General features: G+C 70.0%; 47 protein-coding genes and 1 riboswitch. Of the genes, 25 read left to right on the forward strand and 22 right to left on the reverse strand.

Translation table 11 applies throughout. The annotated features are described in order from the left end of the window. Window positions 1-172: 172 nt before the first annotated feature. The 10 genes from ACWDZ4_RS30525 (at window position 173) to ACWDZ4_RS30570 (ending at window position 10,168) form a co-directional block, all read left to right on the forward strand. Window positions 173-781, forward strand: a complete 609-nt coding sequence (locus ACWDZ4_RS30525) for a CDP-alcohol phosphatidyltransferase family protein (protein ID WP_344500765.1) — start codon at window positions 173-175, stop codon at window positions 779-781. A 118-nt stretch (window positions 782-899) separates the two neighbouring features. Then, a complete protein-coding gene (locus ACWDZ4_RS30530; protein ID WP_451511627.1) occupies window positions 900-3,395 on the forward strand; it encodes a sugar phosphate nucleotidyltransferase in 2,496 nt (831 codons plus the stop codon). A 97-nt stretch (window positions 3,396-3,492) separates the two neighbouring features. Further along, window positions 3,493-4,416: a DUF881 domain-containing protein gene (locus ACWDZ4_RS30535; protein ID WP_451511628.1), complete on the forward strand. Its 924-nt coding sequence runs from the start codon at window positions 3,493-3,495 to the stop codon at window positions 4,414-4,416. Next, window positions 4,413-4,745: a small basic family protein gene (locus ACWDZ4_RS30540; RefSeq protein WP_023543062.1), complete on the forward strand. Its 333-nt coding sequence runs from the start codon at window positions 4,413-4,415 to the stop codon at window positions 4,743-4,745. Before ACWDZ4_RS30535 ends, ACWDZ4_RS30540 begins: the two co-directional genes overlap by 4 nt. Before the next feature lie 5 nt (window positions 4,746-4,750). Then, window positions 4,751-5,542 (forward strand): DUF881 domain-containing protein, encoded by a 792-nt coding sequence (locus ACWDZ4_RS30545; protein ID WP_451511629.1) that lies wholly within the window; start codon window positions 4,751-4,753, stop codon window positions 5,540-5,542. 82 nt (window positions 5,543-5,624) lie between these two features. After that, window positions 5,625-6,581 carry an FHA domain-containing protein gene (locus tag ACWDZ4_RS30550; RefSeq protein ID WP_451511668.1) on the forward strand — a complete coding sequence of 319 codons (957 nt, stop codon included), beginning with the start codon at window positions 5,625-5,627 and terminating at the stop codon, window positions 6,579-6,581. A 17-nt stretch (window positions 6,582-6,598) separates the two neighbouring features. Beyond that, window positions 6,599-7,342, forward strand: coding sequence for a transcriptional regulator FtsR (gene ftsR, locus ACWDZ4_RS30555; protein WP_451511630.1), 744 nt, complete (start codon window positions 6,599-6,601; stop codon window positions 7,340-7,342). Window positions 7,343-7,395: 53 nt separating this feature from the next. Then, window positions 7,396-7,869 carry a bifunctional nuclease family protein gene (locus ACWDZ4_RS30560; protein ID WP_006123076.1) on the forward strand — a complete coding sequence of 158 codons (474 nt, stop codon included), beginning with the start codon at window positions 7,396-7,398 and terminating at the stop codon, window positions 7,867-7,869. A 167-nt stretch (window positions 7,870-8,036) separates the two neighbouring features. Then, the gene (locus ACWDZ4_RS30565; RefSeq protein ID WP_451511631.1) at window positions 8,037-8,657 is read left to right on the forward strand and encodes a MerR family transcriptional regulator; all 621 of its coding nucleotides are present in this window, start codon (window positions 8,037-8,039) and stop codon (window positions 8,655-8,657) included. Between the two features lie 68 nt (window positions 8,658-8,725). Then, window positions 8,726-10,168 (forward strand): DNA polymerase IV, encoded by a 1,443-nt coding sequence (locus tag ACWDZ4_RS30570; protein ID WP_451511632.1) that lies wholly within the window; start codon window positions 8,726-8,728, stop codon window positions 10,166-10,168. Here the strand turns inward: ACWDZ4_RS30570 and ACWDZ4_RS30575 are convergent. After that, window positions 10,096-10,461: a PRC-barrel domain-containing protein gene (locus ACWDZ4_RS30575; protein ID WP_451511633.1), complete on the reverse strand. Its 366-nt coding sequence runs from the start codon at window positions 10,459-10,461 to the stop codon at window positions 10,096-10,098. The genes ACWDZ4_RS30570 and ACWDZ4_RS30575 overlap by 73 nt on opposite strands. A 114-nt stretch (window positions 10,462-10,575) precedes the next feature. Beyond that, window positions 10,576-10,672, forward strand: a riboswitch (glycine riboswitch). A 235-nt stretch (window positions 10,673-10,907) separates the two neighbouring features. Here ACWDZ4_RS30575 and gcvP point away from each other — a divergent pair. After that, entirely contained in the window at window positions 10,908-13,793 is a 2,886-nt protein-coding gene (gene gcvP, locus ACWDZ4_RS30580; protein ID WP_451511634.1) for an aminomethyl-transferring glycine dehydrogenase, read from the forward strand. Window positions 13,794-13,908: 115 nt separating this feature from the next. Here gcvP and ACWDZ4_RS30585 read toward each other — a convergent pair whose 3' ends face one another. Both ACWDZ4_RS30585 and ACWDZ4_RS30590 read right to left on the reverse strand, forming a co-directional pair. After that, complete coding sequence (locus tag ACWDZ4_RS30585; protein ID WP_344500781.1) at window positions 13,909-14,106, reverse strand: DUF5999 family protein; 198 nt, start codon at window positions 14,104-14,106, stop codon at window positions 13,909-13,911. Window positions 14,107-14,450: 344 nt separating this feature from the next. Further along, on the reverse strand, window positions 14,451-15,053 hold the full coding sequence (locus ACWDZ4_RS30590) for a hypothetical protein (RefSeq protein ID WP_451511635.1): 603 nt from the start codon (window positions 15,051-15,053) through the stop codon (window positions 14,451-14,453). A 495-nt stretch (window positions 15,054-15,548) separates the two neighbouring features. Here ACWDZ4_RS30590 and ACWDZ4_RS30595 point away from each other — a divergent pair, with 495 nt between their 5' ends. Both ACWDZ4_RS30595 and ACWDZ4_RS30600 read left to right on the forward strand, forming a co-directional pair. After that, window positions 15,549-17,057, forward strand: a complete 1,509-nt coding sequence (locus ACWDZ4_RS30595) for a glutamate-cysteine ligase family protein (RefSeq protein WP_451511636.1) — start codon at window positions 15,549-15,551, stop codon at window positions 17,055-17,057. Between the two features lie 197 nt (window positions 17,058-17,254). Next, the gene (locus ACWDZ4_RS30600) at window positions 17,255-18,076 is read left to right on the forward strand and encodes a CPBP family intramembrane glutamic endopeptidase (protein ID WP_451511637.1); all 822 of its coding nucleotides are present in this window, start codon (window positions 17,255-17,257) and stop codon (window positions 18,074-18,076) included. Window positions 18,077-18,172: 96 nt separating this feature from the next. On the opposite strand, the gene ACWDZ4_RS30605 is transcribed toward ACWDZ4_RS30600, so the two are convergent. Next, complete coding sequence (locus tag ACWDZ4_RS30605; protein WP_451511638.1) at window positions 18,173-18,988, reverse strand: PhzF family phenazine biosynthesis protein; 816 nt, start codon at window positions 18,986-18,988, stop codon at window positions 18,173-18,175. A 138-nt stretch (window positions 18,989-19,126) separates the two neighbouring features. On the opposite strand from ACWDZ4_RS30605, the gene ACWDZ4_RS30610 reads away from it, so the two are divergent. From ACWDZ4_RS30610 to ACWDZ4_RS30625, 4 genes are all read left to right on the forward strand, one after another. Next, on the forward strand, window positions 19,127-19,717 hold the full coding sequence (locus tag ACWDZ4_RS30610) for a PadR family transcriptional regulator (RefSeq protein ID WP_451511639.1): 591 nt from the start codon (window positions 19,127-19,129) through the stop codon (window positions 19,715-19,717). Window positions 19,718-19,897: 180 nt separating this feature from the next. Then, entirely contained in the window at window positions 19,898-20,440 is a 543-nt protein-coding gene (locus tag ACWDZ4_RS30615) for a Clp protease N-terminal domain-containing protein (protein WP_451511640.1), read from the forward strand. Between the two features lie 40 nt (window positions 20,441-20,480). Beyond that, window positions 20,481-21,482, forward strand: coding sequence for an EamA family transporter (locus tag ACWDZ4_RS30620; protein ID WP_451511641.1), 1,002 nt, complete (start codon window positions 20,481-20,483; stop codon window positions 21,480-21,482). A 161-nt stretch (window positions 21,483-21,643) separates the two neighbouring features. Continuing rightward, the gene (locus ACWDZ4_RS30625) at window positions 21,644-22,615 is read left to right on the forward strand and encodes a DMT family transporter (protein ID WP_451511642.1); all 972 of its coding nucleotides are present in this window, start codon (window positions 21,644-21,646) and stop codon (window positions 22,613-22,615) included. A 115-nt stretch (window positions 22,616-22,730) separates the two neighbouring features. Here the strand turns inward: ACWDZ4_RS30625 and ACWDZ4_RS30630 are convergent, their stop codons facing one another. Further along, window positions 22,731-23,393 carry a pyridoxamine 5'-phosphate oxidase family protein gene (locus ACWDZ4_RS30630; protein WP_451511643.1) on the reverse strand — a complete coding sequence of 221 codons (663 nt, stop codon included), beginning with the start codon at window positions 23,391-23,393 and terminating at the stop codon, window positions 22,731-22,733. A gap of 35 nt (window positions 23,394-23,428) precedes the next feature. On the opposite strand from ACWDZ4_RS30630, the gene ACWDZ4_RS30635 reads away from it, so the two are divergent. Further along, window positions 23,429-24,763: an aminotransferase class I/II-fold pyridoxal phosphate-dependent enzyme gene (locus ACWDZ4_RS30635; protein ID WP_451511644.1), complete on the forward strand. Its 1,335-nt coding sequence runs from the start codon at window positions 23,429-23,431 to the stop codon at window positions 24,761-24,763. Here the strand turns inward: ACWDZ4_RS30635 and ACWDZ4_RS30640 are convergent. After that, window positions 24,754-25,767: a DMT family transporter gene (locus ACWDZ4_RS30640; RefSeq protein WP_451511645.1), complete on the reverse strand. Its 1,014-nt coding sequence runs from the start codon at window positions 25,765-25,767 to the stop codon at window positions 24,754-24,756. The two genes, ACWDZ4_RS30635 and ACWDZ4_RS30640, sit on opposite strands and share 10 nt — an antisense overlap. A gap of 74 nt (window positions 25,768-25,841) precedes the next feature. On the opposite strand from ACWDZ4_RS30640, the gene ACWDZ4_RS30645 reads away from it, so the two are divergent. Then, window positions 25,842-26,750, forward strand: coding sequence for a LysR substrate-binding domain-containing protein (locus tag ACWDZ4_RS30645; RefSeq protein ID WP_451511646.1), 909 nt, complete (start codon window positions 25,842-25,844; stop codon window positions 26,748-26,750). Window positions 26,751-26,885: 135 nt separating this feature from the next. On the opposite strand, the gene ACWDZ4_RS30650 is transcribed toward ACWDZ4_RS30645, so the two are convergent. From ACWDZ4_RS30650 to ACWDZ4_RS30660, 3 genes are all read right to left on the reverse strand, one after another. Further along, on the reverse strand, window positions 26,886-27,359 hold the full coding sequence (locus ACWDZ4_RS30650; protein WP_451511647.1) for a Rieske (2Fe-2S) protein: 474 nt from the start codon (window positions 27,357-27,359) through the stop codon (window positions 26,886-26,888). 81 nt (window positions 27,360-27,440) lie between these two features. Beyond that, window positions 27,441-29,555 (reverse strand): prolyl oligopeptidase family serine peptidase, encoded by a 2,115-nt coding sequence (locus ACWDZ4_RS30655; RefSeq protein WP_451511648.1) that lies wholly within the window; start codon window positions 29,553-29,555, stop codon window positions 27,441-27,443. Between the two features lie 164 nt (window positions 29,556-29,719). After that, the gene (locus ACWDZ4_RS30660) at window positions 29,720-30,049 is read right to left on the reverse strand and encodes a helix-turn-helix domain-containing protein (protein ID WP_451511649.1); all 330 of its coding nucleotides are present in this window, start codon (window positions 30,047-30,049) and stop codon (window positions 29,720-29,722) included. 222 nt (window positions 30,050-30,271) lie between these two features. On the opposite strand from ACWDZ4_RS30660, the gene ACWDZ4_RS30665 reads away from it, so the two are divergent. After that, window positions 30,272-31,123, forward strand: coding sequence for an alpha/beta fold hydrolase (locus tag ACWDZ4_RS30665; RefSeq protein WP_451511650.1), 852 nt, complete (start codon window positions 30,272-30,274; stop codon window positions 31,121-31,123). 162 nt (window positions 31,124-31,285) lie between these two features. Here the strand turns inward: ACWDZ4_RS30665 and ACWDZ4_RS30670 are convergent, their stop codons facing one another. Beyond that, entirely contained in the window at window positions 31,286-31,657 is a 372-nt protein-coding gene (locus ACWDZ4_RS30670) for a hypothetical protein (protein WP_451511651.1), read from the reverse strand. Window positions 31,658-32,292: 635 nt separating this feature from the next. Beyond that, complete coding sequence (locus ACWDZ4_RS30675) at window positions 32,293-32,418, reverse strand: hypothetical protein (RefSeq protein ID WP_451511652.1); 126 nt, start codon at window positions 32,416-32,418, stop codon at window positions 32,293-32,295. A 102-nt stretch (window positions 32,419-32,520) separates the two neighbouring features. Between ACWDZ4_RS30675 and ACWDZ4_RS30680 the strand changes: the two genes are divergently transcribed. Then, window positions 32,521-32,766 (forward strand): hypothetical protein, encoded by a 246-nt coding sequence (locus ACWDZ4_RS30680; RefSeq protein ID WP_451511653.1) that lies wholly within the window; start codon window positions 32,521-32,523, stop codon window positions 32,764-32,766. A gap of 94 nt (window positions 32,767-32,860) precedes the next feature. Next, window positions 32,861-33,136: a hypothetical protein gene (locus ACWDZ4_RS30685; RefSeq protein ID WP_451511654.1), complete on the forward strand. Its 276-nt coding sequence runs from the start codon at window positions 32,861-32,863 to the stop codon at window positions 33,134-33,136. 247 nt (window positions 33,137-33,383) lie between these two features. Here the strand turns inward: ACWDZ4_RS30685 and ACWDZ4_RS30690 are convergent, their stop codons facing one another. From ACWDZ4_RS30690 to ACWDZ4_RS30740, 11 genes are all read right to left on the reverse strand, one after another. Beyond that, complete coding sequence (locus ACWDZ4_RS30690; RefSeq protein WP_451511655.1) at window positions 33,384-34,787, reverse strand: FAD/NAD(P)-binding protein; 1,404 nt, start codon at window positions 34,785-34,787, stop codon at window positions 33,384-33,386. Window positions 34,788-34,790: 3 nt separating this feature from the next. Beyond that, complete coding sequence (locus ACWDZ4_RS30695; protein WP_451511656.1) at window positions 34,791-36,047, reverse strand: sulfate adenylyltransferase subunit 1; 1,257 nt, start codon at window positions 36,045-36,047, stop codon at window positions 34,791-34,793. A 2-nt stretch (window positions 36,048-36,049) separates the two neighbouring features. Further along, window positions 36,050-36,988 (reverse strand): sulfate adenylyltransferase subunit CysD, encoded by a 939-nt coding sequence (cysD, locus tag ACWDZ4_RS30700; protein WP_451511657.1) that lies wholly within the window; start codon window positions 36,986-36,988, stop codon window positions 36,050-36,052. Then, the gene (gene cysC, locus ACWDZ4_RS30705) at window positions 36,985-37,545 is read right to left on the reverse strand and encodes an adenylyl-sulfate kinase (RefSeq protein ID WP_451511658.1); all 561 of its coding nucleotides are present in this window, start codon (window positions 37,543-37,545) and stop codon (window positions 36,985-36,987) included. The genes cysD and cysC overlap by 4 nt, the downstream gene beginning before the upstream one ends. Window positions 37,546-37,597: 52 nt before the next feature. Beyond that, window positions 37,598-38,974 (reverse strand): MFS transporter, encoded by a 1,377-nt coding sequence (locus tag ACWDZ4_RS30710; protein WP_451511659.1) that lies wholly within the window; start codon window positions 38,972-38,974, stop codon window positions 37,598-37,600. A gap of 60 nt (window positions 38,975-39,034) precedes the next feature. Then, window positions 39,035-39,892, reverse strand: a complete 858-nt coding sequence (locus ACWDZ4_RS30715) for a class I SAM-dependent methyltransferase (protein ID WP_451511660.1) — start codon at window positions 39,890-39,892, stop codon at window positions 39,035-39,037. 131 nt (window positions 39,893-40,023) lie between these two features. Beyond that, on the reverse strand, window positions 40,024-41,172 hold the full coding sequence (locus tag ACWDZ4_RS30720; protein ID WP_451511661.1) for a hypothetical protein: 1,149 nt from the start codon (window positions 41,170-41,172) through the stop codon (window positions 40,024-40,026). 102 nt (window positions 41,173-41,274) lie between these two features. Further along, window positions 41,275-42,006 carry an SDR family NAD(P)-dependent oxidoreductase gene (locus ACWDZ4_RS30725; protein ID WP_451511662.1) on the reverse strand — a complete coding sequence of 244 codons (732 nt, stop codon included), beginning with the start codon at window positions 42,004-42,006 and terminating at the stop codon, window positions 41,275-41,277. Further along, on the reverse strand, window positions 42,003-42,755 hold the full coding sequence (locus ACWDZ4_RS30730) for a sulfotransferase-like domain-containing protein (protein WP_451511663.1): 753 nt from the start codon (window positions 42,753-42,755) through the stop codon (window positions 42,003-42,005). Before ACWDZ4_RS30730 ends, ACWDZ4_RS30725 begins: the two co-directional genes overlap by 4 nt. A gap of 61 nt (window positions 42,756-42,816) precedes the next feature. Further along, a complete protein-coding gene (locus tag ACWDZ4_RS30735) occupies window positions 42,817-44,043 on the reverse strand; it encodes a transaldolase family protein (RefSeq protein ID WP_451511664.1) in 1,227 nt (408 codons plus the stop codon). A 47-nt stretch (window positions 44,044-44,090) separates the two neighbouring features. Further along, complete coding sequence (locus ACWDZ4_RS30740; protein WP_451511665.1) at window positions 44,091-44,771, reverse strand: HAD family hydrolase; 681 nt, start codon at window positions 44,769-44,771, stop codon at window positions 44,091-44,093. 345 nt (window positions 44,772-45,116) lie between these two features. Here ACWDZ4_RS30740 and ACWDZ4_RS30745 point away from each other — a divergent pair, with 345 nt between their 5' ends. The 3 genes from ACWDZ4_RS30745 to ACWDZ4_RS30755 form a co-directional block, all read left to right on the forward strand. Next, complete coding sequence (locus tag ACWDZ4_RS30745; protein WP_451511666.1) at window positions 45,117-45,941, forward strand: AfsR/SARP family transcriptional regulator; 825 nt, start codon at window positions 45,117-45,119, stop codon at window positions 45,939-45,941. 74 nt (window positions 45,942-46,015) lie between these two features. Further along, a complete protein-coding gene (locus ACWDZ4_RS30750) occupies window positions 46,016-47,371 on the forward strand; it encodes an MFS transporter (RefSeq protein WP_451511667.1) in 1,356 nt (451 codons plus the stop codon). A gap of 137 nt (window positions 47,372-47,508) precedes the next feature. Further along, on the forward strand, window positions 47,509-47,604 hold a 96-nt coding region (locus tag ACWDZ4_RS30755; RefSeq protein ID WP_352332740.1), incomplete at its 3' end, for an S-adenosylmethionine synthetase N-terminal domain-containing protein.

Consider the following 47,604-nt stretch of genomic DNA (forward strand, 5'->3'; position numbering starts at 1 on the left):
CCCTGTGGGAGAGTAGGACACCGCCGAACAATCATTGTGGGAAAGCCCCGCACCATTCATGGTGCGGGGCTTTCCTGCATTCCGGGCCCTGCCGCACCCCTCGGCATCTGCCGACTGTGGGTACGGGTAAGGTCAGGGGCATCATTGGCACGTTTCCACAGGAGGCCCCCGGGTGGAGGTCCAGGAGACCCGCGTTCAGACGGACCGGGTGCTCACCATCCCGAACATCCTCAGCATGGCTCGTCTCGTTGGCGTGCCGTTGTTTCTGTGGCTGATCCTCCTGCCCGTGTTCGGTGGGCCCAAGAGTGACGGCTGGGCCTTGCTGGTGTTGATGCTCAGCGGCATCAGCGACTATCTCGACGGAAAGCTCGCCCGCCGCTGGAACCAGATCAGCAGTCTCGGGCGACTGCTCGACCCGGCGGCTGACAGGCTGTACATCCTTTCCACCCTGCTCGGTCTCACATGGCGAGAGATCCTGCCGCTGTGGCTCACCGCTGCCCTATTGGCCCGTGAGCTGATGCTCCTGGTGATGGTGGGTATCCTTCGCAAGCACGGCTATCCGCCGCCGCAGGTCAACTTCCTGGGGAAGGCCGCCACCTTCAACCTCATGTACGCGTTCCCGTTGCTGCTTCTCAGTGACGGAAACGGGTGGCTACCGTCACTGGCTGCTATTTTCGGATGGGCGTTCGCCGGATGGGGTACAACTCTGTATTGGTGGGCAGGAATCCTCTACGTGGTTCAGGTCCGCCGGCTGGTGAAGGCGGAGACCGCGGCCGATTGAAGCCTGCCCATTACGGTGCAACCCAAGTGCCTGATTGTCTGTGCATGATGCCTCTCGGGCAGCCCTGGCTGGGTGAAGTCGGCTAGACCGTTGTCTGTTCGAGGAGGAATTTTCCGACATGAAGGCCGTCGTGATGGCTGGTGGCGAGGGCACTCGCCTTCGCCCCATGACCTCGAGCATGCCCAAGCCGCTCCTGCCGGTCGCCAATCGGCCGATCATGGAGCATGTGCTGCGGCTGCTCAAGCGGCATGGGCTCAATGAGACCGTCGTGACCGTGCAGTTCCTGGCTTCGCTCGTCAAGAACTACTTCGGTGACGGCGAAGAGCTTGGGATGGAGCTCACCTATGCCAATGAGGAGAAGCCACTCGGCACTGCCGGCAGTGTGAAGAATGCCGAGGAAGCATTGAAGGACGATGCGTTCCTTGTCATTTCGGGTGATGCCCTCACCGACTTCGATCTCACCGACCTGATCAGGTTCCACAAGGAGAAGGGCGCACTGGTCACGGTGTGTCTGACCCGGGTACCGAATCCGCTGGAGTTCGGCATCACGATCGTGGACGAGGAGGGGAAGGTCGAACGGTTCCTGGAGAAGCCCACGTGGGGGCAGGTCTTCTCGGACACCGTGAATACGGGCATTTATGTCATGGAGCCCGAAGTGTTCGACTATGTCGAGGCGGACGTCTCTGTCGACTGGTCGGGCGATGTCTTCCCTCAGCTGATGAAGGAAGGCAAGCCGATCTACGGCTACATCGCCGAGGGCTACTGGGAAGACGTGGGCACGCACGAGAGTTACGTCAAGGCCCAGGCCGATGTCCTGGAGGGCAAGGTCGATGTGGATCTCGACGGTTTCGAGATCTCGCCCGGAGTCTGGGTGGCCGAAGGTGCCGAAGTGCACCCGGACGCTGTGCTGCGGGGGCCGCTCTACATCGGTGACTACGCCAAGGTCGAGGCCGGCGTGGAGCTCCGGGAGCACACGGTCGTGGGCTCCAATGTCGTCGTCAAGAGCGGGGCGTTCCTCCATCGGGCCGTCGTGCACGACAACGTCTACATCGGCCAGCACAGCAACCTGCGCGGCTGTGTGATCGGCAAGAACACCGACATCATGCGGGCCGCGCGGATCGAGGACGGCGCCGTCATCGGGGACGAGTGCCTCGTCGGTGAGGAATCGATTGTTCAGGGCAATGTGCGGGTCTACCCGTTCAAGACCATCGAGGCCGGCGCTTTCGTCAATACCTCGGTGATCTGGGAATCGAGGGGGCAGGCACATCTCTTCGGAGCGCGCGGTGTCTCCGGCATCCTGAACGTGGAGATCACCCCCGAGCTGGCGGTGCGCCTCGCGGGTGCCTACGCCACCACGCTCAAGAAGGGGGCTACGGTCACCACCGCGCGTGATCACTCGCGTGGTGCGCGTGCGCTGAAGCGGGCGGTGATCTCGGCACTTCAGGCGAGCGCCATCGACGTACGCGATCTGGAGAACGTGCCGTTGCCGGTGGCGCGTCAGCAGACGGCGCGTGGCAGCGCCGGCGGAATCATGATCCGTACGACTCCGGGTGTGCCGGACTCCGTCGACATCATGTTCTTCGACGAGCGTGGCGCGGACCTGTCGCAGGCCGGACAGCGCAAGCTCGACCGGGTGTTTGCCCGGCAGGAGTACCGGCGGGCCTTTCCCGGCGAGATCGGCGATCTGCACTTCCCGGCCAGTGTCTTCGACTCCTATACCGGGTCGCTGTTGCGGAACCTGGACGTCACGGGTATCGCCGAATCGGGGCTCAAGGTCGTCGTCGACGCTTCCAACGGAAGTGCCGGTCTTGTGCTGCCGAGCCTGCTGGGACGGCTCGGGGTCGACGCGCTGACCATCAATCCTGGGCTCGACGAGTCGAGGCCGACAGAGACGGCAGACTCTCGCCGTTCCGGTCTTGTGCGGTTGGGTGAGATGGTCGCTTCGGCACGGGCCGCCTTCGGAGTGCGGTTCGACCCGGTGGGTGAGCGCTTGTCGCTCGTCGACGAGCGCGGACGGATCATCGAGGACGACCGGGCGCTTCTGGTGATGCTTGATCTGGTCGCAGCTGAACGGCGCAGCGGGCGGGTCGCGCTGCCGGTGACCACCACGAGGATCGCTGAACAGGTCGCGGCCTACCACGGAACACAGGTGGACTGGACGACCACGTCGCCGGACGACCTGACACGAGTGGGCCGTGAAGAGTCCACCATCTTCGGTGGCGACGGGCGTGGTGGCTTCATCATTCCCGAGTTCAGCAGCGTCTTCGACGGCTCCGCCGCCTTCGTGCGGCTGATCGGTCTGGTGGCCAGAACCCAGCTCACGCTGAGCCAGATCGACGCGCGGATACCGCGAGCCCATGTGCTGCGACGGGACCTGGCCACGCCGTGGGCGGTGAAGGGTCTCGTCATGCGCCGCGTGGTCGAGGCCGCCGGAGATCGGTTCGTGGATACGACCGACGGCGTGCGTGTGGTCGAGGCGGACGGGCGATGGGTGATGGTGCTGCCGGATCCGGCGGAGGCTGTCACTCATTTGTGGGCCGAGGGGCCCGATGACGATTCGGCCCAGGCGTTGCTCGACGAGTGGTCCGCGATCGTGGACAGCGCAGGTCACTGAGGTGTGACCGGTGTGCCGGACGGGGCGTGACCGCCCCGTCCGGCACACCGGTGGGGTCATTCGGCGGTAACAGCTCCGGCGTGCGACGATGTGCGGCATGTCGCAGCAGTCCCCTGATCGGAGCACCTCTCCTCCACCTCGGCGCCCCGACGCGTCCATGTCGCTGCTGACGAATGTGATGGACCACAGCCTCGACGCCGGGTACGCGGAGGCGGCGGCCCGCAGGGAGGCCGACGGCAGTGCGGGCATGCCACGCACGCTGCGCGCGAAGCTCGGGCTGGCCGCGGGCCTTGTGCTGGCCGCCCTGGTCGTCACCGTTGGCGCCGCACAGGCGCGGATTGCGGCACCGGTTGTCGCGAAGGAACGTGAAGAGCTCATCGACCGTGTCGAGGCGGAGACCTCCGCGGCCGACAAGCTGGAGCAGAATGTCGACAAGCTCCGGGCCGATGTGGGAGAGCGGCAGCGAAAGGCGCTTCAGGAACACGGCGGTGACCAGGGTGGCCTGGTGGCTCTGCTGTCGGGAGCGACGGCTGTGCAGGGCCCGGGTGTGAAGCTTGTCGTGGACGATGCCAAGGACACGGCCCAGGGCGGCGGCGGCCCCCGGGAGAGCACGAGCTTCTCCGACACGGGCCGGCTGCGGGACCGGGACATGCAGAGGATCGTCAATGGTCTGTGGTCGTCGGGCGCCGAGGCGGTGGCCATCAACGGGCAGCGGCTGACCTCCCTGTCGGCGATCCGCGCCGCCGGCGAGGCCATACTGGTCGACAACAGACCGCTGGTGCCCCCGTACACGGTGCTGGCGGTGGGGGACGGGCAGCGGTTGAGTACCGATTTCCAGGACAGTGCCGACGGTCAGTACCTGCATGTGCTGCAGGAGAACTACGGCATCAGGACAAGCATTTCCGCTCAGGACGAGGTCCGGCTTCCTGCCGCGCCGAGCCTGATCGTACGTACAGCAGAGCCGCTGGCCGGGGGCGCCGGGAAGAAAGGCGCGGCCAACACAGGGAAGGGCACATCGTGATCGCCGTACTGGGCCTCGTCGTGGGAGTCGTGGTCGGACTGTTGGTCCGGCCCGAGGTGCCGGCGGTAGTCGAGCCGTATCTGCCGATCGCCGTCGTCGCGGCCCTCGACGCGGTCTTCGGTGGTCTGCGGGCCATGCTTGACGGAATTTTTGTCGACAAGGTCTTCGTCGTGTCCTTCCTGTCGAACGTCGTGGTGGCGGCGCTGATCGTGTTCTTGGGTGACAAGTTGGGCGTCGGCGCGCAGCTGTCCACGGGTGTGGTCGTGGTGTTCGGCATCCGGATCTTCTCCAACGCGGCGGCGATTCGCCGTCACGTGTTCCGGGCGTGAGGCAGATGAGTACAGAAGACACACCCCAGCACGGCGAAGAAGAAGCGCGGGCTCAGGAGCCGGTGGCGCAGCGGCCCTCGACAGGGCGCCAGCGGCTGATCGCGGGTCTGTGGCCACCGCGCGTCACGCGGGCGCAACTCGTGGTCGCGCTGCTGCTGTTCGTGCTCGGGCTCGGACTCGCGATCCAGGTCAGGTCGAACAGCGACGACAGCGCGCTGCGGGGAGCGCGTCAGGAGGACCTGGTGCGCATCCTGGACGAACTGGACGATCGTACGCAGCGGCTCGAGGACGAGAAGCAGAAGCTCGACGCCCAGAGGACCGAGCTGGAAAACAGCTCGGACCAGGCGGAAGAGGCCCGTAGGCAAACGCTGGAGAAGGAACGTCAGCTCGGCGTGCTGGCCGGTACGGTGGCGGCGCAGGGGCCCGGGATCACGCTGACGATCACGGACCCGCACTCCACGGTCGAGGCCGACATGCTGCTGGACGCGATCCAGGAGCTACGGGCGGCGGGCGCGGAAGCGATCCAGGTCAATGACGTCAGGGTGGTCGCGGACACGTACTTCTCCGACAGCGACGGCGGCATCCAGGTGGACGGGCGGAAGATCGGCGCCCCGTACCGCTTCGAGGTGATCGGCAAGCCGCAGGACCTGGAGCCCGCGCTCAATATCCCCGGCGGTGTCGTGCAGACGCTGGAGAAGGAGCAGGCCGTCGCTACTGTCGCCCGCTCCGAGAAGATCGTCGTGGATGCCTTGCGACCGGTGAAGCGGCCTGACTACGCTCGGTCGTCACCGCGGTGAGGCAGGGGCGCATGGGGGCACCGGGACAAGGGCATCAGGTTGCGGGGGGTCGGCGCACCGAAGGCATGGCGCGTGGTGGAAACTGTTTGGTGGATACGGACGTTGTGAAGATGTCCGGTTCGGCAGGTGTGTTCATTCAGGGTTCGTCCTGCCCCACGGGCGGGTCTGTTTCAGTCAAGGGGAATCGCCCGTGAAGTTGTTTGCGAAGTTGTTCGGCAAGAGTGCACGCGAGGACAGTGCGAATAGCACCGCCCGCCACCGTGCTCCGCGTGGTGGAGAAGTTGACGAGCAGGGCGGTGAGCGCCCGCTCTTCCGGGACGAGGTCACTGGTCCAGATGGTGACATTTCGGGCGGCCGGGGCGCGTCGGCCGTTGACCCCACCGGTCCTGGCCGCATAGGTTTCGGGGAATCACCAGCCTCAAGTACGGGTGGAGAGTTTGCCTCCGATCCGTACGCATCCCATGCCCGTGAGGGGCAGCCGCGGCAGGAGGATCCGTCCATGTCGGCCTTGCCGGTTTGTACGAGGTGCGGGCATCGCAATGCCGAGGCCAGCCGTTTCTGTTCCAACTGCGGGGCACCGCTGCGGGCCGGAGTCGCCGCCGAGCGTCCCTCGGAGACGACGTCGACGATCTCCATCTCCGGGCTCGAGGCGTACGAGGCGGAAGTGACGGGGCAGACCGCTCTTCCCTCGCTCTCGCCCGAGGCCCAGGCGGCCGTCGACGCCCTTCCGCTCGGTGCGGCGCTGCTGGTGGTGCGACGCGGTCCGAATTCGGGCAGCCGTTTCCTCCTGGACGGTGAGCTGACCACGGCCGGCAGGCACCCGCAGAGCGACATCTTCCTCGACGACGTGACTGTCTCGCGGCGCCACGTGGAGTTCCGTCGGGGTGCTGACGGCGGGTTCACCGTCTCGGATGTCGGCAGTCTCAACGGCACCTACGTCAATCGCGAGCGGATCGACTCGGTTCCGCTGTCGAACGGCGACGAGGTGCAGATCGGTAAGTACCGACTGGTCTTCTACGCGAGCCAGCGGGCCATCTGACCCGTACGGGAAGGTCCATGCTGCGAACACTGACGGGCGGTGCCGGAGACGGCACCGCCACCGCAGGCGATCGGCTGGTGAGCATCGGCACCGTGCTGAACCTGTTGCGCGACGAGTTTCCCGAGGTCACCATCTCCAAGATTCGTTTCCTGGAGACCGAGGGGCTTGTCGAACCGCAGCGGACGCCCTCCGGCTACCGCAAATTCAGCCAGAACGACATCGAGCGGCTGGCCCAGGTGCTGCGTATGCAGCGCGATTACTATCTTCCGCTCAAGGTCATTCGCGAGCATCTCGAAGCGCTGGAGCGCGGTGAGCAGGTGCAGCTCCCGCCTGCCGGCGGGCCGCGTGACGTGCGCGAGGGCTCGCCGGAGGGCGAGGCCGAGCGCCCGGCCACAGTGCGGATCGGCCGCGCGGAGTTCCTGGCCGCAGCCGAGGTCGGCGAGGAGGAGCTCGAGGAGTGGGAGTCGTATGGTCTGATCTCGTCCCTGCCGGGCGGTGGGTACGACGCCGACGCCGTCACGGTGGCCAAGCTCGTCGCCGACCTGGGACGGTTCGGTCTGGAGCCGCGGCATTTGCGATCGGTGAAAGCGGCGGCAGAACGGGAGGCCGGCCTGGTGGAGCAGGTCGTCGCGCCCCTGCGTCGGCACCGGAATCCGCAGACCAGAGCGCATGCGGAGGCCACGACCAAGGAGCTCGCGGAGTTGTCCGTCAGGCTCCATTCGGCCCTCATCCAGGCGGCTCTCGGCGTACGGCTGCACTGAGCATGGGGGAGCCCGACTACCCAAACCTGCCAGGCACGTCCTAGGGTTGCTGTGTGAACGAGCTCGACGTCGTAGGTGTCCGGGTGGAAATGCCCTCGAACCAACCGATCGTGCTCCTGCGTGAAGTGGGAGGCGATCGGTACCTCCCCATCTGGATCGGGCCGGGGGAGGCGACCGCGATCGCCTTTGCCCAGCAGGGGATGGCCCCTGCCAGGCCGCTGACCCATGATCTCTTCAAGGATGTACTCGAAGCGGTCGGCCAGGAGCTCACCGAAGTCCGCATCACCGACCTGCGGGAAGGGGTCTTCTACGCTGAACTGGTCTTTGCCAGTGGAGTCGAGGTCAGTGCGAGGCCTTCGGACGCCATAGCGCTGGCGCTGCGCACCGGAACGCCGATCTACGGCAGTGACGGTGTGCTGGACGACGCGGGCATCGCGATCCCCGACGAGCAGGAGGACGAGGTGGAGAAGTTCCGTGAGTTCCTCGACCAGATCTCTCCCGAGGACTTCGGGACCAACAGCCAGTGAGCCGTGCACCAGGGGCTGTCCGCGCATTCGAGTAGCCTTTCCCTGGAGTGGGGCACGGGAAACCACTCTCAGGGTGATTATCACTCGGCGTGCCGAGTGTGGCGATCGTTGACGCACCCCGGGTGACTGCCTACCGTCGACAGGGCAGGTCAAGGACGGAGGTCGGCGTGAGAAGCAGCGGCGACGGTACGGTGGCGGGCGGGCCGTATCCGCTTCACGGCAGTGCGGTCGGCCCTCTGGCGGGGCGGCAGAGCGTGACGTCGGCCATGGGCGGGACAGCGGCGGCCGACAGCACGGACAGCGTCGGATACCGGGGGCCGACCGCCTGTGCGGCGGCTGGGATCACGTACCGGCAGCTTGACTACTGGGCGCGCACGGGGCTGGTCGAGCCGAGCGTGCGGCCCGCTTACGGGTCGGGTACACAGCGTCTCTACAGCTTCCGCGACGTCGTCGTCCTCAAGATCGTCAAGCGGTTCCTGGACACCGGTGTCGCACTGCAGAACATCCGGGCCGCCGTCCAGCACCTGCGGGCCCGCGGGTTTCAGGATCTCGAGCGGATGACGCTCATGAGCGACGGCGCGACGGTGTACGAGTGCTCGTCGCCCGACGAGGTCGTCGAACTCCTCCAGGGCGGGCAGGGCGTGTTCGGGATCGCCGTGGGCGTGGTCTGGCGGGACGTGGAGAGTGCGCTGTCCCAGTTGCACGGCGAGCGCGTCGACACGGGCGAGACGCTGGTGGGCCACAACCCCACCGACGAACTCGCCCGGCGCCGCAACAAGGCGGTCTGACGGGCGGTCCGGCCCCCTGCCGTGCTGCCGGCCGCCGATTGTCAGTGCCGTACGGCAGCATCGGTGGTGTGAGAGCCGCGCCCACCATCCTGCATCTCGACATGGATGCCTTCTACGCCGCCGCAGAGCAGGCGGCGAAGCCGAGTCTGCGCGGAAAGCCGGTGGTGGTCGGCGGCATCGGGACCCGCGGGGTCGTCGCCACCGCCTCGTACGAGGCCAGGCGCTTCGGGGTGCATTCCGCGATGCCGGTGGCCCAGGCCCGTCGGCTGTGCCCGAACGCCGCCTATCTGATGCCGCGCTTCTCCCTCTACCGTTCCGTGAGCGAACAGGTCATGGAGCTCCTCGGCCGGCTCTCCCCGCTGGTGGAGCCGCTGAGTCTCGACGAGGCCTTCGTCGATCTGGAGGCGGGCGGGGTGGCCGACGATTCGGCTTCCGCCCGCAGGGCCGGAGAGCGGCTGCGGGCGGACATCCGGGCGGTCACGGGGCTCACGGGGTCCGTGGGGCTCGCGGGCTCCAAGATGCTCGCGAAGATCGCGTCGGAGCAGGCCAAGCCGGACGGGCTGACGCTGATAGAGCCGGGCACCGAGCGCGAGCTGCTGGGGCCGATGCCCGTACGGACACTGCCGGGGGTCGGGCCCGCCACCGGGGAGCACCTTCGGCGGGCGGGGATGACGGCCGTCGTCGACCTGGTGGAAGCGGGCGAGGACGAGCTCGTACGGCTGCTGGGGAAGGCGCACGGGGTCTCGCTGTACCGGATGGCCGTCGGGCACGACGACCGGCCCGTGGTGGCCGAGCGGGACGCGAAATCGGTGTCGGTCGAGGACACCTTCGAGGTGGACCTGCACGACCGGGTCAGGATCAGGACTGAAGTGGTCCGGCTGTCCGACCGGTGTGTGCAGCGGTTGCGGGCGGCCGGGCGCTCGGGCAGGACGGTGGTCCTCAAGGTGCGGAGGTACGACTTCTCGACGCTGACGCGTTCCGAGACGCTGCGGGGGCCGACGGACGACCCCGCAGTGGTGCGCGAGGCCGCAGGACGGCTGCTGGAGTCGGTGGACACCACGGGCGGGGTGCGGCTGCTCGGGGTGGGGGTCACCGGGCTCGCCGACTTCACGCAGGAAGACCTTTTCGCCCAGGCGGCCGGTGAGCGGGCGCAGGCGGAGTCGCAGTCGGCGGAAGAAGCCGTGCAGACGGACCCGGGCGGCGGCGGGGTGCTGGCGGCGCCGGTGCCCGAGCCGCCGCCGGAGCGCCGGTGGCTGGCCGGGCAGGACGTGCGGCACGTCGCGTACGGAGCGGGATGGGTGCAGGGCAGCGGGGTCGGACGGGTCACCGTGCGGTTCGAGGAGCCGACGTCGGCGCCCGGGCGGGTGCGGACCTTCAAGGTGGACGATCCGGATCTGGTGCCGTCGGATCCGCTCCCGCTGGTGAGGGCGGCCGGGGATCAGGCGGGGTCGTCACCGGCCAGCCGGCCGAAGTCCCGGCCGGGGGCGGGGGAGGAGATGTCGAGCCCGTAGTGGTGGTAGAGCTGGAGTTCCTGCTCGGGGGAGAGGTGGCGGCCGACGCCGAAGTCCGGGGCGTCCTTGATCAGCGAGCGGTCGTAGGGGACGCGGAGGGAGTCGTTCACGACCGTGCTGGGCTCCAGGGGGACGAAGGCGTCGCGGCCGAAGAGGCCGGTGCGTACGGCTGCCCATTCGGGTTCCCCCGTGGCGTCGTCGAGGTACACCTCGTCCACCGTTCCGATCTTGGTGCCATTGCGGTCGAACGCCTTCCGGCCGATCAGACTGCGCGGATCGATGTCGGTCTGCACGGTCCCTCCAACTGATCGCAGCTGCTCCGTAGACCCTACGAAAGGCCACAACTGTGGACTCGGCCACTCGAGGGATCTGTGACGAGGCCCGCTGGTAGGCTGGCAAATGGCTGCTGACCCCGTGCGGGAGAGTCGCCGGTGAACATGCCGGGGACGCCGAAGGAGCAAATCCTCCCCGGAATCTCTCAGGCCCCCGTACCGCACGGACGAGGTCACTCTGGAAAGCAGGGCGGGCGTCGGGCGGGCATGTGCTGGAGAGCAGCACAGCACCTGTCGCGGCTCCCTTCCTCACCGACGGTGAAAGCCGGAACGACCTTCGACGTCAGCGATGTCCGTACGGTCTTCCGGTGAAGCTCTCAGGTTGAGATGACAGAGGGGGAGGCCGTCCGGGCACCCGTGCCGTGGTGCCCCTCGCAGGTCGCGTCAGACCAGGAGGCCTTCCGCAGATGACCGCACACCGCATTCCGCTCTCGCAGCTCGAGCGTGGCATCCCCTTCGAGCAGCGCCACATCGGGCCCGATGCCGGAGCTCAGGCCAAGATGCTCGCCCAGGTCGGGTACGGCTCGCTCGACGAGCTGACCGCGGCCGCGGTGCCGGACGCCATCAAGAGCGCCGAGGCGCTCGGGCTGCCCGACGCCCGCACCGAGGCCGAGGTCCTGGCCGAGCTGCGTACGCTCGCGGACCGCAACCAGGTGCTCGCCCCGATGATCGGGCTCGGCTACTACGGCACCTTCACGCCGCCGGTGATCCTGCGCAACGTCATGGAGAACCCGGCCTGGTACACGGCGTACACGCCCTACCAGCCGGAGATCTCGCAGGGCCGGCTGGAGGCGCTGCTCAACTTCCAGACGATGGTCGCCGATCTGACCGGTCTGCCGACCTCGGGCGCCTCCCTGCTCGACGAGGGCACCGCGGCCGCCGAGGCCGTGGCGCTCTCGCGCCGCGTCGGCAAGGTCAAGAACGGCGTCTTCCTGATCGACTCCGACACGCTGCCGCAGACCGTGGCCGTCATCCGGACGCGTGCGGAGCCGACCGGTGTCGACGTCGTCGTCGCCGATCTGTCCGGAGGCATTCCGGCCGAGGTCGCCGGGCGCGGTGTCTTCGGCGTGCTGCTTCAGTACCCGGGCGCCTCGGGCGCCGTACGGGACATCCAGCCCGTCATCGAGCAGGCGCACGAGCTCGGTGCGATCGTCACCGTCGCCGCCGACCTGCTGGCGCTGACGCTGCTGACCTCGCCCGGCGAGCTCGGCGCGGACATCGCGGTGGGCACCACCCAGCGCTTCGGTGTGCCGATGGGCTTCGGCGGCCCGCACGCCGGGTTCATGGCCGTACGTGAGAAGTTCGCGCGCAGCCTGCCGGGGCGGCTCGTCGGTGTCTCCGTCGACGCCGACGGCAACAAGGCGTACCGGCTGGCGCTCCAGACGCGGGAACAGCACATCCGCCGGGAGAAGGCCACCAGCAACATCTGCACGGCGCAGGTGCTGCTCGCCGTCATGGCCGGCATGTACGCCGTCTACCACGGGCCCGACGGGCTGCGCGGCATCGCGCGCCGCACGCACCGGTACGCGACGCTGCTCGCCGAGGGTCTGCGGGCCGGCGGGGTCGAGGTCGTGCACGGCTCGTACTTCGACACGCTGACCGCGCGGGTCCCGGGCAGGGCGGCCGAGGTCGTCGCCGCGGCCCGTGAGGGCGGGGTCAACCTGTACCTGGTCGATGCCGACCACGTCTCCTTCGCCTGCGACGAGACGACGGCCCGCGCGCAGGTCGCCGCGGTCTGGTCGGCCTTCGGGGTCGACGCCGACATCGAGGCGCTCGACGCGAAGACGGCCGACGCGCTGCCCGAGGGGCTGCTGCGGAGCGACGAGGTCCTCACGCACCCCGTCTTCCACCAGCACCGTTCCGAGACCGCGATGCTGCGCTACCTGCGCAGGCTCGCCGACCGCGACTACGCGCTCGACCGCGGCATGATCCCGCTCGGCTCCTGCACGATGAAGCTGAACGCGACCACCGAGATGGAGCCGGTCACCTGGCCGGAGTTCGGGGCGGTCCACCCCTTCGCGCCGGTCGAGCAGGCGCAGGGGTACCTGACGCTCATCCGGGAGCTGGAGGAGCGGCTGGCCGAGGTCACCGGGTACGACGCGGTGTCGATCCAGCCGAACGCCGGTTCACAGGGCGAGCTGGCAGGGCTGCTGGCGGTACGGGCGTACCACCGGGCCAATGGCGACGAGCAGCGCACGGTGTGCCTGATCCCGTCGTCCGCGCACGGGACCAACGCGGCGAGCGCGGTCATGGCCGGCATGAAGGTCGTCGTGGTCAAGACCCGCGAGGACGGTGAGGTCGACGTCGAGGACCTGCACGCCAAGATCGAGCAGTACCGCGACGAGCTGTCGGTGCTGATGATCACCTACCCGTCCACGCACGGGGTGTTCGAGGAACACGTCGCCGACATCTGCGCGACGGTGCACGAGGCCGGCGGTCAGGTCTATGTCGACGGCGCCAACCTCAACGCGCTGGTCGGACTCGCCAAGCCGGGCAAGTTCGGTGGGGACGTGTCCCACCTGAACCTGCACAAGACCTTCTGCATCCCGCACGGCGGCGGCGGCCCCGGCGTCGGTCCGGTCGGCGTACGGGCCCACCTGGCGCCGTACCTGCCGAACCACCCGCTCCAGCCGACGGCCGGTCCGGAGACGGGCGTGGGGCCCATCTCGGCCGCTCCGTGGGGCTCGGCGGGCATTCTGCCGATCTCGTGGGCGTACGTCCGCCTGATGGGCGGCGAGGGGCTCAAGCGCGCCACGCAGGTCGCCGTGCTCGCGGCGAACTACATCGCCAAGCGGCTGGAGCCGCACTACCCCGTGCTCTACACCGGCCCCAACGGGCTGGTGGCGCACGAGGCCATCGTCGACCTGCGGCCGCTGTCGAAGGCGACGGGCGTCAGCGTGGACGACATCGCCAAGCGCCTCATCGACTACGGCTTCCATGCGCCGACCATGTCGTTCCCGGTGGCGGGGACGCTGATGATCGAGCCGACCGAGAGCGAGGACCTGGCGGAGATCGACCGGTTCTGCGACACGATGATCGCCATTCGCGGCGAGATCGAGAAGGTCGCGTCGGGCGAGTGGCCCGCGGACGACAACCCGCTGCGCAACGCGCCGCACACGGCGGCCGCGCTGGGCGGCGAGTGGGAGCACGCGTACAGCCGTGAGGTGGCGGTCTTCCCGGCCGGGGTCTCGGCCTCGGACAAGTACTGGCCGCCGGTGCGCCGGATCGACGGCGCGTTCGGTGACCGCAACCTCGTCTGCTCGTGCCCGCCGCTGGACGCGTACGACAACTGACGGACGCGGGGACGGCGCAGAGGCGCCGATGTGCGTCGGGGCCGGTCCGGAGGATTTCTCCGGACCGGCCCCTCCGTCGTACCGCGCTACGGCCGTACTCGGCGTACGGGCCGGGCTACGCGGCCTTGACGACGTCCAGCGGGCGGTGCGGGGCGATGATCTGGCCGTCCGGCAGCAGTTCGCCGGTGTCCTCGAAGACGAGAACTCCGTTGCACAGCAGGCTCCAGCCCTGCTCCGGATGGTGTGCCACGAGACGGGCGGCTTCCCGATCGGCGGATTCGGCGGTCGGGCAGGCTGGTTGGTGCTGGCACATGGAAGGGTTCTTTCGCTGCGTTGTGGTGAGTGTCCTGCGGCTCGATGCGGTGCTCATGGCCGCCCCCCGTATCAATCGGTCCGGTCCCAGTGTTGCCCTACGGACGTCGATCCGCAGGGATTTCACGACAGCTCTCCTCACTGATTGATGACGCGTCACCCGTGCGGGCGGTTCAGCTCAACCGGGGCGTATTTTCGGGTGGTTCGGGGTGGCCGGTACGGGCTAGTCCGGACGGGTCGGCATGGGTCAGTACTGTGCCCCGTGCCGGAGCGGGCACGGGGCACAGGGGACGTGAAGGGCGTCGCGAGGAGCTTGTGAGGGCTGGTCGCGCTGTCGCGCTGTCGTCAGGCGGACTGGCTGAGGAGCGGGGTGGCCGCCGGTGGTGCGAGCCGGTGGGTCAGCAGCGGCAGCAGGTCGGCGACCCGGTGCGGGCGGTGCGAGGCGATGCCGGGCGGCGCGGGCGCCAGGGGCACGAGCAGGTCCGTCGGCAGCGGCATCGTGTCGGAGGCGTCGGTGTGGGTTTCGGGGCCGTCGTGCAGCCACAGGGTGAGCATGTAGAGCTCCGGCACGGACAGCAGGCGGGGCTGGTAGCGCGTCGTCATCGCCTCGGCCTGACGCAGCGCGCGCTCGCTGGAGGTGATGTACGGGCCCTCACAGAAATGGGAGAAGGCCCACCCGTCGGGGGTGAGCATGCTGTCGGCGGCGGCCACCGTGCGGTCGCCGCTGCGGATCAGGAACCGCCAGCCGGTCAGCCGGGCGCGCGGTGGCCTGCCGGAGGGGATGATCCCGTCCAGGACGTGGACGGGAAGAGGGAACTCGGGGCTGAGGGGTCCCTGGGCCGCACGGAGGGCCGCGGGACGGGCCTCCCGGACGGCGGTGGGGGAACCGAGTGCCGCGAGGACGCTGCGCAGGGCGGGCGCGGGAGCCGAGGGGACAAGCAGCGGCATGGTGGGTCGCCTCTCACTTGGGAGACACGGTGATACGTGGGCGGTGCGGACGGCGCTGTCTGCGTGTGATGCAGGTGCGGGGTCAGAGGGGGGCCGTGGGACGATGGCCGGGCGCCAACTCTCTGCCTCGTCTGCGGAGTTTATACGACATGTGTTCACATGATGTTTCGACTAGCGGTCGCCGGCATTGCGGGCAAGGCGGTATCCGGACCTTTTCCTGCGGAGAATCTACCCATTCACTGGGAGCTCAGGCCCGTGGCCTGGAAAGTTCCGGCGAAAGCGGTAGGCCGGAAATCATCGGCTTTTCTCACCGACGGCAGGGCGCTGGTATCTGCTTTCTGTCGCATGCCGAGTGAATGTGCCGCTGGGCTTCCCGGCCGAGGGTACTCGGTCCTCGGCGGCCGTGGGGCGTTACGGATCGGCATGTCTGGGCATCATCGATCGTGACGTCCATGCCCGATGCTGTGAGCCGCCCACTCGAGGAGGGGTACTTCGATGGGGGAGAAGGTCGTAGCAGGCGGGTTCGATCTGTCGGACCGGCAGCGGTACCGGAGGAAACTCCAGCAGTGCCTGGAGGGGCTGGAGCGGCTGCTGGCGGAGAAGCGCTTCGACCGTCCCAGGAATCTCATGGGACTGGAGATCGAGCTCAATCTCGCCGGGGCCGACGGGATGCCGGCGATGATGAACGCTGAGGTCCTCGACCGGATCGCCAGCAGTGATTTCCAGACCGAACTCGGAATGTTCAATCTGGAAGTGAATATTGTTCCGCACCGGCTGGGAGGCCGGGTCTTCGATCAGCTGGCGGAGGAGCTGCGCACCAGCCTGGGGTATGCCAACAGAAAGGCGGAGGAGGTCGCCGCCGGCATTGTGATGATCGGAATTCTGCCGACACTCGGGCGCCATGATCTGGTTTCGGCAAATCTCTCCGACATCGACCGCTACCAGTTGCTCAATGATCAGATCGTCGCCGCGCGGGGTGAGGACTTCACCCTCGACATCGCCGGTGTCGAGCGCTTGACCTGCACCTTCGCCTCCATTACGCCCGAAGCGGCCTGCACCTCGGTGCAGTTGCACCTCCAGGTCACGCCGAACCGGTTCGCGGATGTGTGGAACGCGGCCCAGGCGATCGCGGCGGTGCAGGTAGCCGTGGGTGCCAACTCGCCGTTCCTCTTCGGGCACGAGCTGTGGCGCGAGTCGCGGCCGCCTCTCTTCCAGCAGGCCACCGACACCCGCCCGCCGGAGCTGAAGGCCCAGGGCGTACGTCCCAGGACGTGGTTCGGTGAGCGGTGGGTGGAGTCGGCGTACGAGCTCTTCGAGGAGAACGTGCGCTACTTCCCGGCTCTCCTGCCGATATGCGACGACGAGGACCCGCTCCTGGTGCTCGACGACGGCGGGGTGCCGCGGCTCCAGGAGATGGTGCTGCACAACGGGACGGTCTACCGCTGGAACCGGCCCGTGTACGGGCTGGTCGACGGCGTACCGCACCTGCGGGTCGAGAACAGGGTGCTGCCCGCGGGACCGACGGTGACCGATGTGATCGCCAACGCGGCCTTCTACTACGGGCTGGTCCGGGCGCTCGCCGAGGACGCGCGGCCGGTGTGGAAGCGGCTTCCCTTCGAGGCCGCGGAGGAGAACTTCGACGCGGCCTGCCGCCACGGCATCGACGCGGAGATCGTCTGGCCGAAGCCGGGGCGTGCGAACGGGACCGCGCGGGTGCCGGCCGTCAGGCTGGTACGGGAGGAGCTGCTGCCGCTGGCCGCGGCCGGGCTCGACGCATGGGGCATCGAGCCCGCGGACCGCGACTACTACCTCGGCGTCATCGAGCAGCGGTGCAGGCGGCGCGTGAACGGTGCTTCCTGGCAGGTGGACACGTACCACCGTGCCCTGGAGGCCGGTCTGGAACGCGAAGCCGCACTGGCCGCCACCACCCGCCGCTACAGCGAGCTGATGCACCAGGGCGATCCGGTGCACACCTGGCCGGCGGGATTCCCGGGACGGGCCTGAGGGGGCAGCCGGCCGGGTGACGGGTGGGCCGTCGCCGGAGCCCGGGGTGTGCCGTGGATGTGAGCCGGAGCCGGTTTCTTGACCTGGTGCCGTCCGTCGCCGCGTCGTCGGGCAAGCTGTGACGTCCCGGGGCCTGTCACGCGCGATCTCCGTGCCCGTGTTCGAGACCCTGGCGGCGGAGCCGGTGACGAGGCGGGATGGCCGAACTGGAGGCTGGTGTGCAGGCAGAGGCGGGGCGGGTGGCCGGTTCTCATCCTGGGCGGGGGGTGACGCCACGGACCCTCCGTACCGAGGTTCTGATCGTTCTCGCGCTCTCGCTGGGCGCGAGCGCGGTGTCGTCCCTGATCAGTTTTGTCGGAGCGCTCACGAAACCGGGCGGGCTCAAGGACCAGGCGGCGAAGCTCAACGGGTCGTACACACCGGGGCGGCCGTGGCTGGATCTCGCCTGGCAGCTGTTCGGCATCACGTCGGCGCTGGTGCCTGTGGTGCTGGTCGCGTACCTGCTGACGCGGGAGGGCGCCGGGCTGCGCGCGATCGGGTTCGACCGTACGCGGCCGTGGCCGGACCTGGGACGGGGGGTGCTGGTCGCGGCGGGCATCGGCAGCGCGGGCCTCGCCTTCTACCTGGTCGCCATCGAGTCGGGGTTCAACCTCACGGTGGTGCCGGAATCGCTGCCCTCGGTGTGGTGGAAGTTTCCCGTGCTGATCCTGTCCGCGATGCAGAACTCCGTGCTGGAGGAAGTCATCGTCGTCGGGTACCTGCTGCGCAGGCTCGATCGGCTGGGGTGGTCGCCGATGGCCGCTCTGGCGGCGAGTTCGGTGCTGCGCGGCTCGTACCACCTGTACCAGGGGATCGGCGGTTTCATCGGCAACCTGGTGATGGGCGCGGTCTTCGTGCTGCTGTACCGGCGCTGGGGGCGGGTCGGGCCGCTGGTCGTGGCCCACGCGCTGCTCGACGTCGGGGCCTTCGTCGGATACGCGCTGCTGGCGGGCAGGGTGGGATGGCTGCCGACGGCCTGAGGGCGTGAGGAGGGGGCGTACCGGAGTTCCGTCCCGCACGGGAAGTCCGGGTTCCGTACGGGACGTTCGGTACGCCCCTTCGCGCCGCCGGAGCTGTCAGGCGAACAGCTCGCCGTCGATGACGGTGACGGCCCCGCCGGTCAGCAGGGTGCGGTCGCCGCGCAGTGACACGGCGACGAGGCCGGAGCGGGCGGAAGCCTGGAGGCCGGTCAGCTCGTCGCGGCCGAGGCGGGCCGACCAGAACGGGGCGAGGGCCGTGTGCGCGCTGCCGGTCACCGGATCCTCGTCGATGCCGGCCCGGGGGAAGAAGCAGCGCGAGACGAAGTCGTAGCCGCGGGAGGGGTCTTCGGCGGCGGCCGTGGCGACGATGCCGCGCCTGGAGTGGGCCACGAGGGCGGCGAAGTCGGGCGTGAGCGCCCGTACGGCCGACTCGTCGGCCAGCTCGACCAGCAGGTCGCCGATGTGCGGCCCGGTGTCGTGGGCCGAGAGGACCTCGGCGCCCAGCGCCCTGCTCACGCCGTCGGGGACGGGCGCCCCGGTGAGCGGCGCGGTCGGGAAGTCGAGGGTGTAGGCGCCGCTCTCCCGCACGGTGGTGGTCAGGATGCCGCAGCGCGCCGAGAAGCGGACGGTGCCGGTCGCGGCGCCCGTGGTGTGCAGGACGTGGGCGGTGGCCAGGGTGGCGTGGCCGCACATGTCCACCTCGGTGGTGGGGGTGAACCAGCGCAGCGCCCAGTCGGCGTCGCCGCCGGCGGGGAGCGGGTGGGCGAAGGCGGTCTCGGGGTGGTTCACCTCGGCCGCCACCCGCTGGAGCCAGGCGTCGTCGGGGAAGCCGCCGGAGTCCAGCAACAGGACTCCGGCCGGATTTCCGGCGAAGGGGCGGTCGGTGAAGGCGTCGACGATTCGAATCCGCATGGCCATGAACGTAGCGGCGGGGTGAAGCCGCAGGCCAAGGCCAATTTCGTACGACTGGCTCTTCGACGCTTGGCGGAAGAGTCCTTCCGATATATCGTTGAAGCATCGCGACAGGTCACCGATGGAAGGAGCGCGGCGATGCGTTCACATGGACACGGACATGGAGACTGCGGGCCCGGTCATCGCGGCCGGGGTGAATTCGAGGGGCGGCGCGCCGCGTTCGGTCCCTTCGGGCCGCCGTTCGGCGGGCCGTGGGGCGGCGGACGCGGCCGGGGCGGACCTCGCGGGCGGGCGCGGCGCGGCGACGTACGCGCGTCGATCCTGGCGCTGCTGGCGGACCGGCCCATGCACGGCTACGAGATGATCCAGGAGATCGGCGAGCGCAGCGGCGGGGCCTGGCGGCCGAGTCCCGGCTCGGTCTACCCGACGCTCCAGCTGCTCGAGGACGAAGGGCTGATCGTCAGCGAGAGCGAGGGCGGCAAGAAGCTGTTCACCCTCACCGACGCGGGGCGTACCGAGGCGGAGGCCGGGCCGCGGGCTCCCTGGGAGGAAGCGGGGCGCGGCATCGACTGGGAGAACGTGAACGAGATCCGGCAGGCCGGGTTCGGGTTGATGGAGGCGTTCGGCCAGGTCTGGAAGACCGGATCGGCCGAGCAGCGGCAGAAGGCTCTCGCCGTCATCAACGAGTCCCGCAAGAAGCTCTATCTGATCCTCGCCGACGAGGACTGAGGACCGAGGACTGAGGGCTGAGAGGGCGGGGAATCCCGGCGTCTCGCATCGGGGTGTCCGGGTTTCCCTGCTCTCATCCGTAAGGAGGAGGGCTCGCACGGGGTGCCCACCTTCTGTCGGATGCGCACATGCTTCCCGCCGGGGATGCCGTCGGCGGCGGCGGCGGATGAGGTGGGAGGTGTGCAAAGCCGTACCCCACGGGTTCCTCAGCAGCCTGCTCCTCGGCCCCCTCCTTCCTGCGCAGACATCGAAGCCGAGCTCACCGCGGAGCTCGCCTCGGTGGTCGCGGGTGCGCGCAGGCGGGCGCTGCGGGACGGTGACCGGCAGATCGACACCGCGCATCTGCTGCACTCGGTGATCGAGACCGACCCCGATGTCAGGGCGGCGTTCGACGGCGGCCCGCAGGTCGCCAGGGTGCTCGGTTACCTGGTGCAGCGCAGCATCGGTTACGGGCTGCGCTGGCAGGGGACGGTGGAGGACTCCGGCGCGGTGCCCAGGGCGGGGGACACCGGCGTGGCGGGCTGGTCGCCCGCCGCTGTCGCGGCCATGGCGGGTGCGCTGGGGCGCGCCGCGGCGCGTGACGACCGGCGGGCCCGCGGCCTCGACCTGCTCGCCGTGCTCGCCGCGGAGCCCTGCTGCCGCGCGGCGGAGGTGCTCCGGCGGGCCGGTGTCGACACGCAGCTGCTGGCGGGGCGCCTGCACGGAGAATCCCGTCAGGTGTGACGGAGATGAAGCTCCTGACCTCACCTGGCATGATGTGCCGATGCAAGCGTCTCAGGGGAGGAGCGCCGGCCTGGGACTTGCCCTGGCATCGGCGTTCGCATTCGGTGGTTCGGGTGTCGCGGCCAAGCCGCTGATCGAAGCGGGGCTCGACCCGCTGCACGTGGTGTGGCTGCGCGTGACCGGAGCCGCGCTCGTCATGCTGCCCGTGGCCTGGCGCCACCGCGCCCTGCTGCTGCGCAAACCCGCTCTGCTCGCCGGTTTCGGCCTGCTCGCGGTCGCCGGTGTGCAGGCCTTCTACTTCGCCTCGCTGTCCCGGATCCCGGTCGGCGTCGCCCTGCTCGTCGAATACCTCGCCCCCGCGCTCGTGCTCGGCTGGGTCCGCTTCGTGCAGCGCAGGCCGGTGACGCGCGCCGCGGCGGTGGGTGTGGTGCTGGCCGTCGGGGGCCTGGCCTGCGTCGTCGAGGTGTGGGCGGGGCTGAGTTTCGACGCGCTCGGGCTGCTGTTCGCGCTCGGCGCCGCCTGCTGCCAGGTCGGCTACTTCGTCCTGTCCGACCAGGGCGGCACCGGCGACGACGCGGCCGATCCGCTCGGCGTCATCGCGTACGGACTGCTCATCGGCGCCGCGGTGCTGACCGTCGTGGCGCGCCCCTGGGGCATGGACTGGTCACTGCTCGCGGGGAGCGCGGAGATGGGCGGGGCGGACGTGCCGGCCGCGCTGCTGCTCGGCTGGATCGTGCTGATCGCCACCGTCCTCGCGTACGTCACGGGCGTGGTCTCGGTGCGCAGACTGTCGCCGCAGGTGGCCGGTGTGGTCGCCTGCCTGGAGGCGGTCATCGCGACCGTACTGGCGTGGGTACTGCTGCGCGAGCACCTGTCCGCGCCGCAGATCATCGGCGGAGCCGTGGTGCTCGTCGGTGCCTTCATCGCCCAGTCGTCGGCGCCCAAGGCGCCGGGCGGGCCCGTCGCGGGCGGGCTCACGGGGGCGGGCGCGGATCTCCGGCATGCGGACGGGGAGTTGTCCGCCGAGCGGACCGCGCCGTAGGGTGACGATCATGCATTCGACTGTGCTTCCGCCTCCCGCCGCGTAACGCGGGCGGCCTTGCCGAAGACGAAGACCGGGCTCGGGCAGTCCCCGAGCGGTTCGTCGCTGCCCGCGTGCGGAGCCGAGCGACCACCTGTCCCGTCTTCACGCGGAGAAGTCACGTGTCGAAATCCTCCTGCCCTTCCTCAGGCCTGCCCGTCCGGCGTGGCCTGATCTACCTGATCGTCGCCGGAACGGCCTGGGGCACCGCGGGGGCGGCCGCCTCACTGACCTTCCTGGCCAGTGATCTCGGGCCGCTCGCGCTGTCCTTCTGGCGCTGCGCCGGCGGCCTGGTGCTGCTCGTGGCCGCCCGTGCGCTGCGCCGTCGCCCGGCCGTCGCGGCGGTGGCGCCCGCCGAGCCCCGCAGGCGGCGGGTGACGCGCATCCTCGTCACCGGTCTGGGACTCACGGTCTTCCAGAGCGCCTACTTCGCGGCCGTCCAGGCCACCGGGCTCGCCGTCGGCACCGTCGTCACCATGGGCGCGGCGCCGGTGCTGATCGCGCTCGGGGCGCGACTGACCATGGGAGAGCGGCTGGGGCGCGCCGGGGCGCTCACCGTGGCGGGTGCGCTCGTGGGGCTCGCCGTGATGGTGCTGGGCAGCGGCGGTACGTCGGTGCGGCCCGTCGGCGTGTTCTTCGCGCTGCTGTCCGCCGCCGGGTACGCCGCCATGACGCTGCTGACGCGCCGGCTCGGGCGTGACGGGGGCGGGGCCGACCCGTTCGCGACGACCGCGTGGGCGTTCGCGATCTGCTCGCTGTGCCTGCTGCCGTTCGCGGCCGCCGAAGGGCTGCTGCCGCACACCGCCGATCCGGTGCGGGTGCTGTGGCTGCTGGTGTACGTGGCGGCGGTGCCGACGGCGCTCGCGTACGCCCTGTACTTCGCGGGGGCGGCCGTCGTCCGGTCCGCGACCGTCTCGGTGATCACGCTGCTCGAACCGGTGAGCGCCGCCGTCATCGCGGTCGTCCTGCTGGGCGAGCACCTGGCGCCGGCCACCGTGGCGGGGACGCTGCTGCTGCTCGCGGCGGTGGCGGGTCTCGCGGTCGCGGAGGCCAGGACCGCCGCGCTGGGCCGGAGGGCCGCCGCTCTCGTGTAGGGGGCTCTCGTGCAGGGGGCGGCGGACCGTGCTGGTCCGTGTCCGGAAGCCGGCGGGCGCCTTCGCGGGCACCCGCCGGCTCCGGTACGCGGCGGCCGGTTCTCCGTACGGTCCCTCAGAGGGTGGTGAGGTAGTCGGGCAGGGCGACGGCCGGATCGAGGTCGTCCGCCGGAATCGGCGCGCCGTGGCCGCGGACGAGCGGGACGACACCCGCCCAGTGGGGGAGCGAGGCGTCCTCGGGCTCGTCGCCCGGGCCGCCGGTGCGGACCTTCGCGGAGACCTCCTCCAGGTCGAGGCGGATCACGGCGGTCGCGGCGAGCTCCTTGGCGTCGGCCGGGCGCGAGTCGTAGGAGCGGCCGGGGACGACGTGGTCGACCAGCGCGTCCAGGGCGGTGCGGCGCTCCTCCTCGTCCACGACCGCGTGGGCGATGCCGTGGACCACCACGGAGCGGTAGTTGATGGAGTGGTGGAAGGCGGAGCGGGCCAGGACGAGGCCGTCGACGTGGGTGACGGTCAGGCAGACGGCGAGGCCGGGATCGCTCCGGCCGGCCATGCGCAGGGGGCGGGAGCCCGTGGAACCGTGCACGTAGAGGCGGTCGCCGATCCGGCCGTAGAGCGTCGGCAGGACGACCGGGGCGCCGTCGCGGACGAAGCCGAGGTGGCAGACGTAACCCTCGTCGAGTATCGCGTGCACCAGCTCGCGGTCGTAAGAGGCGCGCTCCCGGGAACGCGTCGGGACGGTGCGCTCGGAAGGCGTGTAGGAGCTGGTGTCCGGCATTGCTCTCTCCATTGCACTAGTGCATAATCTACTTTGTGCTAGGAGAATATCGGATCAGTGGGCGGCGTGCATCGGAGATTGCCGCGAGCGTGGAGCGCGCGGTGGGTGCCGGAGAGCTTGCGCCCGGCCAACCGCTGCCGCCGATGAGGGAGTTGGCGGGCGACCTCGGGGTCAATCCGAATACGGTCGCGGCCGCGTACCGCACCCTGCGCGAGCGCGGGGTGATCGAGACGTCCGGTCGCCGCGGCAGCCGGGTGCGTCCCCGCCCGGCCAGTACGGCGCGCGAGTCCATCAGGGTCGACGTACCGCCCGGCGTGCGCGACCTGAGCCAGGGGAACCCCGATCCCGCGCTGCTGCCACCGCTGCACGACGCGTTCGCCGCCGCGGCGCGGCACAGCGCGCAGCGGCCCGGACTGTACGGACAGGAGCCCGTGGACCCGGACTTCGGGCGGCTCGCACGGGCCGCGTTCGACGCGGACGGGGTGCCGGAGGGCCCGGTCGTCGTCACCTCGGGGGCGCTGGACGCGATCGAGCGCGTACTGGCCGCGCATCTGAAGCCGGGGGACGTGGTCGCGGTCGAGGACCCGGGGTGGGGCGGTCTGCTCGACCTCGTCCCCGCGCTCGGGCTGAGCGCCGTACCGGTCGCGCTCGACGACGACGGGCCGCTGCCCGGCGCGGTCGAGCGGGCGCTCCGGAGCGGGGCCCGGGCGCTCGTCGTCACCGACCGGGCGCAGAATCCGACCGGTGCGGCGGTGAGCGCCGCGCGCGCCGGGGAACTGCGCGCGGTCCTGGCGGCGTACCCCGGGGTGCTGCTCATCGAGGACGACCACGGGCACGCCATCGTCGACCTGCCGCTGCATCCGCTCGCGGGCGTGACGGACCACTGGGCGTTCGTGCGGTCCGTCGCGAAGGCGTACGGGCCGGACCTGCGGCTCGCGATGGCGACCGGCGACCCGGTCACGGTGGACCGGGTGGCGGGGCGTCAGCGGCTCGGCCCCGGCTGGGTCAGCCGGCTGCTCCAGCGTGCCGTCGTGGACCTGTGGGAGGCGGGCGCCGTGGACGTCCGCACCGTCTCGCGTGCGTACGCCGGGCGGCGGGACGCGCTGGTACGGGCGCTGGCGGAGCGGGGGATCGAGGCGTACGGGCGCAGCGGCCTGAACGTCTGGGTGCCGGTGGCGGACGAGACGGGGGCGGTGGCGCGGCTGCTGCACTCGGGGTGGGCGGTCGCGCCGGGCGCGCGGTTCCGGATGTCCGCGCCGCCCGGCGTACGCCTGACGGTCTCGGCGATGACGGCGCGTGACATCGGTCCGGTCGCCGACGCCGTCGCGTCGGCGACCGGACCTTCGCCGGCGGCCAGGCACTACGCCTGACGTGCCGCGCTGCCGCACCGGCTCCGGTTCCGGCTGCCGCCCCGGGCCCGGCTCTGGGTGAGCGCGGCGCCCGCGAGGACGACGAGGGCGCCGACCGGAGTGTTCCAGCCGAGGTGCTCGCCCAGCAGCGTGACGCCCGCGACGGTGGCGATCACCGGGACGAAGTACGTGACCATCTGTGCGGTCGTCGGGCCGATCTCGGCGACCAGACCGTACTGGATGAGCATCGCGAGGCCGGTCCCGAGGGCGCCGAGGGCTACCACCGCGAGCAGCGGAACGACCGGGAACGAGCTGGGCACGGTGGTGAACAGCGGCGTGACCACGGCCAGCTGGACGGTGCCGAGGAGAAGCTGCGCACCGGTCATGGAGAGGGCGGAGCCGCCGCTGCCCGCGAGGGTGCGGCGCAGGTAGATCCAGCCGACCGGGTAGCTGAGGGCGGCCAGCAGGGCCATCACCGTCCCGCCGAAGTCCAGTCCCGAGAAGCCCTGCCAGACGCCGAGCACGGTCAGTACGCCGATGAAGCCGAGGCCGAGTCCCGCGACGCGGCGGCGGGTCGGGCGGTCCTCCGAGAACGCGACCACCGAGAGCGCCATGCCCCACAGCGGCGAGGTGGCGTTGCAGATGCCGGCGAGCGTCGAGGGGATCGTCAGCTCGGCGTAGGCGAAGAGCGAGAACGGCAGGGCGTTGAGGAAGAACGCGGCGACGGTGAGATGGCCCCAGGTCCGGGCGCCGCGCGGCAGCCCCACCCGCTTCACGGCCATCGCGACGGCGAGGACGGCCGTACCGAACACCAGGCGGCCGAGAGTGACCTGGAAGGGTGCGTACGCCTGCGTGCCGACCTTGATGAGCAGGAAGCTGAAGCCCCAGATGAGCGCGAGCACCGCGAAACGGATGCGCCAGTCCAGCGCGGGGCGGCGGACGGGCGCGGGAGGGCCGCCGGGGGCGGTAGCGGTGGTGTCGGGGGTGGTGGGCAGCGCGGCGCGGGGCGGGGAGACGGGGCTCATGGTGCTTACTCTGGATCGTTCAACCTCTTAGAACAAGCGAGATTTAATGAATCCTATCGCTTAGCATCGCTTACATGTTGAATCTGGAGCGCCTGCGTACGCTCGATGCCCTGGCCCGGCACGGCTCGGTCAGCGGTGCGGCCGAGGGCCTGCACGTGACGACCTCCGCGGTCTCCCAGCAGATGGCCAAGCTGGAACGCGAGGTCGGTCAGCCCCTGCTCGCCAAGAACGGCCGGGGCGTGCGCCTCACCGACGCCGGACGGCTGCTCGCCGATCACGCCGCCCGCATCCTCTCCCAGGTCGAACTGGCCCAGTCCGACATCGAGGCACAGCGGGGCCGCGTCGTCGGTGAACTCGCGGTGGCCGCCTTCCCCACGGCCGCCCGCGGTCTGCTGCCGTCGGCCCTCGCGGCGCTGCGCGCCGGACATCCGCACCTGCGGGTGCGGATGCGGGAGATGGAGCCCGCCGATTCGGTACGCGCCGTCCTGCGGGGCGACTTCGACCTGGCCGTCGTACTCGACTGGTACAACAAGCCGCTCTCCATGCCCGAAGGACTCGCGAAGCGGGAGCTGCTCCACGATCCCGCCGACGTCGCCGTGCACGTCGACCACCCCCTCGCCGGCCGGGCCGCGGTGGACCTGGAGGAGTTCGCCGACGACGACTGGGTCACCTGGGCGGAGGGCGAGTTCTGCCACGAGTGGCTGATGTTCACGCTGCGCGGCAAGGGTGTCGAACCCCGGATCGCGCATGTCGCGGAGGAGCACGCCACCCAGCTCGCGCTGATCGCCGAGGGGCTCGGGGTGTGCGTGGCGCCCCGGCTGGGGCGCGGGCCCGTGCCGGACCGGGTGCGCGTCGTACCGGTGCGGCACCCGATGCGGCGGCACGTGTACGCCGTCTGGCGCGCCGACGCCGACCGGCGGCCTTCCCTCCGTGCGGCGGTCGATGCACTGGTCACGGCGGGCGCGGGGGTGGTGGAGCAGTGACGTGACCGGTCCGGGCCGGTCGCTGCCGACGGCCACGGTCGGCCGGGCGTCCTTCCGCGGCCGCGTCGTCCGTTGTTCGCCTTCCGCGGCTGCGCCGCCCGCCGCCCGCCGTTTGCGGTCCGTCGTCCGTCCGGGTCAGGCGAGGGTGATCGCGTCGCCCTCGACCTTGAGGGCGGCGGCGGGCAGCGGCTGCTTCGCCGGTCCGCCCTTCACACTGCCGTCCGAAGCGTCGAACGTGCTGTTGTGGCAGGGGCAGTTGATCGTTCCGTTCGAGACGTCCTTGACCGCGCAGCCCTGATGGGTGCACTTCGACGAGAACGCCTTGAACTGCCCCGCGGTGGGCTGCGTGACGACCAGCCCCTGGTCGGCGAAGACCTTGCCGCCGCCCACCGGGATGTCGGTGGTCCTCGCGAGTACGGCTCCCGCGTCGCCGGCGCCCGCGCCACTGCCGCCCGTACCGCGCACCGGTTCCCCGACCGCGGTGCCGGCCGGGCCGTCGCCGCCGGAGCCGCCGCACGCCGTCAGCGCCGCTGCGGCTCCGGCGGCGCCCACCGCGACGACGACCGTACGGCGGCCGATCGGCCGCACTGCCTCCTGAGACCTCGTCATGCCGGCACTCCCCTTCGACGACTGGCCGCGCGTTGTCGGACGCGGTTGTACGGGGTGGTACGGGGCAGCGGACCGCGCTGTTCAGCACCCGAGCGACTTCTTCAGGAAGTCGAGTTCCAGCAGCAGCAGTCTGTCCGCGACGCCCTCCTCGGTGACGAGGTGGCCCGACCCGGGCAGCGGCAGGACGGTGTGCGGCCGCCCGGCGGCGAGCAGCGCCGCCGAGAAGCGCAGCATGTGGGCCGGCAGCACGTTGTCGTCCGCCATGCCGTGGACCAGCATCAGCGGCCGCGTCAGCTTGCCGGCGTGCTCGACCAGTGAGCAGCGTTCGTAGTTCTCGGGCAGGACGCCGGGGTGGCCGAGGTAGCGCTCCTTCCAGTGGGTGTCGTAGAGCCGCAGATCGGTGGGGGCCGCGCCCGCGACGGCCGCGTGGAAGACGTCGGGGCGGTGCAGTACGGCGCCCGCCGCCAGATAGCCGCCGAAGGACCAGCCCCGGATCCCCACCCGCCCCAGGTCGAGGTCGGCGCAGTGCCCGGCCGCCGCGTGCAACGCGTCGACCTGGTCCTCCAGTACGGGTGTCAGCTGATCGCCGTGGATGCTCTTCTCCCACGCGACGCCGCGCCCCGGCGTACCGCGCCCGTCCGTCATCAGCACGGCGAACCCCTGCTCGGCCCACCACTGGCCCACGGCCGTCCACCACGCGCGGGCCCTGACGGCCAGCTGCACCCCGGGGCCGCCGTACGGGCTCAGCAGGACGGGCAGGCCGCCCGATCCCGGTTCGTGCCACGACGGGAGGAAGAGCAGGCTGCGCAACTCCCGCTCGCCGAGCGAGAGACGGACCGGCCGGGGCGTGACCAGCGGCTCCTCGGCGCGTACGGCGATGCGTCCGGCGGGCTTGCCGTCGCGCAGGACGGTCACCGTGTGCCCCTCGGGCGTCATGCTGTCGAGTACGACCGTGCCGCCCCCGGCGGCGGCCGTGTGGACGCCGGGCCCCTCGCTCAGCCGGACGGAACCCGAGTCCGGTCCGTACGACCAGACGTGGACCTCCGTCGGCTCGTCGCTCGCGGTGAAGAGGACCCGTTCGCCGAGGGTGCACAGCACTTCACGCACGTTCAGTCCGGGCGGCGTGACCGCACCGTGCCCGGCCACCCTCAGGCCCCGGACGTCACCTCCGGGAGGCACGAACGCCAGGACGGGGGAGCCGGCGGCCGTGCGCGTCGGGGCGCCGGGGACGAACTCCAGCCATGCCCCGTCACGCTGCATGTGCAGCAGTGAGGTCTCACCGGTCGCCGGGTCGATGCCCATCAGGTACGCCGTGCGCTGGTCCCTCGTCTGTACGTTCACGAACGGGCCGGCGGCGTCCCACCCCGCCGTGACGACGTACTCGAAGGCCGGGTCCGTCCACCGGCCTTGCACGTGGTGCTCCGGGTCGGCGGCGGCAGGTGTCCGTACCGCGACACGTGCGCCGTCCACTCGTACGACGTGCATCGTAGTTTCGGCATTGGCCGTTCCCGCCGCCGGATACGGGAACGCCCGCGGTGCGTTCCCGGGATGCGCGGGATCAGCGGTGTGCCACCGCTGCACCATCGACGTGTCCACGCGCGCGACGAGCAGCGCGTCGCTGTCCGGTGACCACCAGTGGCCGCGCGTCCGGCCGAGCGACTCCGCCGCCACGTGGTCCGCGAGTCCGTACGTCACGTCGGCGTTCTCGGGAGCGGCCAGCAGCCGGTCCTCGGTGCCGTCGGTGCGCACGACGCGCAGGGCGCCCCCGGTGACGTACGCGACGAGCGTTCCGTCCGGGGAGGGCCGCGGGTCGACAGCCGGGCCCGCCGTCGGGATGCGGCGCGGGGCGGCTCCCTCCGCGTCCGTCCGTACGGTCCAGAGCTCGCCCCCCGGGGCGTACGCCACCACGCGGACCTCGCGGTCGGTCGCGTACGCCACCACGCCCCGGGACGTTTCACGGGCCCGCTCCCTGCGGACCCGCTCCGCCTCGGGAACGTCGCCGGCGCCCCGGGGCCCGGCCAGCACCCGCTCGCTCCCGTCCTCGTACAGCCACAGCCGGCTGACCGGGTCGTCACCCGCGTCCGACCGTACGAAGAGCACGCGCCCGCCGTCGGGCGAGACGGTGAAACGACGGGGGACGCCGAGCGAGAAGCGGCGCGTACGGGCGAACTGGCGAGGAAAACCCTGGGCGTTCATCCGGGCACCCTAGGCACGCGGGTATGTGATCGAGAACTCCGCGGCCGGGCGGCGATCCGGGAGTCGGCAGGCTTCGGCCCGCGTATGGTCCGGATCTTGGTGGGTCGACGCAGGCGTAGGCGGGACGGGCGTCTGTCGGCGGGCCGGAGCAGGGTTGCTTCGCATTACTGACGAGGGCTCGCTCCAGCGTGTCCTCGTCGCCGCTGCCGCGGCGGGGACGCGTGCAGCGCCAAGACACGCGGCCCTGGGCGTCCCCGGTCTGTCGCGGCGGCCTCGTCCGATGTGCTCACGCCGTCGTCCTTCCGTCCGCTGTTGTCCACCTCACAGCTGATCGTCGACACCGCCCGCCCCAAACGGTCGGCAAGAGTCCGGCAGGACTCCCCGGAACTAAGCCCACGCGAGTTCTCCTCCCGCTCGCCCGTGGTCAAACTCCCGGCGCGCACCTTGCGGGATCCGGGAGCGATTCCTCCGTGATGCTTGAGCACGGTGAACACCGAACCGGGCGGCTTGCCGATCTACCGCGAGATGATGCTGATCGACTCTTGCTCTGCCCGGTTGAATCTTCTGAGGACCGCTCACGTCCACCGCCGCGTGAGCAGGCACAAAGTGAAATTGCTGTCGGGCACGGCCTTACCGGCCCGTGACCACGCCGTCAAACCGACCCCAGTTTGATCATCCCGCTTGGGCCGGAAGCACAACCGAGAGGAACAGCACCCGTGAGTGAATGGCAGCTGGCCGAGACATTCCGCAGCACGTCGGGCGACGTCCGCTGGGGCAGCCTCGGACAACCCGGCCAGGATCCGGTCGTACTCCTGCACGGGACACCCTTCTCCTCGTATGTCTGGCGCGCTGTCGCCCGCTCACTCGCCCGCCGTCACCAGGTGTTCGTGTGGGACATGCCCGGTTACGGGGCATCGGAGATGTCCGTCGGCCAGGATGTCTCCCTTGCCGCCCAGGGCAGGGTCTTCACTGAGCTTCTGGCGCACTGGGGCCTGGAAGAACCCCTGGTGGTCGCCCACGATTTCGGCGGTGCCGTCTCCTTGCGGGCGCATCTGCTGCACGGCGCCCGCTATCGCGCGCTCGTTCTAGTCGACCCGGTCGCGCTGGCGCCGTGGGGGTCGCCGTTCTTCCGGCTTGTCGGTGAGCACTCCGAAGTCTTCGAGCAACTGCCGCCCACTCTGCACCGCGCCCTGGTGCGCGAGTACGTAACTTCGGCCAGCAGTTCCGGCCTGCACCCGGCAGTCCTCGACCGGCTCGTCCGACCCTGGCTCGGCGACCCCGGCCAGGTGGCCTTCTACCGGCAGATCGCCCAGGCCGACCAGCTCTACACCGACGAGGTGCAGGACCGGTACGGCGAGATCGGCATCCCAACGCTGGTGTGCTGGGGCCAGGACGACACCTGGATTCCCGTGGCGAAAGGACGGGAGCTCGCCGCCCGCATCCCGGGCGCGCGCCTTGAACCAATCGCCGGTGCGGGCCATCTCGTCCAAGAAGACGCGCCCGCCGAGCTCACAGCCGCTCTCATCGCCTTCCTCCAGAACCCACGCCAACGCCCACCAACCCGGTGAACCTTCCTGGTCACAGCACAGCAAGGAGGGGCTCATGGCGAGGAGGTGTGCGGGTCCTGGCTCTGTCCGTTCGTGCGTCGGCGGTAGTAGGCGTGCGTTACCAATCCCAGAATCGGCCCCCAGGCGAGCGAGGGCAGGTAACAGGCCGTCAAGATCATCTCTTCAGTGGTCGTGTGCCCGGGGAAATCCCTTGAGGAGGAGGGAAAGGAAGAAGTAGTACACGGTCCCCATGGACGCGAGTGCACCCAGTGCGGCCGGGAACACCACACCGAGCGGGGGGATGCGGCGTCCGCCCAGCAGCGGTATCCAGCGCGGCACCACCTCGCCCCAGCGCTGGACCAGCGCCAGGGTGAGCAGGCCGAGAGCCTCGGAGACCGCGAAGAGGAAAATCAGATACAGGTCGAGCCCGGTGCCGTGGCGCGCCTCGGCTGAGCCGAAGCCGGGGACGGCCGGCATCACTCCCATGCGCCACAGCCCCGAGGGCAGGATGGCGAAGGGCACCGCGTGCGCGGCGACCCGCGCCCAGCGGGGCACTCCGGAAACGGGGGCGCGGCCTGCATTGCGGGTTGCACGCCGGTGCCCGTGCGCAGGTGGCTCGGGACAGAGGCTTGGCATCGGTATTCCTTCGATTCGTCAAACACGGTCCGTGACGCAACTCGAAGATCGCGGCCCTTGCCGTCCGCTGGCATCAATCGCCTGCAGGGGGCCGGTCCACCGTGCGGGAGACGCCATTGTCGACTCAAGGATGATCCCTGGAGGTCTTTCCTGGGTGGAGCACGGCGTTGGATGATCCCGGTCTGCGGCGAATGGAGGTTCTGAGCGTGCACCGGGGTGGACCGCGCGCCGCGGCGGTAGGAATGGATCACTGTCGGACGGGCCGCCAAGTGCCGTGTCGGGTTGCGGAGTTGCCGAAGGATGCAGAGCGGAGGTATCGGCTGTTCGGTCGGGGCGTGCGCCGACGCTTCGGCGTGCCGGTCCACCTGGGCACCGCGTATCTGGCCCGCTTCGCGGACGAGGGCATGCCGATCGCCCTGGCGCTGCCCGCGATCCACCGCACCGGCAGCGCGGCCGAAGGGGCCTACCTCCTCACCGCGTGGATGACGCCGCACGTGCTGACCGCCCCCGCTTACCGGAAGCCTGGCCGGCCGGGTGCGGCATCCGCGGCTCTTTTACTCGGGGGCGCTCGGGGTCTTCGCGGCGTCGATCGTCGTGCTCGCGTCGACGGTCGGCCGGGCGCCCTTCGCAGTGACCCTCGCGGTGGCCCTGGCCGGCGGCAGCTGTGGGCCGATCGTCACCGGCGGGCTCTCCGGGCTGCTGCCCCGAGGGGCGGCACGACAGCGTGAGTATGCCCTGGACGCGGCGACCTCAACGCGGCAGCCGTCACCGGGGCGGCGGCGGTGACCCTGGTCGCGGAGGCGGCGACACCCGTTGCGGCCGCGGTGCTGCTGGGCAGCGGAGCCGCTCTAGCCGCCCTCTTGGTGGCCGCCCTGCCGTACCCGCCGACGACCACCCGGCCCGCAGACGGGCCCTCGCTGGTGGCGGACCGGGAGTCCGGGCTGGCGGCGGTCTGGCGGGTCGCCGAGCTGCGGGCGATCACCGCGGCGACCGTGATCGCCTTCGGCGGCATCGGGGGCTCCCCCTAACGGCGGTGCTCCTGGTGGGCGACCCGGCCGCGGGGGCCACGGGCGGTACCGCCGCGGCCGGAGGCGCGGAAACCACTTCGGCGGCGGCTGTCTGATGACCGCCTTCGCCTGGGGCGGGCTCGTCGGCTCACTGGCCCTGGTCCGGTGGCAGCCATTCGCCACCGGGCAACGACTCGTGCTCTACGCTCTGCTGGGCACAAGTGCCGTGTTGGCTGCCTCCGCGCTCGTACCCTCCCTCCCCGTGCGCGTTGCCCTGTTCGCGCTCGCCGGTCTGTGCGACGGGCCGCTGCTCGGCGCCACCCTGCGCATCCGGGCTGGTTACGCGCCCCCGCCGTACTGCCGCAGGTCTTCACGATCGGAGCGGGACTGAAGATATCCGCGGCGGCCTGTGGCTCTGCGCTCACCGGGGCAGCCGCCGCGCTGGGCGCCCCGTACCTGCTGCTGGCCATCGCCTGCCTCCAGTTCGCCGCAGCGCTCCTGTACGTGCTGATGCGCGGCCGCAGGACCCGACCTGCGGAGACCGGCGCCGAGCCCTGCCGCCCGGGCGTGCACAGCAATACCTGAAGCGCCTCCCCTCTCCCGGCCCCCTTCCCGGGCCTTCTCCGTGGAGCGGGCCGTCAGAGAGGCAGGGCGGCGTGGGCCGGGCCCAGTATCCGGCCGGCCAGCTCCACGGACTGGGCACGGATCTCCGCAATCGCCGTCGTCTCCCACAGGGTTCCGCGCCGCAGCTGACCGAGGGTCCACACGGGGGCCGCAGTGCCTCCGCCCGCCGGGACGAGCCTGCCCTCGGCGGTGGTGTCGAAGCCCAGCCCGTGCGGCCCCGGCACCGCCGTCCCCGTTTCCAGCAGGCGACGGACGAGAGGGTCGGCCAGTTCGCCGGTCCTGCTCTCGGTGCCCGCGCAGTTCACCACAGCGCCGACGGTCACCGAGCGGCCGTCGGACAGCCGCACGGTGACGGTGCGTCCGCCATCGGCCGGCTGCGCCGTGACGACTCGGGCCGCGCGCACCGTCAGCAGTCCGGACCGCAGCGATTGCGTCAGGGCCCGGTTCGTCGCGGGTGCCAGCCGGTGTCGGCTCACTTCCCACTCGCGGAGCATCCCGCTCAGGAAGTGCTCGCGGTCGGCGAAGGAGAGCCGCTGCCACATCTCCGGTACGTGCGGGCGCAGTTCATCAATCGCCGGCCGCCAGTCCCCGTGCTGCCGCCGGTACTGAGCCGCCCGGTGCAGGACCTCCCTGCGCAGCCGTGCCAGGTCGCGCGGGGCAGGCAGCAGACCCGGGCGGGGCATCGGCGCGCCGGTGGGGGTGGCCGTCGCGTGGGGGAGCGGCACCAGTCCGTTCCGGGACACGGCGTGCACCGTGCGCCCCGGAGCGCTCAGAGTGCGGGCGACGTCGCACATCGTCAGTCCGGTCCCCACCAGCAGTACGTCGTGGTCGGCGGGAATGCCGTCGAGCGCTCCCGGCTGCCAGGGGTCGCCCACGAAGCAGGGCGACCGCCGGAGTCCCTCGGGAACCCAGCCGTCGCTCGGCGCGATGTTGCCCAGCGCGAGGACCACCGCGTCCGCGTCGAGCACCCCTCCCTCGTCCAGGCGCAGCCGCACGCCCGGGGCGCCGGGGGCCGGCCGGTCGACGGCGACCACGCGGGCGTGCCGCCTGCGGAGGGACGCGAGGACGCCGGCGGCCTGGACCGACCTGCGCAGCATGTCCGTCAGATACGTGCCGTACGTGCCGCGCGCGACGTACTCGCCGGGATCCACTCGCCGGCCCCCCCAGTGGGAGAGCCAGTGCACGAAGTCGTCCCCGTCTTCGGGCAGAGCGCTCATCCGCCCGGCCGGGACGTTCAGCAGGTGCCGCGGGTCGGTGGTGGCGTACGCCACTCCCGGCCCCGACCGGGGCGCGGGGTCGACTAGGTCGATCCACACCTGACGCCCGTTCCGTACCGCCGTGTCCAGCAACCGGGCCGACACCAGTGTTCCCGCCGCACCCGCGCCGACGACCACGATGTGGAACGTTCCCTCAGCCATGACTCACCGGATGCCGTCGGCCATGCCGGCCGCGAGCGTGGTGCCGTCGGCGGGGTCGATCAGCAGGAACGACCCGGTACGCCGCGAGTCGGCGTAGTCGTCGAGGGCCAGCGGCTCCGCCGTCCGTACGACCACCCGCCCGATGTCGTTGGCGACGAGCTGTCCGGGGGCCGGGTGCTGGGAGAGGTCGTCCAGGGTGAGCCGGGACGGGATCTCCTTGACGACGGCCATGACCGTACGGGTGGTGTGCTTGAGCAGCACCCGCTGGCCCGCGGCTAGCGGCCGGTCGGCGACGTGGCACACGACAGCAGTGACGTCCTGCGAGGTGGCGGGCGCCGACGTGCTGGGCGCGATCAGGTCGCCGCGCGAGACGTCGATCCCGTCGCGGAGCTGCACGGTCACCGACTGCGGCGCCCACGCGATGTCCACGGCCTCGCCGAGCGCGTCGATCGCCTCGATGGTGCTGGTGCGGCCCGAGGGGAGCACGGTGACCTGTTCGCCGACCCGGAACGTCCCGGCCGCGATCTGCCCGGCGTACCCCCGGTAGTCCGGGTGCTCGGCGGACTGCGGGCGGATCACGTACTGGACCGGGAAACGCGCTTGGGCCGCGGTGAGCTCGTGTGCGGCGGGGACGGTTTCCAGGTGTTCCAGGACGGTGGGGCCGCCGTACCAGTCCATGTGCGAGGACGGCTCGACCACGTTGTCCCCGGCGAGCGCCGAGATCGGGATCGCGGTGATCTCGGGAATGCCCAGTTCGCTTGCGTACGCGGTGAATTCCTCGGCGATCTCCGCAAAAACGGGTTCCGCGTAGTCGACCAGGTCCATCTTGTTGACGGCGAGCACCACGTGCGGGACGCGCAGCAGGGCGGCGATGGCGGCGTGGCGGCGGGTCTGCTCGACGACGCCGTTGCGGGCGTCGACCAGGACGACCGCCAGTTCGGCGGTCGAGGCGCCGGTCACCATGTTCCGGGTGTACTGCACGTGCCCGGGGGTGTCGGCCAGGATGAACCGGCGGCGGGTGGTGGCGAAGTAGCGATAGGCGACGTCGATGGTGATGCCCTGCTCGCGCTCGGCGCGCAGTCCGTCCGTCAGCAGCGCCAGGTCCGGCGTCTGCTGACCCCGGTTACGCGATGCGTTTTCGACGGCCTCCAGCTGGTCGGTCAGTACCGACTTCGAGTCGTGCAGGAGGCGGCCGACGAGGGTGGACTTGCCGTCGTCGACGGATCCTGCGGTGGCGAAACGCAACGTGTCGATGGTCATCTTTAGAAGTACCCTTCGCGCTTGCGGTCTTCCATCGCGGCTTCGGACATCTTGTCGTCGGCCCGGGTCGCGCCCCGCTCGGTGAGCCGGGACGCGGCGATCTCCGTGATGACGGCTTCCAGGGTCGTGGCGTCGGAGTCGACGGCGCCGGTGCAGGACATGTCGCCGACGGTGCGGTAGCGGATCAGCCGTGTTTCGACGGTTTCGGTGTCCTTGGGGCCGCCCCAGTCGCCGGCGGTCAGCCACATGCCGCCCCGGGCGAAGACCTCGCGCTCGTGCGCGTAGTAGATCCCGGGGAGTTCGATCTTCTCGCGGGCGATGTACTGCCAGACGTCCAGCTCGGTCCAGTTGGAGAGCGGGAAGACCCGGACGTGCTCGCCGGGTGCGTGCCGGCCGTTGTACAGCTGCCACAGCTCGGGGCGCTGGCGGCGCGGGTCCCACTGCGAGAACTCGTCCCGCAGGGAGAATACGCGCTCCTTTGCACGGGCCTTCTCCTCGTCGCGGCGGCCCCCGCCGAAGACCGCGTCGAACTGCTCAGCCTGGATCCTCTCCGTCAGCGGCAGCGTCTGGAGGGGATTGCGGGTGCCGTCGGGACGCTCACGCAGCACTCCGCGGTCGATGTAGTCCTGGACGGACGCGACGTGCAGCCGCAGTCCGTGCTGCGCGACGGCCCGGTCGCGGTAGTCCAGGACCTCGGGGAAGTTGTGCCCGGTGTCCACGTGCAGCAGCGAGAAGGGGACCGGCGCGGGCGCGAACGCCTTGAGCGCCAGGTGCAGCATGACGATCGAGTCCTTGCCGCCGGAGAAGAGGATCACCGGCCGCTCGAACTCGCCCGCCACCTCGCGGAAAATGTGCACGGCCTCGGACTCCAGCGAATCCAAGTGGCTGAGGGCGAAGGGGCTGTCGAAGCCTTCGCTCACAGTAGTGGCAGTGATCGTCATGCCAGACCCCTTCCAGTGAGCAGCGCGTGCAGCGCCGCCGCGGACTGCTCGACGGACTGCGTGTGCGACTCGATGCGCAGGTCCGGGGCGGTGGGGGCCTCGTAGGGGTCGTCGACCCCGGTGAGCCCCGATATCTTTCCGGCGGCCTGCTTGGCGTACAGGCCCTTCACATCGCGTACGGAACACACTTCGACCGGCGCCGCCACATGCACCTCCAGGTAGGGCGTGTCACTGCTCTGGTGCCGCTTGCGGACCGCTTCGCGGCTGTCGGCGTACGGGGCGATCACAGGTACCAGGGTGGTGATGCCGTTGCGTGCCAGCACTTCTGCCACCAGGCCGATGCGCTGCACGTTGGCGTGCCGGTCCTCGCGGCTGAAGCCGAGCTCGGCAGAGAGGAACGAGCGGATCTCGTCCCCGTCCAGCACCTCCACGCGACGGCCTTCGCCGCGCAGCCGTCCGGCGAGTTCGTGTGCGAGGGTGGTCTTGCCCGCGCTGGGCAGCCCGGTCAGCCATACCGTGGCGCCCGGCCGGCAGGTGCAGATCGCTTGCTGTTCCATCGGTTCCCTTCCGATTGTGGTCGCGTCGAGCGCGGTTGCGTACGGGTGTTTCTCAACCGAGGGAGGGCGCGGCCTGCTTGTGCGATTTCGGGATTGCCGGCTTCTTTCCGATGGCGCTCTCCGCCGATCCCTCGCGGGGCAGTTGAAGGGTGAGGAACCCGAGAATGACTGCGACCACCGCGACCACGACGTAGTACCACATGAAATCGCCGGTGACGTTCTTGAGGAATCCGGCGGTGTAGTTCCCGACGATTCCGCCGACTCCCTGCGTCACATTGGTGACGCCGAAGATGACAGTGGCCGCCGCGCCCGATGCCGACTTCGACACGTAGGCGGGAACCAGCCCGTAGATCGGGTAGAACGCGAGCGCGAAGAGAACGCCGGAGACCATCGGGATGAATCCCACCGGGGCGAGGACCAGCAGCATGGAGGAAATGAAGAACAGTGTGTAGCACATCACCAGTGAGGCGCGTACGCCGATCCGGTCGGAAAGCCAGCCGACGGCGAATCCGGCGAACATTCCGATGACGCCGATGGTGCCCCAGACCTGGGCAGCGAAATCGATGTCGAACCCCAGGCCCTCACGCAGATACGGCGAGAGGTAGTTCTGGAACGGCATGCAGGCGAAGCCGTTGAGGAACTTGATCGTCCAGACGATCACCACCCAGCGCACCAGCACCATGCGCCAGCCGGCGCGGGCGCTGTTGTCCTTGACGGGTTCGGCCGCCTGCGGGGTGCGCCCGTCCTCGGCCGCGCCGTCGGGCCCGGGCGCACCGGTGTCGTCCTGCGGGCCGCGGTCCGCCCCGGCGGCCACGGCCTCCTCGCTGCGGAACAGCCCGAGCCGGTGGAAGGTGAAGGCGGCCACCGCGGTCACCATCAGAGTGCCGAAGCCCACTGAGAACCACAGGCCGCGCCAGTTGTCGTCCCGGACGAAGCCGGGCACGAGGAGGCTGTTCACGAAGACTCCGTAGCTGGTGCCGCTGGACACGAGCCCCAGCACCTTGCCGCGGTGCCGGTAGTCGATGACCCGGCCCACGATCTCGACCAGCGGCACGTACACGGAGGCCGCCGTACCGCCCATGATCGTCAGCAGGACAGCGATCAGGACGATGCTGTTCGTCACCGGCAGCAGCACCAGGCACAGACCGCACAGCGCGACCGAGCCGACCACCACCTGGCCGCCGCCGATGCGGGTCGACAGCCAGGTGCCCAGGAGGGCGAACAGCAGGAAGCCGAGTTGCCCTGCCGCAGTGATGGTCCCGACCACCGTGTAGTCGAATCCGAGGTCCTTGCGCATGTCGGTGACGAGTTGCGCGAAGAGGTAGAAGCCGAAGCCGTAGGTCGCCGCCACGAAGCTGGTCAGCAGCACGGTGGTGGCGAATCCAGCCATCGTATGGGATCGCTTGCCGTTGGTCTGCTTGGTACTCATTGCCGTTGTGGCCTTTCTGGCTGTTTCATTTCGGTCGGCTCAGATCGGGCGCTTCACGATTCACGGCTTCCGGGCCACGTGGATGACGAAATCCACCTCGGTGATGTCGAATTTCTCCTGGAAGTCGCCGAAGGTCTGGATGGTGTCGAATCCGGAGTCCATGAGCAGGGACGAGAGCTCCGCCGAGAGAATGGGGTAGACCTCCAGGTGGTGTGTGCCACCGTCCTCGAATTCGTACTGGAAACGGCACAGTTCCTCGTCGACGTGCGCCACGGTCACGGTCGCCCCGGTGCCGCAGTAGTAGTAGTTCCCGGTGCTCCGGTACCGGTGGCGGCGGATCGCGTCGAAGTTCCGGTGGTCGACGATGAGGATGCCGCCCGGGTTCAGCGCTTCGTAGAACTCCGCGAGCACGGCCCGGCGGTCGGCCTCCTGGAAGAGGTGGGGGAACGAACTGCCCAGACAGAGGATCGCGTCGAAACGGCCGTCGAGGTGCCGGCGCAGGCTGCGCCAGTCGGCCTGGAGGACTTTGAAGGACTGCCCGTGCCGCTCGGCGTTGTGCCGGGTGCGCTCGATCATCTGGGCGCTGCCGTCGGCCGCGGTGACGTCGAAACCCTGCTGGGCGAGGGTGACCGAGTGGTAGCCGGTGCCGGTGGCGACGTCCAGTACCCGTCGGGCCTCGGCGCCGTTCAGGATCTCGGCGAAGAAGTCCTGCTCGCTCGCCCTACGCCGCTCCCAGTCGATCAGCTCGTCCCAGACGTCCACGAGAGTGGGGATGTACTGGCCCTCGAAGTCGTCGGGGGTGGTGTTCTGCGGGCCGACCGATGCGTGTGGGCCGGGTGCGCCTGCTGCACTGTGAGCGCCGTGCGCGCCCTGCGTGGCGGGGATCGTGCTGCTGACCCGGGCTGCGGGCGTGGTCATGGTGGTCCTCCGGCTCTCTTGGACGGTTGGGGTCCGCGCGGCCCCGCGAGCGCGTCGGGGGCCGCGGCGGACGGAGGGCGGGCGTGCACGCGGGGGCGGTCGGGGACGGGGGCTCTCCCTGCCGCGCGGGTTCAGCGGTACTTCGCCGCGAACGCCGCGTATTTCTGGCCGAGTTCGTCGGCCCATTCGCCGACGTCGCCGAGCTTCATGCTCTGGCACTCGTAGCCGAGCAGTCGCTTCATGACGGCCATCTCCGGTTCGGCGAAGTGCACCGTCCCGTCGTCGTCGATGCGGTCGATGCCGTCGGCGCGCTGGCACTCCTCGTTGATCCGGATCGCCTCGTCGCGGCCCAGCTCCTCGGGGAGGTCGAGCGCGCCGCCGTCACGGTGGATCCGGACCGGGTAACCGCCCGGCAGGCCGTCCGGGGCGGGGGCGTGCGCGAGCACTCCGCTGTCGGTCGCCATGCCGCTGAGCACCCGTACGGCGGAGGAGGCGGTCAGCAACTGGCCGTCGATGCCACCGATCCGCTTCAGCCGGTCGTCGAGCTGCGCGAAGAGCACGCCGTGGTCCAGCTCCGCGGTTCCGGGCCGGCCCTGCACCGTCGCCGCGAGGTGGTACGCGCCCTTTCCCGCGTCGCCGAAGCGCGGCACGTAGTGACTGAAGTAGTGCTGTGCGGTGAGCCGGAGTTCGACCTGCGAGGGGTGCGCGTCCAGCAGGTGCGCGGCGCCCAGGGTGAGCGCGGGAACGATGTTGGCGACGTTGCCCACGCCGATCGTGGGGGCCAGGCCCACCTTGTCGAGGATCGGGCCGACCGCGTCGGGGAACGCGGCGTTCACCACCTTGGTGTCGATGCCCGAGTCCCTCACCGCCCGCATCAACAGCTGGTTGAGCGTCAGGTGCATCGGCAGCCACGGCCCGAACTGTGCCTCGTCGAGATCCTCGAAGACCGCCTTGGGCAATGCGGTGATGACCCGCCAGGACTGGAGCGAACCGCCCATGAAGATGATGTCGGGGCGGACCCTGGCGAGGGTGTCGGCCGTCGCGTCGACGTCACGCAGATCGACGTGGACGGTGTCGACCGTGCCGTGCAGGCCGAGGTTGGTGGCGGTGAACAGGGCCAGGTTGCCGCGCCTGCGGATGGCCTCGGCGTCCCGCCCGGCCAGCACGACCCGGTTGGTCGCCGGGTCGCTGAGGAGCATGTTGAGTACCCTGGCGCTCAGGTCGCCCATGCCCAGCAGCATGATGAGGGGCTTGTCGAAGCCGTCGGTCGAGGGAGTCAAGAGGTGCCTCCATGACGTGCGGAGAAGGAGAGCCGTGGGGGAGAGGGGCCGCGTGCGCGCAGCGAGGCGCGGGCCCCGGGGCCGGACCGGCGCGGGCCGCGGTCAGCGCGGGTAGGAGCCGTTGTCGGCGCGTAGCAGGGCGCCGGTCAGGGTCCGGGACTCGTCGCTGAGCAGGTAGGCGCACACGTCGGCCACGTACTCGGGCAGGATGTCGCCGTCCAGCTGTTCCTGGCGCTTGTACTCGGCGTAGCGGTAGTCGGGTATCCGGTCGGCGATCGCGGTGTTGACGATCAGACCGGGGGAGACGACGTTGACCCGGATGTACGGGGCGAAGTTCATGGCGTTGGACTTGGTGAGGCCGATGACACCGGCCTTGACCGTGCCGTAGAGCGCGTCGGAGCTGCCGACCTCGCCCGCGACCGAGGCGAGGTTGACGATGGCGCCGCGCCGCTTGGCCGGCAGCAGGTGGTCCGCGAACCGGCGGGAGAGCCACACCGGGCCCTTGACGTTCACAGCGATGACGCGCTCGATGGTGGCGTCGTCGTACTCCCAGACGGGCTGTCCGAGGTAGAGGCCGGCGTTGTTGACCAGACCGTCCACCTCGGGGTGCGCGGCGACGACCCCGTCCATGAAGGCGTCGCAGTCCTCGTGCGAGGCGACGTCGGCGACGTGCGTCTCCAGGGTGCGGCCGCGGTGTTCGTCGGCCAGCGACTTCAGTCCCGGCTCGTCGATGTCGCAGGTGATGACGGTCTTGCCCGCGTCCAGCAGGCGGCCCACCAGGGCCCGGCCGACGCCGCTGGCCCCGCCGGTGACGATGACAGTGTTGACGCTCATACGGTTGCCTCCTCGGCCGGCTGCAGCCGGTACTGGTCCAGGTGTTCGTAGAAGGGACGGCAGTGGCGCTCGAACTCGCGCAGTTCGGGCCGGCTCTCGTAGTTGAAGCGGTAGGAGCGCTGCGGCCTGCTGAAGCTGCTGCTGGCGGCCACGTCCGTGTGCCAGCCGCTCCAGGTGGCCCATTGCGGCTGCTCGCCGGTGTTCCACCGCAGGGCCTCGGGAAGGAAGGGGATCCCGACCGCGGAGCAGTAGGCGGCGACGGTGGCCTCGGGGCGGGCGGCGAGGTCCGCGGCGTTGATGACCACCGGTGTGCTGCCGGTCAGTTCGCGCACGAGGTCGAACGTCTTGGCCAGCTGCTCGTAGCCGAGCACCTCGCGGGTGAGGTCGGGGTGCACCGTGGCGTGCGAGAGGACGGCTTCCTCGGGGTCGCGGATGAGGAAGGTGTTCGTCTGACTCAGCAGATAGCCGGGGTCGTCCAGCAGGTGGTCGAGACAGTGGTAGGGGAAGTCCTTGTGGAAGACCGGGCCTTCGAGCCGCGCGGCCTCCATCATCGCCTTGATCTCCGGATAGGTGAGCGGGTGCTCCGGATCCGGGTGCTTGTGCGGGATGGCAGCCCGCTCCTCGTACATGAAGAACACGTACGCGAAGGCTTCGTGGAAGACCTTGAAGTCGCGCCGCTCGATGAACGAGCGCTCCAGCGCGGTCGACATCGACCTGGGATGGCTCCAGAGCGCGATGGACTTGTGCATGACACCTCCTTGTTGAGGGGTAGGGGGATCCCGCCCGCGGGAAGCCCCTGAGCCGGATGGCTCAGACCAGCAGCAGGGGCCGCGCGGAGGAAGTGACGGTCTGGAACTGGTGCGCGACGAAGTCGATCAGCTTCCGGGTGTTCGACATGACTTCGGCGTACGTCGACACGAACGACCCGTAGTGGGCGAACTCATCGGGGTGCATGCCCTCCGGGTCGTACGCCCGGTGGAACGACGGGAGCCACATCAGCTTCTCCAGGACGTCGGCCGGCACTTCCTGGCCGATGGCCCCGGGGTCAAAGACCGGCAGCTCACTCTCGCGGCGCATGACGTCCGCGACGAACTGCGGCTTGCAGGTGTACGCGACCGCGCCCCCGGCGCTCTGCTCCAGATGCATGCTCAGCGTGCCGCCGTCCTGGCGGGGTTCGTCGACCTCCAGGCTGGACAGCAGTGGCTTGAGGGGGTGGCCGTTGTCCTGGATGAGCCGGTGGATGCGCTTGAGGACGGCGACCTCGGCCCAGCGCAGGTCGGTCGCGGTGAGCTCGATGTCACGGATGGCCGCTTCGTACCGCAGGTCCCTGTTGGCGCCGAAACGGCCGATCATGTGGGTGAAGACGGCACGCCAGCGGCCGGTGTCGATGCCCTGGGCGTGCGCCTCCGCGAGCCCCGCCTCCACGGCCCGGGCGCAGGCGGTGAACTGGGGGACGGTGTAGGAGAGGGTGGAGTTGACGGAGATGCCGCGGGCCACCAGCTGGCGGATCACCTGGTAACCCTGTTTGGTTCCCGGGACCTTCACCATCAGGTTCGGTGACACCCGGGCGATGCGCAGGGCCTGTTCCAGCATGAGGTCGGCGTCGAGCATGTGGCGGGGGTCGAGCTGGCCCGACACCCAGCCGAACTTGCCGTCGGTGGCGTGCCACATCGGCAGCATCTCGCGGGCCGCCCGGCGCAGGGCCTCCTCGTAGACGAGCGAGAAGGTGCTTTCCACGCCGGGGCTCAACTGGTAGCGGATGAGCTCCTGGATGTCGTCGCGCCAGCTCTTGGGGGAGGCCAGGACGCTCTGCGCGACCAGGGAGGGGTTGGTCGTGATACCGCGTACCAGGGACTGGTCGGGCGTCGAAGGACACAGGAACCGGTCCAGCTGCTCCTGCCACCGGTTCCTCGTCTCCTTGTCGGGGGCGGTGTCCAACTGCCGCTGACGCCAGCGCGGGAAGTCCAGGGGGGAGGAGTCCCACCAGATCTCCGCCGACTTGCCGGCCTGCTGCAGCTCGTGAAGAACGCTCGGCATGGGGATCGTGCCTTTCGACTCGGTCTCTCAGGAGGACTGGGCAGTGATCACCGGAGGGCGCGGGCGGCCGGGACCCCGGCGGCCCACTCCTCCAGCAGCGAGGGGAGTTCCTTCATCGAGCCGAAGGTCACCGCCCCTTCGGCGGCGAGGTCCGCCGCCGTTCTGTTCTGCGGCGGCGCGTACCCGAACACCGACATGCCGGCCGATACGCCCGCCCGGACGCCGACGAGGCTGTCCTCGACCACCGTGCAGTGCTCGGGGAGCACTCCGAGATCGGCCGCCACGTGCAGGAAGAGGCCGGGGTCCGGCTTCCACACACCGACTTCGTAGGCGCTGTAGATGCGGTCCTGGAAGTGGGGCAACAGCCCTGTCAGGCCAAGGGTTTTGAGGATCTTTTCGCGCGGTGCGCTGGATGCCGTGCAGAAGGGCTGCCCGAGCCCCTCCACGACCTGCCGCACCTGGGGGACCGGCCGCAGTTCGGTGGTGAACAGCTCCGCACACCCGTCTCGGAACTCCGGGACGAAGCGAGCCGGCAGCGCCCTGCCCAGCAGCGTCTCCAGCTGCCCCACCCATTCGGCGACCTTCCGGCCGCGGATGAATGCGAGTGCCTGCTCCGCAGAGAGGCCGAGCCCCTCGTGGGCGGCCATTTCCCGCATGACCCGCGCACTCAGTATTTCGCTGTCGACCAGGACTCCGTCGCAGTCAAATATGACCAGGCCCTTCGTCATGAGGATTCCTTTCATCTTCGTGCGTGCCGGTGCCGACGTTCTGCGTACGGGTACCGATGCAGGATTTCGGGACCTTCCGGCGGTGGGACCTCTCCAGTCAAGCAAGCCGTTCTTACGATTCGCTCACCGCTCGATACCGACGCATCCGAAACTATGACCATAAGGGTCCAATTCGGACGCGTGTGACAGAGTGTGCGGCCCTTCCTGGACCGGTCGCCACCGCACGGCTAGCTTCATTGCGGGGCGCATGGCGATTACTCGGTACACGAGCATCGCCCCGCTGTCCCCACCGATCATCTTGGCCGTTGGATTCTTTGATCAGACATCCTGGCGAGAGGGAGTTCAATGAAGTTCGCAGTTCTCGGCCCGCTGTCCCTGACCGACGGAAACGGTTCCCTGCTCCCGACCGCACCCAAGACGCGTCAGCTGTTGGCCCTCCTGCTGCTCCATGCGAACTCCCTGGTCACGCTCGACACCTGTGTCCAGGAACTGTGGGGCGAATCCTCGCCGCGCAGTGCCGTGCAGAGCGTGCACACCCGGGTCTTCCAGATCCGGCAGGCACTGGCCGGCGACCTGTCCGGCCGGACGACGGACGCGAGCAAGCGCATTCTGGAAACACACCACCAGGGCTACTCGCTACAGGTCGAAAAAGGCTCGCTGGACCTGGACGTACTCGAAACGTACTTGGCGGAATTCCGCCGCGCCCAATCGGGCAAGGACGACGTCGGAGTTTCCGCGGTGCTCCGTTCCGCGCTCGGGCTGTGGCGCGGTAAAACCCTGCTGGGCATTCAGCAGGGGCCGTGCATCCGGGCCTACGCGACCGGCATGGACGATCTCCGCATGACCGTGCTGGAACAATGCATAGAAGCAGAATTGCGGCTCGGCATGCACCACCGACTGCTCTCGGAATTGAGTACGCTCGTTTCCCGGTACCCGGTGCACGAGAACCTCCACGCCCAGTACATGGTCGCCCTGTACCGGTCGGGCCGTACCGCCGAATCACTCCGGGCCTACCACCGGCTCCACAAGACCCTCAAGGAAGAACTCGGCATCGAGCCCTCCCACCGCATCAGGCAGTTGCAGACGGCCGTGCTGACCGAGAGCACCGAACTCGATGTGGTGACCCAGGACAGGTCGGTCCTCTCGATGGACCTCATGGCGAGCCGATAACCGGAATCCGCACCGGGATGCATCCTCACCTCGGCCCTCTGGCGGCCGCGGCACTTCGACGGAGGAGAACGTACGTGTCAGCCGTGGATGTGCACTCGGCGCCGGGCCGTGGGTCCGGCGCCGGACCCACCAAGGAGGAGGACAGGCGGGTCCGGCGGTTCGAGACCCGCATCGCGGTCTGCGCGGGCGGCGGCGAGGTCTGCGACGGGTGGGTGCTCGGCGTCGTGGGAGCGGCGCTGCCGCTGGCGCGCGACGACCTCCACCTCACCACGGTGTGGGCCGGACTGATCGGCTCGGCGTCGCTGATCGGCTTGTTCTTCGGCGGGCTGGTCTTCGGATGGCTCACCGACAAGGTGGGCCGCCAGACGATGTACCTCATCGACCTGCTGGTCTTCCTTCTCGGCTCCCTGCTGCAACTCGTGGTCCAGGACCCCGCCCAACTGCTCGTCGTACGACTAATCATGGGCGCGGCGGTGGGCGCCGACTACGCCATCGCCGGCGCGCTGGTCGCCGAGTTCGCACCGCCCGCGCGACGAGGACGACTGCTGTCCTCCCTCATCGTTTTCTGGTATGTCGGCTACACCCTGGCCACCGGCCTCGGCCTCGCGATGGCCTCGTTCACCGACGACACGTCCGCATGGCGGTGGATACTCGCCAGCAGCGCGCTCCCCTCCCTCGTGGTGCTGCTCGCCCGGCTGGGCACCCCGGAGTCCCCGAGCTGGCTGGCGAGCAAGGGGCGGATCGCGGAGGCGGAGGCGATCAGCCGACGCTGGCTCGGCCGCGGTCTGGAACGGGCCGCCGTCGACGACACCCCGGTGCGCACCCACCACGTCACCCTGTTCTCCCCGGCCTACCTCCGCCGCACCCTGTTCACCAGCCTGTTCTGGCTCTGCCAAGTGACGCCGTTCTTCGCCATTTCCACCTTCGCGCCCCAAGTGCTGGGCCTGCTGGGCGACCTGGGTGACAACCTCGGCGAGCTGCTGCTCAACACCTTCCTGCTGCTGGGCTGCGTGACCGGCATGGTCATCATCAACAAGGTGGGGCGCCGGGCCCTCCTCATCTGGCCGTTCTGCGTCACGGCCGCTGCCCTCCTCGTCCTCGGGCTGTGGCCCCAGGCGCACCCGGGGGTCGTCGCACTCTGCTTCGGCCTCTTCGCCCTCTTCCACGCGGGGTCGAGCGTCCTGCAGGCCGTCTATCCCAGCGAAGTGTTCCCCACGGAGATCCGGGCCACCGGAATCGGATTCGCCGCCGCGGTCAGCCGGATCGGAGCGGCCGTCGGCACCTTCCTCGTCCCGCTGGTGCTCCAGACCTGGGGCGTCGGCGCGGTGATGCTGTTCGGCTGCGCCGTCTCCGTGCTGGGCGCGCTGGTGTCGGCCGCCTGGGCACCGGAAACCGGCGGCCTGGAACTGGCAGAGGCGAGCCGCCCGTAGAAGCTCTGGGCGGAGCCCGCGCCACGGCCCGCGCCGCGTCCGTGCCAGGGCCGACTGCCGCCACCGGGCCTGCCCGGTGAATCCCACCCCCGAAATCAACCGCCCCGAATTCCGAACCCCGTCCGATCAGGAGTCTCATGTCCCGCCGTCTGTTCACCTCGGAGTCCGTGACCGAGGGCCACCCCGACAAGATCGCTGACCAGATCAGCGACACGATCCTCGACGCGCTCCTG

It is taken from the genome of Streptomyces sp. NPDC003016 (assembly GCF_053591455.1).

What these genes read in the sequence shown, in the direction of transcription:
- ACWDZ4_RS30530 (WP_451511627.1), top strand. Translation starts at nt 900, where the DNA reads ATGAAGGCCGTCGTGATGGCTGGTGGCGAGGGCACTCGCCTTCGCCCC.
- ACWDZ4_RS30535 (WP_451511628.1), top strand. Translation starts at nt 3,493, where the DNA reads ATGTCGCAGCAGTCCCCTGATCGGAGCACCTCTCCTCCACCTCGGCGC.
- ACWDZ4_RS30545 (WP_451511629.1), top strand. Translation starts at nt 4,751, where the DNA reads ATGAGTACAGAAGACACACCCCAGCACGGCGAAGAAGAAGCGCGGGCT.
- ftsR (WP_451511630.1), top strand. Translation starts at nt 6,599, where the DNA reads ATGCTGCGAACACTGACGGGCGGTGCCGGAGACGGCACCGCCACCGCA.
- gcvP (WP_451511634.1), top strand. Translation starts at nt 10,908, where the DNA reads ATGACCGCACACCGCATTCCGCTCTCGCAGCTCGAGCGTGGCATCCCC.
- ACWDZ4_RS30585 (WP_344500781.1), bottom strand. Translation starts at nt 14,106, where the DNA reads ATGTGCCAGCACCAACCAGCCTGCCCGACCGCCGAATCCGCCGATCGG.
- ACWDZ4_RS30590 (WP_451511635.1), bottom strand. Translation starts at nt 15,053, where the DNA reads ATGCCGCTGCTTGTCCCCTCGGCTCCCGCGCCCGCCCTGCGCAGCGTC.
- ACWDZ4_RS30595 (WP_451511636.1), top strand. Translation starts at nt 15,549, where the DNA reads ATGGGGGAGAAGGTCGTAGCAGGCGGGTTCGATCTGTCGGACCGGCAG.
- ACWDZ4_RS30600 (WP_451511637.1), top strand. Translation starts at nt 17,255, where the DNA reads ATGGCCGAACTGGAGGCTGGTGTGCAGGCAGAGGCGGGGCGGGTGGCC.
- ACWDZ4_RS30605 (WP_451511638.1), bottom strand. Translation starts at nt 18,988, where the DNA reads ATGCGGATTCGAATCGTCGACGCCTTCACCGACCGCCCCTTCGCCGGA.
- ACWDZ4_RS30610 (WP_451511639.1), top strand. Translation starts at nt 19,127, where the DNA reads ATGCGTTCACATGGACACGGACATGGAGACTGCGGGCCCGGTCATCGC.
- ACWDZ4_RS30620 (WP_451511641.1), top strand. Translation starts at nt 20,481, where the DNA reads ATGCAAGCGTCTCAGGGGAGGAGCGCCGGCCTGGGACTTGCCCTGGCA.
- ACWDZ4_RS30630 (WP_451511643.1), bottom strand. Translation starts at nt 23,393, where the DNA reads ATGCCGGACACCAGCTCCTACACGCCTTCCGAGCGCACCGTCCCGACG.
- ACWDZ4_RS30640 (WP_451511645.1), bottom strand. Translation starts at nt 25,767, where the DNA reads ATGAGCCCCGTCTCCCCGCCCCGCGCCGCGCTGCCCACCACCCCCGAC.
- ACWDZ4_RS30645 (WP_451511646.1), top strand. Translation starts at nt 25,842, where the DNA reads ATGTTGAATCTGGAGCGCCTGCGTACGCTCGATGCCCTGGCCCGGCAC.
- ACWDZ4_RS30650 (WP_451511647.1), bottom strand. Translation starts at nt 27,359, where the DNA reads ATGACGAGGTCTCAGGAGGCAGTGCGGCCGATCGGCCGCCGTACGGTC.
- ACWDZ4_RS30655 (WP_451511648.1), bottom strand. Translation starts at nt 29,555, where the DNA reads ATGAACGCCCAGGGTTTTCCTCGCCAGTTCGCCCGTACGCGCCGCTTC.
- ACWDZ4_RS30685 (WP_451511654.1), top strand. Translation starts at nt 32,861, where the DNA reads ATGACCGCCTTCGCCTGGGGCGGGCTCGTCGGCTCACTGGCCCTGGTC.
- ACWDZ4_RS30690 (WP_451511655.1), bottom strand. Translation starts at nt 34,787, where the DNA reads ATGGCTGAGGGAACGTTCCACATCGTGGTCGTCGGCGCGGGTGCGGCG.
- ACWDZ4_RS30695 (WP_451511656.1), bottom strand. Translation starts at nt 36,047, where the DNA reads ATGACCATCGACACGTTGCGTTTCGCCACCGCAGGATCCGTCGACGAC.
- cysD (WP_451511657.1), bottom strand. Translation starts at nt 36,988, where the DNA reads ATGACGATCACTGCCACTACTGTGAGCGAAGGCTTCGACAGCCCCTTC.
- cysC (WP_451511658.1), bottom strand. Translation starts at nt 37,545, where the DNA reads ATGGAACAGCAAGCGATCTGCACCTGCCGGCCGGGCGCCACGGTATGG.
- ACWDZ4_RS30710 (WP_451511659.1), bottom strand. Translation starts at nt 38,974, where the DNA reads ATGAGTACCAAGCAGACCAACGGCAAGCGATCCCATACGATGGCTGGA.
- ACWDZ4_RS30715 (WP_451511660.1), bottom strand. Translation starts at nt 39,892, where the DNA reads ATGACCACGCCCGCAGCCCGGGTCAGCAGCACGATCCCCGCCACGCAG.
- ACWDZ4_RS30725 (WP_451511662.1), bottom strand. Translation starts at nt 42,006, where the DNA reads ATGAGCGTCAACACTGTCATCGTCACCGGCGGGGCCAGCGGCGTCGGC.
- ACWDZ4_RS30730 (WP_451511663.1), bottom strand. Translation starts at nt 42,755, where the DNA reads ATGCACAAGTCCATCGCGCTCTGGAGCCATCCCAGGTCGATGTCGACC.
- ACWDZ4_RS30735 (WP_451511664.1), bottom strand. Translation starts at nt 44,043, where the DNA reads ATGCCGAGCGTTCTTCACGAGCTGCAGCAGGCCGGCAAGTCGGCGGAG.
- ACWDZ4_RS30740 (WP_451511665.1), bottom strand. Translation starts at nt 44,771, where the DNA reads ATGACGAAGGGCCTGGTCATATTTGACTGCGACGGAGTCCTGGTCGAC.
- ACWDZ4_RS30745 (WP_451511666.1), top strand. Translation starts at nt 45,117, where the DNA reads ATGAAGTTCGCAGTTCTCGGCCCGCTGTCCCTGACCGACGGAAACGGT.